Origin of the sequence: Solimonas flava DSM 18980, from assembly GCF_000426685.1 — a bacterium.
GTDB lineage: Bacteria > Pseudomonadota > Gammaproteobacteria > Nevskiales > Nevskiaceae > Solimonas > Solimonas flava.
Window position 1 is genome coordinate 1 of the sequence record NZ_AUFV01000009.1, and the last position, 54,923, is coordinate 54,923.

At 68.9% G+C, this 54,923-nt stretch carries 56 protein-coding genes and 1 tRNA gene; 24 read left to right on the plus strand and 33 right to left on the minus strand.

What is annotated here, in order from left to right:
• Positions 1-251: 251 nt before the first annotated feature.
• From K343_RS0110490 to K343_RS0110500, 3 genes are all read right to left on the minus strand, one after another.
• Positions 252-1,538, minus strand: coding sequence for an acetyl-CoA C-acyltransferase (locus K343_RS0110490; protein ID WP_028008038.1), 1,287 nt, complete (start codon positions 1,536-1,538; stop codon positions 252-254).
• 39 nt (positions 1,539-1,577) lie between these two features.
• Positions 1,578-2,102, minus strand: a complete 525-nt coding sequence (locus K343_RS21680) for a hypothetical protein (protein WP_051278178.1) — start codon at positions 2,100-2,102, stop codon at positions 1,578-1,580.
• A gap of 75 nt (positions 2,103-2,177) precedes the next feature.
• Complete coding sequence (locus tag K343_RS0110500; protein WP_028008039.1) at positions 2,178-2,999, minus strand: alpha/beta fold hydrolase; 822 nt, start codon at positions 2,997-2,999, stop codon at positions 2,178-2,180.
• A 267-nt stretch (positions 3,000-3,266) separates the two neighbouring features.
• On the opposite strand from K343_RS0110500, the gene K343_RS24460 reads away from it, so the two are divergent.
• The 5 genes from K343_RS24460 to K343_RS0110525 all read left to right on the plus strand — a co-directional run bounded on the left by K343_RS24460 (position 3,267) and on the right by K343_RS0110525 (position 9,100).
• On the plus strand, positions 3,267-3,995 hold the full coding sequence (locus tag K343_RS24460; RefSeq protein ID WP_154662516.1) for a coiled-coil domain-containing protein: 729 nt from the start codon (positions 3,267-3,269) through the stop codon (positions 3,993-3,995).
• Between the two features lie 4 nt (positions 3,996-3,999).
• Complete coding sequence (locus K343_RS0110510; protein ID WP_028008041.1) at positions 4,000-4,461, plus strand: YaiI/YqxD family protein; 462 nt, start codon at positions 4,000-4,002, stop codon at positions 4,459-4,461.
• A 65-nt stretch (positions 4,462-4,526) separates the two neighbouring features.
• Entirely contained in the window at positions 4,527-5,723 is a 1,197-nt protein-coding gene (gene nhaA / locus K343_RS0110515; protein ID WP_028008042.1) for a Na+/H+ antiporter NhaA, read from the plus strand.
• Between the two features lie 147 nt (positions 5,724-5,870).
• The gene (locus K343_RS21685) at positions 5,871-7,607 is read left to right on the plus strand and encodes a hybrid sensor histidine kinase/response regulator (protein WP_051278180.1); all 1,737 of its coding nucleotides are present in this window, start codon (positions 5,871-5,873) and stop codon (positions 7,605-7,607) included.
• A 143-nt stretch (positions 7,608-7,750) separates the two neighbouring features.
• Complete coding sequence (locus K343_RS0110525; protein ID WP_028008043.1) at positions 7,751-9,100, plus strand: hypothetical protein; 1,350 nt, start codon at positions 7,751-7,753, stop codon at positions 9,098-9,100.
• Positions 9,101-9,113: 13 nt separating this feature from the next.
• On the opposite strand, the gene K343_RS0110530 is transcribed toward K343_RS0110525, so the two are convergent.
• Entirely contained in the window at positions 9,114-9,821 is a 708-nt protein-coding gene (locus tag K343_RS0110530; protein ID WP_051278248.1) for a uracil-DNA glycosylase family protein, read from the minus strand.
• Here K343_RS0110530 and K343_RS25400 point away from each other — a divergent pair.
• The 7 genes from K343_RS25400 to K343_RS0110565 all read left to right on the plus strand — a co-directional run bounded on the left by K343_RS25400 (position 9,820) and on the right by K343_RS0110565 (position 15,812).
• Positions 9,820-10,074: a hypothetical protein gene (locus tag K343_RS25400; protein ID WP_154662517.1), complete on the plus strand. Its 255-nt coding sequence runs from the start codon at positions 9,820-9,822 to the stop codon at positions 10,072-10,074. The genes K343_RS0110530 and K343_RS25400 overlap by 2 nt on opposite strands.
• A gap of 227 nt (positions 10,075-10,301) precedes the next feature.
• A complete protein-coding gene (locus tag K343_RS0110540; RefSeq protein WP_028008045.1) occupies positions 10,302-10,910 on the plus strand; it encodes a DUF2946 family protein in 609 nt (202 codons plus the stop codon).
• Between the two features lie 280 nt (positions 10,911-11,190).
• Positions 11,191-11,964, plus strand: a complete 774-nt coding sequence (locus K343_RS0110545) for an SDR family oxidoreductase (RefSeq protein WP_028008046.1) — start codon at positions 11,191-11,193, stop codon at positions 11,962-11,964.
• 43 nt (positions 11,965-12,007) lie between these two features.
• Positions 12,008-13,384 (plus strand): aldehyde dehydrogenase family protein, encoded by a 1,377-nt coding sequence (locus K343_RS0110550; RefSeq protein ID WP_028008047.1) that lies wholly within the window; start codon positions 12,008-12,010, stop codon positions 13,382-13,384.
• 45 nt (positions 13,385-13,429) lie between these two features.
• A complete protein-coding gene (locus K343_RS0110555) occupies positions 13,430-13,696 on the plus strand; it encodes a hypothetical protein (RefSeq protein WP_028008048.1) in 267 nt (88 codons plus the stop codon).
• 10 nt (positions 13,697-13,706) lie between these two features.
• Positions 13,707-14,903, plus strand: coding sequence for a low temperature requirement protein A (locus tag K343_RS21690; RefSeq protein ID WP_043112533.1), 1,197 nt, complete (start codon positions 13,707-13,709; stop codon positions 14,901-14,903).
• A gap of 3 nt (positions 14,904-14,906) precedes the next feature.
• Positions 14,907-15,812, plus strand: coding sequence for a LysR family transcriptional regulator (locus tag K343_RS0110565; RefSeq protein ID WP_028008049.1), 906 nt, complete (start codon positions 14,907-14,909; stop codon positions 15,810-15,812).
• A 12-nt stretch (positions 15,813-15,824) separates the two neighbouring features.
• Here the strand turns inward: K343_RS0110565 and K343_RS0110570 are convergent, their stop codons facing one another.
• A complete protein-coding gene (locus K343_RS0110570; RefSeq protein WP_028008050.1) occupies positions 15,825-16,808 on the minus strand; it encodes a zinc-dependent alcohol dehydrogenase family protein in 984 nt (327 codons plus the stop codon).
• Positions 16,809-16,982: 174 nt separating this feature from the next.
• On the opposite strand from K343_RS0110570, the gene K343_RS0110575 reads away from it, so the two are divergent.
• Both K343_RS0110575 and K343_RS0110580 read left to right on the plus strand, forming a co-directional pair.
• Positions 16,983-17,873 (plus strand): LysR family transcriptional regulator, encoded by an 891-nt coding sequence (locus K343_RS0110575; RefSeq protein ID WP_245585174.1) that lies wholly within the window; start codon positions 16,983-16,985, stop codon positions 17,871-17,873.
• A 71-nt stretch (positions 17,874-17,944) separates the two neighbouring features.
• Positions 17,945-18,178, plus strand: coding sequence for a hypothetical protein (locus K343_RS0110580; RefSeq protein ID WP_154662518.1), 234 nt, complete (start codon positions 17,945-17,947; stop codon positions 18,176-18,178).
• A 103-nt stretch (positions 18,179-18,281) separates the two neighbouring features.
• On the opposite strand, the gene K343_RS0110585 is transcribed toward K343_RS0110580, so the two are convergent.
• Positions 18,282-18,488, minus strand: coding sequence for a hypothetical protein (locus tag K343_RS0110585; RefSeq protein WP_028008053.1), 207 nt, complete (start codon positions 18,486-18,488; stop codon positions 18,282-18,284).
• Positions 18,489-18,626: 138 nt separating this feature from the next.
• A complete protein-coding gene (locus K343_RS0110590) occupies positions 18,627-19,502 on the minus strand; it encodes a pirin family protein (protein WP_028008054.1) in 876 nt (291 codons plus the stop codon).
• Between the two features lie 118 nt (positions 19,503-19,620).
• On the opposite strand from K343_RS0110590, the gene K343_RS0110595 reads away from it, so the two are divergent.
• Positions 19,621-20,526 (plus strand): LysR family transcriptional regulator, encoded by a 906-nt coding sequence (locus tag K343_RS0110595; RefSeq protein ID WP_028008055.1) that lies wholly within the window; start codon positions 19,621-19,623, stop codon positions 20,524-20,526.
• Between the two features lie 15 nt (positions 20,527-20,541).
• On the opposite strand, the gene K343_RS0110600 is transcribed toward K343_RS0110595, so the two are convergent.
• From K343_RS0110600 to K343_RS21695, 3 genes are all read right to left on the minus strand, one after another.
• Positions 20,542-20,979 (minus strand): hypothetical protein, encoded by a 438-nt coding sequence (locus K343_RS0110600; RefSeq protein WP_051278182.1) that lies wholly within the window; start codon positions 20,977-20,979, stop codon positions 20,542-20,544.
• Between the two features lie 350 nt (positions 20,980-21,329).
• Positions 21,330-22,193 (minus strand): 4-hydroxy-tetrahydrodipicolinate synthase family protein, encoded by an 864-nt coding sequence (locus tag K343_RS0110605; RefSeq protein WP_028008057.1) that lies wholly within the window; start codon positions 22,191-22,193, stop codon positions 21,330-21,332.
• 119 nt (positions 22,194-22,312) lie between these two features.
• The gene (locus K343_RS21695) at positions 22,313-22,507 is read right to left on the minus strand and encodes a hypothetical protein (protein WP_043112535.1); all 195 of its coding nucleotides are present in this window, start codon (positions 22,505-22,507) and stop codon (positions 22,313-22,315) included.
• On the opposite strand from K343_RS21695, the gene K343_RS0110615 reads away from it, so the two are divergent.
• Positions 22,506-23,204 carry a glutathione S-transferase N-terminal domain-containing protein gene (locus tag K343_RS0110615; protein ID WP_028008058.1) on the plus strand — a complete coding sequence of 233 codons (699 nt, stop codon included), beginning with the start codon at positions 22,506-22,508 and terminating at the stop codon, positions 23,202-23,204. The two genes, K343_RS21695 and K343_RS0110615, sit on opposite strands and share 2 nt — an antisense overlap.
• Positions 23,205-23,228: 24 nt before the next feature.
• On the opposite strand, the gene K343_RS0110620 is transcribed toward K343_RS0110615, so the two are convergent.
• Positions 23,229-23,453, minus strand: coding sequence for a helix-turn-helix domain-containing protein (locus tag K343_RS0110620; RefSeq protein WP_028008059.1), 225 nt, complete (start codon positions 23,451-23,453; stop codon positions 23,229-23,231).
• Between the two features lie 96 nt (positions 23,454-23,549).
• Between K343_RS0110620 and K343_RS0110625 the strand changes: the two genes are divergently transcribed.
• The 3 genes from K343_RS0110625 (at position 23,550) to K343_RS0110635 (ending at position 25,469) form a co-directional block, all read left to right on the plus strand.
• Positions 23,550-24,032, plus strand: a complete 483-nt coding sequence (locus K343_RS0110625; RefSeq protein ID WP_028008060.1) for a hypothetical protein — start codon at positions 23,550-23,552, stop codon at positions 24,030-24,032.
• Between the two features lie 85 nt (positions 24,033-24,117).
• Positions 24,118-24,855, plus strand: coding sequence for a dienelactone hydrolase family protein (locus K343_RS0110630; RefSeq protein WP_028008061.1), 738 nt, complete (start codon positions 24,118-24,120; stop codon positions 24,853-24,855).
• Positions 24,856-24,986: 131 nt separating this feature from the next.
• The gene (locus K343_RS0110635; RefSeq protein ID WP_028008062.1) at positions 24,987-25,469 is read left to right on the plus strand and encodes a carboxymuconolactone decarboxylase family protein; all 483 of its coding nucleotides are present in this window, start codon (positions 24,987-24,989) and stop codon (positions 25,467-25,469) included.
• Between the two features lie 251 nt (positions 25,470-25,720).
• Here the strand turns inward: K343_RS0110635 and K343_RS0110640 are convergent, their stop codons facing one another.
• Complete coding sequence (locus K343_RS0110640; protein WP_028008063.1) at positions 25,721-26,326, minus strand: hypothetical protein; 606 nt, start codon at positions 26,324-26,326, stop codon at positions 25,721-25,723.
• A 205-nt stretch (positions 26,327-26,531) separates the two neighbouring features.
• On the opposite strand from K343_RS0110640, the gene K343_RS0110645 reads away from it, so the two are divergent.
• Both K343_RS0110645 and K343_RS0110650 read left to right on the plus strand, forming a co-directional pair.
• A complete protein-coding gene (locus K343_RS0110645; protein ID WP_028008064.1) occupies positions 26,532-27,461 on the plus strand; it encodes an NAD(P)H-dependent flavin oxidoreductase in 930 nt (309 codons plus the stop codon).
• Between the two features lie 61 nt (positions 27,462-27,522).
• Complete coding sequence (locus K343_RS0110650) at positions 27,523-28,341, plus strand: shikimate 5-dehydrogenase (protein WP_028008065.1); 819 nt, start codon at positions 27,523-27,525, stop codon at positions 28,339-28,341.
• 10 nt (positions 28,342-28,351) lie between these two features.
• On the opposite strand, the gene K343_RS0110655 is transcribed toward K343_RS0110650, so the two are convergent.
• From K343_RS0110655 to K343_RS0110685, 7 genes are all read right to left on the minus strand, one after another.
• Positions 28,352-29,020, minus strand: coding sequence for a DUF799 domain-containing protein (locus K343_RS0110655; protein ID WP_028008066.1), 669 nt, complete (start codon positions 29,018-29,020; stop codon positions 28,352-28,354).
• Entirely contained in the window at positions 29,017-29,400 is a 384-nt protein-coding gene (locus tag K343_RS0110660) for a DUF4810 domain-containing protein (protein WP_028008067.1), read from the minus strand. The genes K343_RS0110655 and K343_RS0110660 overlap by 4 nt, the downstream gene beginning before the upstream one ends.
• Before the next feature lie 59 nt (positions 29,401-29,459).
• Positions 29,460-30,128 (minus strand): CsgG/HfaB family protein, encoded by a 669-nt coding sequence (locus K343_RS0110665; protein WP_028008068.1) that lies wholly within the window; start codon positions 30,126-30,128, stop codon positions 29,460-29,462.
• Positions 30,129-30,258: 130 nt separating this feature from the next.
• On the minus strand, positions 30,259-31,686 hold the full coding sequence (locus tag K343_RS0110670; protein WP_028008069.1) for a M20 family metallopeptidase: 1,428 nt from the start codon (positions 31,684-31,686) through the stop codon (positions 30,259-30,261).
• A gap of 55 nt (positions 31,687-31,741) precedes the next feature.
• A complete protein-coding gene (locus K343_RS0110675; RefSeq protein WP_028008070.1) occupies positions 31,742-32,197 on the minus strand; it encodes a metallophosphoesterase family protein in 456 nt (151 codons plus the stop codon).
• Entirely contained in the window at positions 32,194-32,868 is a 675-nt protein-coding gene (locus tag K343_RS0110680; RefSeq protein WP_028008071.1) for a cation efflux transmembrane domain-containing protein, read from the minus strand. The genes K343_RS0110675 and K343_RS0110680 overlap by 4 nt, the downstream gene beginning before the upstream one ends.
• A gap of 60 nt (positions 32,869-32,928) precedes the next feature.
• On the minus strand, positions 32,929-34,698 hold the full coding sequence (locus tag K343_RS0110685; RefSeq protein ID WP_028008072.1) for a M14 family metallopeptidase: 1,770 nt from the start codon (positions 34,696-34,698) through the stop codon (positions 32,929-32,931).
• A gap of 163 nt (positions 34,699-34,861) precedes the next feature.
• On the opposite strand from K343_RS0110685, the gene K343_RS0110690 reads away from it, so the two are divergent.
• Positions 34,862-35,350, plus strand: coding sequence for a cupin domain-containing protein (locus tag K343_RS0110690; protein ID WP_028008073.1), 489 nt, complete (start codon positions 34,862-34,864; stop codon positions 35,348-35,350).
• 19 nt (positions 35,351-35,369) lie between these two features.
• Here the strand turns inward: K343_RS0110690 and pncB are convergent, their stop codons facing one another.
• Entirely contained in the window at positions 35,370-36,536 is a 1,167-nt protein-coding gene (gene pncB / locus K343_RS0110695) for a nicotinate phosphoribosyltransferase (RefSeq protein ID WP_028008074.1), read from the minus strand.
• Between the two features lie 151 nt (positions 36,537-36,687).
• Between pncB and K343_RS23395 the strand changes: the two genes are divergently transcribed.
• On the plus strand, positions 36,688-38,040 hold the full coding sequence (locus tag K343_RS23395) for a GGDEF domain-containing protein (protein ID WP_051278184.1): 1,353 nt from the start codon (positions 36,688-36,690) through the stop codon (positions 38,038-38,040).
• Here the strand turns inward: K343_RS23395 and K343_RS0110705 are convergent.
• The 4 genes from K343_RS0110705 to K343_RS0110715 all read right to left on the minus strand — a co-directional run bounded on the left by K343_RS0110705 (position 38,028) and on the right by K343_RS0110715 (position 41,673).
• Positions 38,028-38,801, minus strand: coding sequence for an SDR family oxidoreductase (locus tag K343_RS0110705; protein WP_028008075.1), 774 nt, complete (start codon positions 38,799-38,801; stop codon positions 38,028-38,030). The genes K343_RS23395 and K343_RS0110705 overlap by 13 nt on opposite strands.
• Before the next feature lie 395 nt (positions 38,802-39,196).
• Entirely contained in the window at positions 39,197-40,429 is a 1,233-nt protein-coding gene (locus K343_RS0110710; protein ID WP_028008076.1) for a metallophosphoesterase, read from the minus strand.
• Between the two features lie 100 nt (positions 40,430-40,529).
• Positions 40,530-40,796, minus strand: coding sequence for a hypothetical protein (locus K343_RS24470; RefSeq protein WP_154662519.1), 267 nt, complete (start codon positions 40,794-40,796; stop codon positions 40,530-40,532).
• Positions 40,780-41,673 carry an AraC family transcriptional regulator gene (locus K343_RS0110715; protein WP_028008077.1) on the minus strand — a complete coding sequence of 298 codons (894 nt, stop codon included), beginning with the start codon at positions 41,671-41,673 and terminating at the stop codon, positions 40,780-40,782. Before K343_RS0110715 ends, K343_RS24470 begins: the two co-directional genes overlap by 17 nt.
• Positions 41,674-41,775: 102 nt before the next feature.
• Here K343_RS0110715 and K343_RS0110720 point away from each other — a divergent pair, with 102 nt between their 5' ends.
• The gene (locus K343_RS0110720; protein ID WP_028008078.1) at positions 41,776-42,528 is read left to right on the plus strand and encodes an SDR family oxidoreductase; all 753 of its coding nucleotides are present in this window, start codon (positions 41,776-41,778) and stop codon (positions 42,526-42,528) included.
• A gap of 120 nt (positions 42,529-42,648) precedes the next feature.
• Here the strand turns inward: K343_RS0110720 and K343_RS0110725 are convergent, their stop codons facing one another.
• From K343_RS0110725 to K343_RS23405, 9 genes are all read right to left on the minus strand, one after another.
• Positions 42,649-43,506, minus strand: coding sequence for an HNH endonuclease family protein (locus tag K343_RS0110725; protein ID WP_028008079.1), 858 nt, complete (start codon positions 43,504-43,506; stop codon positions 42,649-42,651).
• Positions 43,503-45,254 carry an AAA family ATPase gene (locus K343_RS0110730; protein ID WP_028008080.1) on the minus strand — a complete coding sequence of 584 codons (1,752 nt, stop codon included), beginning with the start codon at positions 45,252-45,254 and terminating at the stop codon, positions 43,503-43,505. The genes K343_RS0110725 and K343_RS0110730 overlap by 4 nt, the downstream gene beginning before the upstream one ends.
• Before the next feature lie 2 nt (positions 45,255-45,256).
• Positions 45,257-47,230: a restriction endonuclease subunit S gene (locus K343_RS0110735; RefSeq protein WP_028008081.1), complete on the minus strand. Its 1,974-nt coding sequence runs from the start codon at positions 47,228-47,230 to the stop codon at positions 45,257-45,259.
• On the minus strand, positions 47,230-49,005 hold the full coding sequence (locus K343_RS0110740; protein ID WP_028008082.1) for a class I SAM-dependent DNA methyltransferase: 1,776 nt from the start codon (positions 49,003-49,005) through the stop codon (positions 47,230-47,232). The genes K343_RS0110735 and K343_RS0110740 overlap by 1 nt, the downstream gene beginning before the upstream one ends.
• A 35-nt stretch (positions 49,006-49,040) precedes the next feature.
• Entirely contained in the window at positions 49,041-51,494 is a 2,454-nt protein-coding gene (hsdR, locus tag K343_RS0110745; protein ID WP_028008083.1) for an EcoAI/FtnUII family type I restriction enzme subunit R, read from the minus strand.
• Positions 51,495-51,965: 471 nt separating this feature from the next.
• A tRNA-Ile gene (locus K343_RS0110750) sits at positions 51,966-52,041 on the minus strand.
• A 48-nt stretch (positions 52,042-52,089) separates the two neighbouring features.
• Entirely contained in the window at positions 52,090-53,424 is a 1,335-nt protein-coding gene (locus K343_RS23400; protein ID WP_051278187.1) for an ATP-binding protein, read from the minus strand.
• Between the two features lie 55 nt (positions 53,425-53,479).
• Positions 53,480-54,181: a response regulator transcription factor gene (locus K343_RS0110760; protein ID WP_028008084.1), complete on the minus strand. Its 702-nt coding sequence runs from the start codon at positions 54,179-54,181 to the stop codon at positions 53,480-53,482.
• A gap of 60 nt (positions 54,182-54,241) precedes the next feature.
• Positions 54,242-54,835 carry a Spy/CpxP family protein refolding chaperone gene (locus K343_RS23405; protein ID WP_051278189.1) on the minus strand — a complete coding sequence of 198 codons (594 nt, stop codon included), beginning with the start codon at positions 54,833-54,835 and terminating at the stop codon, positions 54,242-54,244.
• Positions 54,836-54,923 lie beyond the last annotated feature (88 nt).

A 54,923-nucleotide genomic window follows, 5' to 3' on the forward strand; every position in this document is an offset into this window, starting at 1 on the left:
GACCGGGATGTGGCGGCAGAGCTCAAGGAGCTGCGCAAGGTGAAAAAGGCCTATGAGCAACTCAAGGTTGAGCATGACCTTTTAAAAAAAGCGATCGCATTCACTTCCGAACGAAGAGCGAAATCTTCGCCTACATCCAAAGCCGTCACGGGGAACACCCGGTGAGGCAGATGTGTCGGGTCTTCGGGGTCAGTGCGAGTGCGTAATCTTCCCCGTCAAGGCGACAGTTCAAAACCAGAGTTTCTGGCGGCTCAGCCCACGCTCTCAATCAACGCCACGCTGCCCTGACCCCCATCCGCGCAGATGCTGACGATAGCGCGTGTACCGGCTGGCATCGCGGCCAGTTCTTTCACGGACTGGCTGAGGATGCGAGCGCCGGTGGCGCCGAAGGGGTGGCCGAGGGCGACACTGCCGCCGTTGGGGTTGACGCGGTCGCGCGGGAAGGCGCCGAAGTCGAAGTTCACGCCGGCTTTGTCGCGCAGGAAGGCTTTGTCTTCAAGCGCTTTGATGTGGAACAACACCTGCGCCGAGAACGCTTCGTGGATTTCCCAGAGGCCGATGTCCTCGTACTGCAGGCCGTGCCGCGCGAGCAGGCGCGGGATCGCGAACGCGGGTGCCATCAGCAGGCCTTCGACGCGGAAATCGACGGCGGCGATTTCCCAGTCGACGAGCTTCACGCGCGGCGTGCCGGCGGGCAGCTTCGCCATGCCGGCCGGCGTGCCGACCCAGATCGCGGCGGCGCCGTCGGTCAGCGGTGAGGAATTGCCGGCGCTGAGCGTGCCCTGGCCGCTCTTGCGGTCGAAGGCGGGCGGCAGCTTGGCGAGTTTTTCGAGCGAAGTGTCGCCGCGCGGAATGCCGTCGCGCGTGACGTCGCCGACCGGGATGACCAGATCGTCGAAGAAGCCGCGTTCCCAGGCGGCGACCGCGTTCTGGTGGCTGGCGAGCGCCGATGCGTCCTGCTCGCGGCGCGGAATCTGCCACTGCTTGGCGGTGATCTCGGTGTGCTCGCCCATCGACAGGCCGGTCGTGCGATTGGTGACGGCCGGGATGTAGAGCTTGACGTCGCCGAGCTTCAAATCGCGGATCGCCGCGAACTTGTCGCTCATCGACTTGGCTTTCTGGAACTTGCGCAGCCAGTCGCTGAGCGTCTGCGTGAGGCCGACCTGCACGCGGCTCATGCTTTCGACGCCGCCGACCAGCGCGAGCTGGCGGCTGGAATCGTTGAGCATGCCGGCGGCCTCGAAGGCGCCGATCATGCTCGTCGAGCAGGCCATGATGGTCGAGAACGCGGTGATCGTCGGCGGCGCGCCGGCTTCCATCAGCACCTCGCGCGCGAGGTTGCTCCACGTCAGGTTCGGTACGACGCTGCCCCAGACGGCGAAGTCCGGCGTCGCGCCCCTGGCCAGCATGGCCTGCACGACCGGCACCGAGAGGCCGATGGCGTCGTGTTTCGCCAGCGCGCCGTCGACCTTGGCGAACGGTGTGCGCACGCCGGCGGCGATGAAGACCTCGGGGCGGGTGAGGGAATCGCTGGCCATGACGCGGTCCTTTTGGCTGAGACGGCAGGGAGTTCGAGTTTAGACCGGACGCGGCGCGACGCGGCTGGCGAGCGTGCCGTCGAGCCCGGCGATGCGGCGCAGGCCGCGCACCGTGGTATAGCCGATGGCGACGAAGATCAGCAGCAGCCCGAGCTGGGCGATGCCGAAGGCCGGCGCGTTCGGTGTCGGCGCCAGCGCCGTGAGCGGGGGAATCTTGGCGAAGGCCTGCGCGACGGCGACGAAGGCGTCGAGCCAGACGCTGACGGTCAGGCCGATGCCGTAGACCGCGCGCCAGCGGCCGGCGAGATGGCGTGCGTAACGCGCGACGATCGTCAGCGCGAGCACCAGCAGCGCGACCGCGCCGACGATGTGCGAGGGCAGGATTTTCTCGAACGGAAACAGGTAGCCGGTGGCGCTGGTCAGCACGGCGAGCACGATGAAGACGCTTTCGGCGGTCGGCATCGCGCGCGCCTTCGACAGCGCGTAGAGGATGGTGAAGCCGAGCAGCAGCGCGATCAGGCTGAGCGCGGTGTGGAAGACGGTCAGGGCATCGAGATACGGCATGGCGAAGTCTCCGGTTGAGGGCGCAAAACCGGCACGGCGGCGCCGCTGCGAACGGCGCCGCCGTGCTTCCGGCGATCAGGCCTTGATGAAGGCCAGCAGATCGGCGTTGAACTGGTCCTGCTCGGTCTGCGCGAGGCCGTGCGGGGCGCCCTTGTAGACCTTGAGCGTGGCGTTCTTGACGATCTTCGCCGACAGCAGGCCGGCGTTGCCGATCGGCACGATCTGGTCGTCGTCGCCGTGCACGATGAGCGTCGGCACGTCGATCTTCTTCAGGTCCTCGGTGTAGTCCACTTCCGAGAACTGCTTGATGCAGTCGTACTGGCCCTTGATGCCGCCGGCCATGCCCTGCGCCCAGAAGGCCTCGCGGATACCTTCGGAGATCTTCGCGCCCGGGCGGTTGTAGCCGTAGAACGGAATCGTCAGGTCCTTGTAGAACTGCGAGCGGTTGTCGGCGACGCCCTTGCGGATGCCGTCGAACACGTCGATCGGCAGGCCGCCCGGATACGCCGCGGTCTTGGCCATGATCGGCGGCACGGCGCCGACCAGCACGGCTTTGGCGACGCGCTTGGTGCCGTGGCGGCCGATGTAGTGGGCGACTTCGCCGCCGCCGGTCGAGTGGCCGACCATCACCGCGTTCTTGATGTCCAGCGTGTCGAGCAGCGTCGCCAGATCATCGGCGTAGGTATCCATGTCGTTGCCGTGGAAAGTCTGCTCCGAGCGGCCGTGGCTGCGGCGGTCGTGCGCGATCACGCGGTAGCCCTGCTGCGCGAAGAACAGCATCTGGCCGTCCCAGGCATCGGCGCTCAGCGGCCAGCCGTGCGAGAACACGATCGGCTGACCCTTGCCCCAGTCCTTGCAGAAAATCTTGGTGCCGTCCTTCGTCGTTACCGTGGTCATCTTGCTTGCTCCAGTCGAGTGGTGTGAGGCGGTTTTCGCGTCGGCCAGCGCTGGCAGGCCGGCGGCGGCCGCGACGAGCCCGGCGGTGCCGAGCACGAAATGGCGGCGCGAGATCGTCGCGTCGTCGGATGGGGTCTGCGTCATGGTTGCGGCTCCCTGCGGCGGTGTGGCGGTGGCGTCGGGGCCGGCCGGACGCACGTGCGATCGGCACGGCGGCGCGGCTTGCATGGCCCGCGCACTGTGTATCGGTGCGGGCCGGAGCCTGTCGTGGACGTGCGTGCTGTCGTGCTCGTGACGGTGGTGTCAGCGGCATGCGGCGGACGGGCCCGCCCGGAGTCGCCCGGACTGGCCGATAATGGCGGCCCTTGTCGCGCCGGCCGTGCGCGGCTGCACGTTCGCGGCCGGTGCCCATCCTGGACGCGCGGCCCGCGGCGCATCCGCGCAGCGCATACGCCATGGAGGCATCGAGCCATGCAGGCATTCAAGCGAGCACGAACATTCCACGGCGGGGCGATGGCGGGCGCACTCATGGTGTCGGCTCTGCTGGCGCTGCCTGCCGCCGCCAGCGACGAACAACCGCTGAGCATTGCCGCGCTGCAGGCCTGTGCCGCGCAGGTGCAGCAACTGCGCGCCGATGCGCCGGCGCTGAGCCGGCAGATCGCCGAGTTCGAAACGCGCCGCGCGGCGTTGAACGAACGCTCGGCGGCGTTGCGGCGCCAAGCGAACGTGCAGGATCGCGACGATCTGCGCGCGCAGCTCGATCTGCAGCAGCGGCGGCGCGAGCACAACGCGACGCTGGTCGCGTTCAACGACGAGGTCGCGGCCCAGCGCCAGGCGATCGTCGCGCTGGACCGCCTCAAGCAGGATTACGCGCGCGATTGCGCGGCGCGCAGCTATCGGCGCGAGGATTTCGCGGCGCTGCCGCCGACGGCGCAGGCGGCGATGCGCGCCGGCCTCGACGACATCGTCGTGCCGTCGCTGGAGACGGGGCCCTGAGCCGGTGAAGATCTGGGTCGACGCCGACGCCTGTCCGCGCGTCATCAAGGACATTCTGTTTCGCGCCGCGCAGCGACGCACACTCGAACTGGTCCTGGTCGCCAACGCGCCGCTGGCCGTGCCGCGTTTCCCGTACATCCGCAGCGTCGTGGTGCCGAAAGGCTTCGACGTTGCCGACCGCGCGATCGCCGGCTGGGCGCAGGCCGGCGATCTGGTCATCACCGCCGACATTCCACTGGCCGCCGCAGTCGTCGAAAAGGGCGTCGCGGCGCTCAATCCGCGCGGCCTGCTCTACGGTGCCGACAACATCCGCCAGCAGTTGTCGATGCGCAATTTCATGGACGAGCTGCGCGGCGCCGGCGTCGAGACCGGCGGCCCTGCGGCTTTTCACGCGCGCGACCAGCAGGCCTTCGCGAACCAGCTCGAGAAGCTGCTACAGCGCGTGCCGAAACGCGCGGTCAGCTGAATGTCACGCCCGGCGCGGAGCGCTTCCCTACACTGCGCGGACATTCCCGTTCCGATCCGAGCCCGATGCAAAACGTGACGACCCGTCGACACCCGCTGGCGCCGCTGCGCGACTTCCTGCGCCAGGAATCCGCGGCCGGCATCGTGCTGATGGTCTCGGCGGCGCTGGCGCTGCTGGTCGCCAACTCGCCGCTGGCGGCGACCTACTTCGAGCTGCAGCACCGCTACGTCGGCGGGCTCAGCGTGCTGCACTGGATCAACGACGGCCTGATGGCGCTGTTCTTCGTGCTGGTCGGGCTCGAGATCAAGCGCGAGATGCTCGAAGGCCAGCTCGCGAGCTGGCGGCAGCGCATCCTGCCCGGCGTCGCCGCGCTCGGCGGCATGATCGTGCCGGCGCTGATCTACGCGGCCTTCGCGCGCGGCGACGCGACGGCGATGAGCGGCTGGGCGATCCCGATGGCGACCGACATCGCTTTCGCGCTCGGCGTGCTGACGCTGCTCGGCTCGCGCGTGCCGCCGTCGCTGAAGGTCTTCCTCGTCGCGCTGGCCATCATCGACGATCTCGGCGCGGTGATCGTCATCGCCCTGTTCTATACCGCGCAGCTGCATCTCGATGCGCTGGCCGCCGCCGCCGCGGTGCTCGCGGTGCTGGTGGCGATGAACCGCTTCGGTGTGAAGCGTCTGGCGCTGTATCTGCCGCTCGGCGCGCTGCTGTGGTTCTTCGTGCTGCGCTCGGGCGTGCATGCGACGCTGGCCGGCGTGATGCTGGCGCTGACGATCCCGCTGCGCAGCGGCGACGCCGAGGGCGAGTCGCCGCTGCATCGCCTCGAACACGGCCTGCATCCGTGGAGCGCGTTTCTCGTGATCCCGCTGTTCGGCTTCGCCAACGCCGGCCTGTCGTTCGCCGGCATGAGCCCCGCTTCGCTGCTGTCGGCGGTGCCGCTCGGCATCGCCGCCGGCCTGTTCATCGGCAAGCAGCTCGGCGTGTTCGGCTTCGCCTGGCTGGCGGTAAAGAGCGGCCAGGCGCAGCTGCCGGCGCGGGCGAGCTGGCTGCAGCTGTACGGCGTCGCGCTGCTGTGCGGTATCGGTTTCACGATGAGCCTGTTCATCGGCGGTCTGGCATTTGCGGCGAGCCCGGCGCTGATGGACGGTACCAAGCTCGGCGTGCTCGGCGGCTCGTTGCTGTCGGCGCTGGCCGGCGTCGTGCTGTTGCGGCTGGCCGTCCGTCCGGCGCCGCCTGACCGCAACGTGACGGAGCCGTGACGGCGGCCTCGTTGTAGACAAGATCGCGCATTGAGCGTATCCCCGAGTCGGCGTACTGTGCGGATTCGGCTGGCGATGGCGCGCGAGCCTTCCCCGATCCGACATGGGCGCTTCGCTGCACCGATCAGGAGCCGCACGGGGTCTGGAATGGCGCTAGAACCGATCCAGCAGCAAAGGCGTGACGCGCATGCCAAGGCGATGGAGCGTCTGGTCGTCGTGGTGCAGGAGCTGTCGTACGCGCGTAGCCTTGCGGCGATCCAGGAAATCGTGCGGCGCGCGGCGCGCGAGCTGACGCAGGCCGACGGCGCCGCTTTCGTGCTGCGCGACGGCGAGTTCTGCCACTACGCTGACGAGGACGCGATCGGGCCGCTGTGGAAAGGCCTGCGCTTCCCGATGCAGAGCTGCATCAGCGGCTGGGCGATGCTGAATCGCCGCGCGGTGGTCATCGAGGATGTCTATCTCGATCCGCGCATCCCGCACGATGTCTATCGCCGTACCTTCGTGAAGAGCCTGGCGATGGTGCCGATCCGCGGCGGCGCGCCGCTCGGCGCGATCGGCATCTACTGGGCGCAGCGGCATCGCGCCGACGACGAAGCCGTCCGTCTGCTGCAGGCGCTGGCCGACGCCACCGCGCTGGCGATGGAGAACGTCGAGATGCGCACCCAGCTCGAGCGCCGCGTGCTCGAACGCACGGCCGAGGCCGTCGCCGCGCGCGAGATCGCCGAGCGCGCCGACGCGCTGAAGACCCGGCTGCTGTCGGCGGCCAATCACGACCTGCGCCAGCCGCTGCAATCGGTGAAGACCTATCTGGCGCTGCTGGCGCCGGATCTGGCGTCGCCGGAGAAGCGCGAGTTGTGCGCCCGCGCGCAGCGCTCGATCGAGGCCATGGACGAGTTGCTCGACACGCTGCTCGACCTGCAGCGCATCCAGGGTGGCCAGCTGCGCGCCGCGCTGCGCGACTTCGCGCTCGCGGAGCTGCTCGAGCGCATCGTCGTCGAGAACCGCCCGCGCGCCGAGGCCAAGGGGCTGCGCCTCGATCTGCGCATGGCGCCCTGCGTCGCGCACAGCGATCCGGCGCTGCTGCGCCGCGTGTTCGAGAACCTGGTCGGCAACGCCATCCGCTACACCGCCGCCGGGCATGTGCTGATCGAGGCCGAGGCGACCGCGCAGGCGGTGCGCGTCGCCGTCAGCGATACCGGCATCGGCATCCCCGACGAGGCGCTGGAGCGCATCTTCGAGGCCTACTATCAGGCCGAGCATCCGGCGCATGTGCGCAGCGGCGGCCTCGGTCTCGGCCTGTCGATCGTGCAGCATCTCGCCGGCGTGCTGGGCCTGCGCGTCGAGGTGCGCTCGACGCCGGGCATCGGCTCGACGTTCGCCGTCGAGCTGCCGCTCGGCGCGCCGCTGGTGGCAGCGCCGCGGCTGTCGGTGCTCGCGGCGGGGGCGGCGTTGCGCCGCGCGCCGCGCGCCGAAGGCCCGCTCGTGCTGCTCGTCGAGGACGATGCGGCGATCGCCGACGCGACGCGTCTGCTGATGCGCAGCGCCGGCTTCGGCGTGTGCGTCGTGTCGGGCTTCGCGGCGGCGCTGCAGCAGCTGGACGAAGGTTTACAGCCGGCGGTCGTCGTCACCGACTTCCGGTTGCCCGGCAGCAACGGCATCGAGGTGATCGGGCGGGTGCGCGAGAAGCTCGGACGCGAACTGCCGGCCGTGCTGTTCACCGGCGACATGTCGGGGCAGGCGGCGCGAATGGCGACGCAGGCCGGCTGCGCGCTGCTGCACAAGCCCTCGGATGCCGAGCGCCTGCTCACGGTGATCGAGGCGCTGACGTCGGCGCCGCTCCCTGCCGAACCGCCCGCGTCGCCGGCGCCGTCGCTGGCGATCTAGCCGGGGCGCTTCTGGTCCGGCGGGGCTGCGGGCGAGCCGCGCGGCGCGGCGCGTTCTCCTGTATCCGGATGATCCCGCCCGCGGCGCCCGCCGCTAAGGTCGGCCGCAGCCGGACGGCCCCGGCAAGGGGGAGGGCAGACGACATGGACCTTTCACGCCGAGGCGCCCCGCGTCGCCTGGCGACGGCGATCGCAGCCGCACTGCTGGCGGCCTGCAGCGCCAGCGCCGACCGCAGTGCCGCCGGCAACCCGCTGGCGACCGAAGCGCAGCGGACGCTCGATGCGCGGCTCGCCGCGCTCCATGCGCGCGACGACTTCGCCGTGGAACGCGCCCTGTTGCGCGCGCAGTTCGTCGCCGGCCACGGCCTGCCGCTGTCGGCCGAAGCGCTGGCCCGGCTCGACGCGGCGATCGACGAACTCGTCGGCGGCGCGCTCGCCGAGGCGCTGAACGGCAACGCGGCGCGGCCGCGCGTGCATTGGCTGGCGGCGGCGCCGCACCGCTGGTTCGGCATCGACGTGCCCGGCACACGCTGGGCCTACGACAACCCGGACAACGCCTACCGCACGATCCCGATCGCGCCGGACGGCCGCTACCTCGTGCGCGGCCGGCGCCACGGCGACGGCCCGGCCGACATGAGCTTTTCGCTGATCGACGACACCGTCACGCAGGGCACCGTCGCCTATCTCGACGGCAAGGCGCTGGCGACCGACGGCGACGGCCGCTACGCGCTGACGATCGACGGCGATCCCGCCGGCGAACGTGCGGCGCATCTGCGCAGCGATGCCGGCACGGTGCAGCTGTTCGTGCGCAGCAACCTCGGCGACTGGGCGCAGGAGGAGCACGACACGCTCGAGGTCGAGCGGCTCGATCTGGCACCGGAGCAGGCCGCGGAACTCGACGACGCGACGATCGTCGCCAGTGCCTCGCGCTTTCTGCTCAAGAGCGGGCCGGTCTACGGCCTGGCGCTGCTCGGTCTCAAGACCATGGCGGCGCCGCTCAACACGCTGCCGGCGCCGAGCCGCACGCAGACGCCGGGCGCACTGATCACGCAGGCCAACAGCTTCGGCCATTTCCGGCTCGGCGACGATGAGGCGCTGCTGATCTCGTTCGACCCCGGCGGCGCCGGTTACTGGGTCGTGCCGGTCACCGATCCGTGGATGCTCAGCGTCGATCCGGGCCGATACTCGTCCAGTCTCAACAGCCGGCAGGCGTTGGCGGACGCCGACGGTCGCTACACCTTCGTCGTCGCCGTGCGCGATCCGGGCGTCCACAACTGGCTCGATACCGCCGGTCTGCACGAGGGCACGATGATGCTGCGCTGGCAGCGCCTGCCGGCGGGCGGCGGCCATCCGGCCGTCGCGGCGCGGCTCGTGAAGCTGCAGGATCTGGCCGCGGCGCTGCCGCCCGGCACGCGCCGGATCGATGCCGACGAGCGTCGCCGCCTGCTTGCCGCCCGCCAGGCCGCCTACGCGCGGCGCTTCCGCGAGGACTGAGCCGGCCGGCGCCTCAGCGCGTGCCGCGATCGAGCGCGTCGAGCCGCGCGCGCAGCAGCGCCGGGAAGCGGCGGTACCAGGTCGCGTTGAGCGGCGAGGGATGCGGCAGCGGGTGCAGGCGGATTTCGCGTTCGCGGCCGGACGCGCCGCGCACCGCGACGGCGTACGACTGCTCGTAGCGGTCCTCGCGCGCCCAGAACGCTTCGAGCGCCGCCGTCAGCGCCTTGTCGCGGTTGAGCGCGAACCAGAAGAAGGCCTCGCGGCCGAGCACGATCAGGTCGTCGCCGCGCCAGATGTCGACGAGAACCTCGGCCATCAAGGGCTGGAAGCGCTTCTTGATGCTCGTCGACCAGGCCTTGTTGCCGAGCGGCTTGTACGGCACGGTGTTGGCCCAGAAGTAATCGCGGCCGATCGTGCGCGAGGCTTCGAAGTCGGGCAGCGGCGCGCCGTGGCGGTGCTCGTACAGCGCGCGGCGCACGAGCTGGCCGCCGGCGCCGATGAAGGGTTCCAGATGCTGGACTTCGTCGCGGCCGGGATCGCGGCCGAAGAAGCCGAGCGCCGCGTGCGGATCGCCATGCGCGACGATCGGTTCGAGCGGATCGCGCCCGAAGCGCGCATAGACCTCGACGTCGATGCCGGGGGTCGTCGCGGCGAGTTCGCGGAAGGTCTGGCGCTGTGCGTCGCCGAGCAGCGGCGCGGAAGAAAGAGTCGGATCGGGCATGCGCACCATGATGCCCGAAGCGCGGCGCGCCGGACGCGATGCCGTTCGCGTTTCGCCGGCGCCCGGTCGTTCAGAACCGGGGTTGATGCGCCGCGCTGTTCATCATCAGATCGTCGGGCGCGAAGCTCTGCGTGTGCTTGGCAGGGCCGCGGACCCAGGTGCAGCGGACGCGCCCGTCCGCCTTGTTGACGCCGGCAACCTTCATGCGAACGCTGCCGGCGCGCAAGACGACGATGTCGCCAACTTTGAATGAGGGATTCACGGCCTGCTCCGATTCTGCTGCGGCACGGGCCGCAGGCCACGGTGCGCGCTTCGCGACGCAAATGCAATCGCGGCCGGCGCGCGCGAACGGCGACGCGGCATCGTGCGCGTGCGGCGAGGGACGCCGCAGGGCGGAAGCGGTCGAGTCCGGCCCGGCGCTTCGGCATGGCGCGCCGGCCGGCCTACACTGCGCGCTTGGCAACGGAACATCCGCATCGCATGGAAGACTGGGTACACCGCGCGCTGCAACGCTGGCCGAACGTGCCGGCGCTGTTCGGCTGGCTGGCGCTCGACCGCCGCGGCCGCTGGCTGATCCGCGGCGAGCCGATCACGCGGCCGCAGATCATCGACACCATCGACCGCAACTACGGCGTCGACGCGTACGGGCGCTGGTATTTCCAGAACGGTCCGCAGCGCGGCTACATGAAGCTCGAAGCCGCGCCGTTCGTGTTGCGCGTGGCGGCCGACGGCGCCGCGCTGCGCACGCATACCGGCTTGCCGGTGACGGCGCCGACGCAGGCTTTCCTCGACGAGGAGGGCTCGCTGCTGCTCGTCACCGAGCACGGCCCGGCGCTGCTCGCCGATCACGATCTCGACTGGGCACTGACGCGGCTGCGCGCCGGCGGCGCGCCGGTCGGCGAGGCGGCGCTCGCTGCCGCGCTCGCCACGCCGTCCGGCCAGCCGAGCGATCTCGAACTGGCGATCGGCGATCGGGCGCTGCGCGTGCGTCGGCTTGATCGCGCGCAGTGGCCGGCGGCGCTCGGCTACGTGCTCGATCCGCAACCGCGCGACGGCGAGCGCGCGACGCGCGGTGATACGCCGGCTTGAGCGCCGCGGCGGGGCGCAAGCTCGTCTGCCTCTGCCTCTGCCTCTGCCTCTGCCTCTGCCTCTGCCTCCCGTCACGTCTTGCGTCGGGGCTGTCCCACCGCAGCGGCCGGCCGTTCTTTTGTCCGTGCCCGGCCTGTAACGACGATGCCCGGGGCAATGCCGCGCGCGGCTGCGGCGGCGATTGGACCAGTTTCGGGGATAGTGCATTCGCGCCGACTGCGCCAATCGAGCGGATATCGCTGCCTAGAATCGGGTTTCTTCCCATTTGTGGAGCCGTTTCGTGGCAGACCATTCCATCCAGGGCAAAGTCGTGCTGATCGCCGGCGGCGCCAAGAATCTCGGCGGTCTCATCGCGCGCGATCTCGCCGCGCATGGCGCCAAGGCCGTGGTGATTCACTACAACAGCGACGCCACGCGGGCTGATGCCGAGGCGACCGTTGCTGCGGTCAAGGCCGCGGGTGCCGAGGCACTGGCGCTGCAGGCCAACCTGACGACGGCCGCTGCCGTCGGCAAGCTGTTCGCCGACGCCGTCGATGCGTTCGGGCGCCCGGACATCGCGATCAACACGGTCGGCAAGGTGCTGAAGAAACCGATCGTCGAGATCAGCGAGGCCGAGTACGACGAGATGTCGGCGGTCAACGCCAAGACGGCGTTCTTCTTTCTCAAGGAAGCCGGCCGTCACGTCAACGACGACGGCAAGATCTGCACGCTGGTGACCTCGCTGCTCGGCGCCTATACGCCGTTCTATGCGGCCTACGAGGGCACCAAGGCGCCGGTCGAACACTTCACGCGCGCCGCGTCGAAGGAGTTCGGCGTGCGCGGCATTTCCGTCACGGCGGTCGGTCCGGGGCCGATGGACACGCCGTTCTTCTATCCGGCCGAAGGCGTGGAGGCAGTCGCCTACCACAAGACGGCAGCGGCGCTGTCGCCGTTCTCGAAGACCGGCCTGACCGACATCGAGGACGTCGTGCCGTTCATCCGCTTCCTCGTTTCCGAAGGCTGGTGGATCACCGGCCAGACAGTGCTGATCAACGGCGGCTACACGACCAAGTAGTCGTCCGCACGGACGGCCGCCGCACCAGCCAGGCCGGGACGCCATGGAAAACCGCTACCAGCCAGTTTTCGACCGACAGCAGGCCCGCTTCCGCACGGACGCGACCAAGTCGCTGGAATGGCGTCTCGATCAGCTCGGGCGCATGGAGCGCATGCTGCTCGACCATCAGGCCGAGTTCTGTCAGGCGCTTTACGACGACTTCCGCAAGCCGCCGTTCGAACAGGCCTTCGAGATCACCGTGCCGAGCGGCGTGATCCGCTACTACCGCGAGCATCTGCCCGAGCTGATGGCGCCGCAGGCGGTGCCGCTGCCCCGGGGGCTGGAAGCGACCGGCAACCGGGGCGTGATCCTCAAGGAACCGTACGGCGTGACGCTGGTGATCGGGCCGTTCAACGCGCCGATCCTGCTGTTGCTCGATCCCGCGATCGCCGCGCTCGCGGCCGGCAATCCGGTGATCCTCAAGCCGGCCAACACGACGCCGGCGACGGCGGCGCTGTTCGCGCGCTACGTGCCGCAGTACTTCGCGGCGGAGGACGTCGCTGTCGTCACCGGCGGCCGCGACGAGATCGCCGAGCTGCTGCGCCTGCCGTTCGACTTCATCTTCTTCACCGGCAGCTCGACGGTCGGCAAGATCGTGGCGCGTGCCGCGGCCGAGCATCTGACGCCGGTGATTCTCGAACTCGGCGGACAGAATCCGACGATCGTCGACGAGACGGCGAATCTGGATATCGCCGCCGAGCGCATCGCCTGGGGCCACAACGCGATTTCCGGGCAGTGGTGCGTCGCGCCCGGCTATGTCTGCGTGCACGAGCGCGTCGCCGAGTCGTTCATCTCCAGGCTCAAGGCCGCGATCGTGCGCATGTATGGCGACGATCCCCGGCAGAGCCCCGATTTCGCGCGCATGATCAGCGCGCGCGACGCCGAGCGCGTTGCCTCGTACATCGTTGCGGAGAAGATCGTGCACGGCGGGCGCAGCGACGTGGCGGCGCGCTACGTCGAGCCGACGCTGCTCTATCCATCCGCCTGGGACGACCCGGCGATGCAGCAGGAAGTGTTCGGGCCGGTACTGCCGATCCTGCCGTATCGCGATCTCGACGGGCTCGTCGATGCGATCAAGCGCCGGCCCAGACCGCTCGCCGCCTACATCTTCAGCCGCCATCAGCCGAACATCGATCGTGTGCTCGGCTCTCTCTCGTTCGGCGGCGGCTGCGTGAACCAGACCAATCTGCATTGCTGGATCGACAGCCTGCCGTTCGGCGGCGTTGGTTATAGTGGCATGGGCAAGTACTACGGCAAGGCCGGCTTCGACGCGCTCAGCAATGCCAAGGCGATGCTGATCGGCCATCCGGACCAGCCGCTCGATGTCTTTCCGCCCTACGCGGACAAGGACATCACCGCGATGCTGGGCGTTTTTTCGTGAGCGCGGCCGCCGCGACGCGGGCGGGGAACAGGAAGGGGGAATGACATGCATGTGCTGCTGGTGATCGTCGGAGGCTGCGCCCTGCTCGGCGTGTTCCTGCTGTTCGGCCATCTGTGGGGCGCCGACGACGGCTGGCCCGCGAAGGCGGCGCTGGCGTTCGTGCCGGTCTGGCTGGCGGTCGCCGTCGCCAACCTGTGGGTCGGCGTGCAGCACGCCGGCTATGGCTTGCGCGAGGAGCTGCCGATCCTGCTGCTGGTTTTCGCCGTGCCCGCCGCGCTGGCGGCCGGCGTGCTGTGGTGGCTGCGCGCCTGAGCGGCGTCGCATGAGCGACGCTTCCGCTCCGCATCCGCTGCTGCGGCCGCGCGACGGCCATCATGCGCGCGTCACGTACGAGGAACTGTTCTTCGACCTCGTCTATGTCTTCGCCGTCACCCAGCTCAGCCATGCCTTGCAGCATCACCTCGGCGCCGTCGGTTTCGCCGAGACGCTGATTCTCTGGTTCGCGGTCTGGCTCGGCTGGCAGTACAGCTGCTGGGTCACCAACTGGTTCAATCCGGAAGCGCCGGCGCTGCGCGCGCTGCTGTTCGCGACGATGCTGCTCGCGCTGTTGATGGCGGCGAGCCTGCCCGAGGCCTTCGGCGATCGCGGCTTGTGGTTCGCACTCGCCTACGTGGCGATGCAGGTCGGCCGCACGGCATTCATCGTCCTGCGTCTGCCGGCCGCGCATCCGTTGGCGCCGAACTACCGGCGCATGCTCGGCTGGCTGCTGATCTCGGCCGTGTTCTGGATTGCCGGCGCCTGCGTCGACCACGGCGCGCGCATGGCGCTGTGGCTGCTGGCGGTGGCCTGCGAATACGTCTCGCCGATGTTCGGTTTCGCGCTGCCGGGGCTGGGCCGCTCGCGCACGCGGGACTGGACGATCGAGGGCGGCCATCTGGCCGAGCGCTGCCAGCTGTTCGTGATCGTCGCGCTCGGTGAAACCCTGCTCGCGAATGGCCCGGTGCTCGGCGGCCTGGAGCACTGGGACGCCGGCGTGCTGCTCGCGGTGCTGGTGATCTTCGCCGGCACCGTCGCGATGTGGTGGCTGTACTTCGGCACCTCGAGCCGCGACGCGACCGCGGCGATCACCGCCGCCGACGATCCCGGCCGCATCGGCGCGCTGTTCCACTATCTGCATGCGATCCTCGTCGCCGGCATCATCGTCGCCGCGGTCGGCAGCAGTTTCGTGCTGGCCGCGCCGCGGGCGACGGCAACGCTCGCGCAACTCGCGGCGCTTGGCGGCGGGCCGGCGCTCTACCTGCTCGGCGGCGCGCTCTACAAGCGCGTTGTCTACGGGGTGCTGCCACTCTCGCACGTCGTGGGCGCGGTCGGGCTACTCGCGGCGCTGGCGCTGCTGCGCGCCGGTCCGCTACTGCTGCTCGGCGCCGTCAGCGCCGTCGTGATGTTCGGTGTCGCCGGCTGGGAGGCCTACGCTTGCCGCACACGCGCCGCCGTGCCGGCCGTGCGCCACGGGGTCTAACACGTGGACGTTCTGGGCCAGTATCGCGTCTTCGTGCAGATCGCCGAGATGGGCAGTTTCATCAAGGCAGCGCATGCGCTGGAGCTGTCGCGGACTTCGGTGTCGTCGGCGATCCAGCAGCTCGAAAGCGAGGTCGGCGTGCGCCTGTTCCATCGCACGACGCGCGCCGTGCGCCTGACCGCCGACGGCCAGCTGCTGCTGGAGCGCGTGCGCCGTCTGCTCGCCGACGCGGAGGACCTCACGCATCTGTTCCAGTCGCCGCAGCGTCAGGTCGCCGGCCGTCTGATCGTCGATGCCCCGAGCCGCATCGCGCGGCGCTGGATCGCGCCGGCGCTGCCGGGCCTGCTGCTGCGCCATCCGCGCCTGCAACTGGTGCTGCGCTCGACCGACCGCAAGATCGATCTCGTGCAGGAAGGCGTCGACTGCGCGATCCGCGTCGGCGCCCTCAGCGACAGCAGTCTGGTGCTGCGTCCGCTGGGCCGCGTGTCGCTGGTCAATTGTGCGAGCGCTGCGTATCTGCGCGAGTTCGGCGAGCCGCGGCACGTCGACCAATTGCGCGACGGGCACTGGTGCGTCGGTTACGCCTCACCGGTCACCGGCCGCATGCAGGCCTGGGAAGCGCTGACCGCGGACGGCGAGCGCGAGTTCGATGTGCCGAGCCGCGTGATCGTCGACAACGCCGAGAGCTACATCGCCTGCTGCCGCGCCGGGCTCGGTCTGATCCAGGTCCCGCGCTTCGACGTGCAGCACCTGCTCGAATCGGGTGATCTGATCGAGGTGCTGCCGCAGGCACGCGCTGCGCCGATGGAAGTGTCCGCGCTGTACCCGCATCGCAAGCAGCGCGCGCGCCGGCTGGTGACGTTCATCGACTGGCTCCAGGCGCTGCTCGCGCCCAGCCTGGAGGCCTGAAGGCGCGCGCCTTCAGGGCGCGACGTCGACGACGAGCTTGCCCTGTGCGCGGCCCTCGCGCAGCGCCGCGTAGGCCTCGTTGACGGTGTCCAGCGTGTAGCGCGGCGCGGCGACGGCCGGTGTCAGCTGTCCGGCTTCGACCCGCCGCGCCGCCGCATCGAGGATTTCGCCGTGATGCGCGCGGCCTTCGCCGCTCAGCAGCGGCAGCAGCGTGAACACGCCGGAGTAGGTCGCGGCGCGGAACGACAGCGGCGCCAGCGCGTGCGTACCCCAGCCGAGGCTGCTGACGACGTGGCCGAAGCGCTTCACCGTCGCGAAGCCCAGATCGAGCGAGGCGCCGCCGGCGGTGTCGTAGACGAGATCGTAGCCGTGCCCGTCGCCGGCCTGCGCCAGCGCCTCGGGCAGCGCGGCGCTGCGCGCATCGACGAAGCGCGCGCCGAGTGCTTCGATCCGTGCGCGCCGGGATTCGCCGGCAGTCGCCACGACTTCGGCGCCGAAGGCGCGCGCCAGCTGGATCGCGGCCTGGCCGACGCCGCCGCTGCCGCCCAGCACGAGCACGCGCTGTCCGGCGTGGACCCGGGCGCGATCGACGAGGCCTTCCCAGGCGGTGATGACGACCAGCGGCAGCGTCGCCGCATCGCGCAGGCTGAGGTTCGCCGGGGCGCGCGCCAGCAGGCGCGCATCGACCGCGGCGTATTCGGCGAGCGTGCCCTGCAGGCCGCCGACGCCGCCGGCCATGCCGTAGACGGGATCGCCGACGGCGAAGCGCGTGACGCCGGCGCCGAGCGCCGCGACGGTGCCGGCGAGGTCGATGCCGAGGATCGCCGGCAGAGGCTGGCGCGCATGCGCGGCGATCCCGGCGTGAATCTTGAGATCGAGCGGATTGAGGCCGCTGGCGGCGACGCGCACGAGCACCTGACCCGGGCCTGCGCTCGGGCGCGGCACGCTGCGCACGCGCAGCGGCGCATCGACGGCGTCGGCGACCGCCGCCCGCATCAGGGCGGCGTGCGCGGGCGGTGTCGGGCCGGGCTGTGTGCCGGCCGGCGGAATCGGGGTCGAGACGGGTTCCATGGCGGACTCCTGAGGCGTGCCCGTGCGGATTCGCCGGGCGTGCTGCGCAGGCTAGTCCAAACCGTTTGGTTCAAGAATCCATGAATCTGCATAGAATCCATGCAGATTTGCATGGGGGCGCGCATGGGGCCGGATCGTCTCGAGTGGAGCGATTTGCGGATCTTTCTGGCGATTGCGCGCGCCGGGACGCTCGGCGCCGCGGCTCGCCAGCTCGGCCAGACACAGCCGACGATGGGCCGCCGCCTGCGCGCCCTCGAACGCGCGCTCGGCAAGACGTTGTTCCAGCGCACCGCCGGCGGCTTCGTGCTGACGGACGACGGCAGCCTCGTGCTCGCACACGCCGAGCGCATCGAGGAGGAGGCGCTCGCGTTCCGCCGCAAGCTCGACGGACAGGCGCAGCAGCTCGACGGGCTGCTGCGGGTTTCGTCTTCGGAATGGTTCGGCGTGTACGTGCTGGCGCCGCTGCTCGCCGAGTTCGGGCGCCGCCATCCGCGCGTGGTCGTGGAGCTGTTGACCGATGCGCGGCTTTACAGCCTGGCGCGGCGCGAGGCCGATCTGGTATTCCGCATCAAGCCCTTCGATGAGCCGGAAGTCGTGTCGCGTCGCCTGCTGCACATTCCGTATGCGCTGTACGGCGCGCTCGGCAGTGCGGCGCCGCAGGCCGGCGACGGACGCGGCGCGCGCGTCGTGACGATGGACACGGCCTTCGCGGAAATGCCGGACGCGCAGTGGCTGCGCCGCGTGCTGCCGCAGGCGCAGGTGGCGTTCCGTAGCAACAACCGCGAAGTGCAGGCGCAGCTGTGCGTGCAGGGCGCCGGCTACGCGGTACTGCCGCGGCCGATCGGCGATGCGCTGTCCGGCCTTGTCGCGCACGAGCTCGGCGAGCCGCCGCCGGGGCGCAACACCTACGTCGGCTATCACCGCGACCTGCGCCGCGCGCCGCGTATTCGCGCACTGCTGGATCTGCTCGGCGAGCGTTTCGCCGCGTGAGGGGCGGCAGGCATTTGCCGCCTCCCGGCTTTGCGCGCAGACTCGTGGCTCGATCGCGCTTGGTGCCTTTCATGTCGTTCCCCGCAGGTTGCAGCGATCACGACTTCAACTTTCTGATGCGGCTCTTCAGGCAACAGAGTCCGCCGCCGCCGTTTGCAGAAGACGAAGCGCGTCTGGTTCGTGCCGGCTGGCTGTGCCGGAACCTGCTCGGCGAACTGGCCGTGACCGAGGAAGTCGAACGGCATTTCCGCGCGACCTGGCGTCCGATCGTTGCCGACTCGCGGCCGCGTCGCTCCGCGCACTGAGGCCGTGGCATCGTGTCGCCGTGGCCCGGCGGCGGATGCTCCGCGCGCGTGATCGTGGCTGAACCTGCGGCCGCCCTGCCGGCGGCGCGTGCGGCGACGCCGGTCAGCGAGCCGGCGTGAGTGGCTGCCAGCCGCGACCGGGCTGGCGCTCCCAGCGCATCGCGCAACCCAGACAGAGGAAGTGCTGGCCGCTGCCGACGCGTCGGGTCTTGATGTCGATGACCACGGCGCTTTCGACCAGGCCGGCGTGGCGCGCGACCCGGGCCCGGTCTGCGTTCAGCGCTTCGCAATCCGGGCACATGCGTTTCATCGGCCTTGCCTCCGTTCGAGCAAGGCAGCATACGCGCTTTGCCGGCGATGACGGCCGGCCCGTCGGCGGCGTGCGCCGCCGGGCGCTGCGCCACACGGCCAAAAAAAGCCCCGGCCGATGCGGGCCGGGGCCGGATGCTCAAGCGACGAGCGGGGCGATCCTTCCGAAGCGTCCGCTGTTGAAGTCGTCGATCGCTTCGGCGATCTGCGCCTCGGTGTTCATCACGAACGGGCCGTGGCCGCGGATCGGTTCGTCGAGCGGTTCGCCGCTGAGCAGCAGCACGGTCGCCTCGCCGTTGGCTTCGATCTGCACGTCGCTGCCGTCGCGGTCGAGCACGATCAGCTGGCCGCCGCGCGCGATCTCGCTGCCGTTGATCTCGACCGTGCCGTGCAGCACGACCAGCGCGAGCGTGCGGCCGTCGGCGACCGGCAGGCGCACGAGCGCGTCGCGGTTCAGGCGCAGATCCCAGACGTCGATCGCGCTGAAGGTGCGCGCCGGCCCGCGGCGTCCGTCGTATTCGCCGGCGATCACGCGCACGCGGCCCGCGTCGTCCGGCAGCGCGACGCTGGGGATGTCGCGCGCGAGCAGGGTCTGGTAGCCCGGCCGGGTCATCTTGTCCTTCGCCGGCAGGTTCACCCACAGCTGCACCATCTCCAGCGTGCCGCCGCGGCGCGAGAAGGCCTCGGAGTGGAACTCCTCGTGCAGGATGCCGGCGCCCGCCGTCATCCACTGCACGTCGCCGGGGCCGATCGTGCCGCCGGCGCCGGTCGAGTCGCGATGCTCGACTTCGCCCTCGTAGACGATCGTCACCGTTTCGAAGCCGCGGTGCGGATGTTCGCCGACGCCGCGCCGCTGTTCGCTCGGCGCGAACTGCGCCGGCCCGGCGTGGTCGAGCAGCAGGAACGGGCTCAGCTGTGCGCCGTGCGTGCGGTACGAGAACAGCGAGCGCACCGGAAAGCCGTCGCCGACCCAGTGCCGGGCGGGGCTGGCGTAGACGCCGAGTATGCTTTTCATGGTCCTTCTCCCATTCTGGGCGGCCGGGTTGGCCGCGATGGGAAGAATGTATGGGCGGGACGATGGTGCCGGTAGACGGCGTTTCGTATCCTCAGCGTTCCGAAATTGGAACGATCGCGTGCAAGACCTCAATGATCTCTACTACTACGCGCAGGTCGTCGAACACCGCGGCTTCGCGCCGGCCGCGCGCGCGCTCGGCCTGCCCAAGTCGACGCTGAGCCGGCGCATCGGCCTGCTCGAAGCGCGGCTCGGCGTGCGCCTGATCCAGCGTTCGACGCGGCGCTTCTCGGTGACCGAGCTGGGCCAGACCTACTACGCGCACTGCAAGGCGATGCTGGTCGAGGCCGATGCCGCGCAGGAGTCGATCGAGCTGACGCGTGCGGAACCGCGCGGCATCGTGCGCCTGGCCTGCCCGATCGCGCTGCTGCACGCGCACGTCGGCGCGATGCTCGCCGAGTTCATGACGCAGAACCCGCGCGTCGAGCTGCATCTGGAGGCGAGCAACCGCCGCGTCGACGTGGTCGGTGAGGGCGTCGACATCGCCCTGCGGGCGCGCCATCCGCCGCTCGAGGACAGCGATCTCGTCATCAAGACCTTCGGCTGGCGCAGCCAGTGCATCGTCGCCAGTCCGTCGCTGCTGGCGGCATGCGGGACGATCGCGCACCCGGCCGATCTCAACCAGGTGCCGAGCCTCGATCTCGGTCCGCCACGTCCCGACTACAGCTGGCGGCTCGAAGGCCCGGACGGCGCCCAGGCGACGATTCATCATCGACCGCGCATGGTGTCCGACGACATGATCGCGCTGCGCACCGCGGCGCTCGCCGGCGTCGGCGTCGTGCAGCTGCCGACGCTGATGGTGATCGACGCGATCCGCAACGGCACGCTGCTGCGCCCGCTGCCGGACTGGGCGCCGAAGCGGCACATCATCCACGCTGTCTACTCGTCGAAGCGCGGCATGCTGCCGGCGGTGCGCGCGCTGCTCGATCATCTCGGCGAGCGTTTCGCGCAGCTGGTCGAGGATTGAGCGCAGCGCCGGCCTTCAGCCGAACGGCAGCGGCGCGCGATCCGGTTCGAGCCAGGCGCGTCGCGCGGCGACGCTGAACAGACGCTCGTGCGTCCAGTGCGCGAGCAGCCAGTCCGGCCGGCCGTACGGCGAGGCGAGCAGCGCGTTCAGCGCTTCGTGCAGCGGCAGTGTCGCGTGCCTAGCCAGCCAGCTGCGCGCGGCGCGCAGCGAGGCGAGCGTGATGGTCTCGTGGTAGCCGCCGTGATCGCTGTTCGGCGTGCCGCAGGCGTCGTTGTAGGCGCGGATCAGCGCCGGCATCTCGCGCAGCGCGTCGCGCGCCGGATCGCGCAGCAGCGCGCAGGCGACGGCGAAATGCGCGGCGTGCGTCCACTCGGATTTGGGCAGGCTGCGGTCGACGAAGCGCGCGGCGAGCGCTGCGATCTCGGCATCGTCGCGGTAGCGGTGAGGGGGCATGGTGGGGACTCCTTCGGTGTGGGCCGGGCGGAGTCCGGAACGAAAAACCCCGCCGTGCGGCGGGGTTGGCGGGGATTCGACGAATGCCGGACCTAGTCCGCGCTTTCCGAATGCGCACGCGCCCACGCCGCCCGAAGGTGGCGCTGTCGCGGCGTCGTGATCGCGAAAAGGTTCAGCATGGCGCGCACTCTAGCCGCCGGGCCGAGGCGCGGCAAACCGCTCGGCCCGGCCCGGCCCCTCGCCCTGCAGCCGCAGCCGCTGCGGGGCGAGGGGCCGCGGCGGATGGGGGGCGCGGCGACCGCTTCGATCCGGTTTCGGCGCCGGCAGAACGGCCACCGATGCGGCCGGATCTAAGCGGCCGGCGCCGCCAGCAGCGCCGCGAGGCGCGCCATCAGCGCGTCGGACGCGGCGTGCATCGGCGCGCGGCAGCGGCGGTCAATGGTGCCGGTGCAGGCCAGCGCGGCCTTGATGCCGGCCGGATTCGGCTCGGCGAACAAGGCCTGGATCAGCGGCCACAGGCCGTGGAAGATCCGCCGCGCGTCGCCGAGGCGCTCTTCGCGCACGGCGTCGCAGACGGCGCTGTAGCGTTCCGGGAACAGGTGGGCGGACGCGGCGATCGCGCCGCTGCCACCGGCGCACAGCGTGGCGAGAATATTGCCGTCCTCGCCGGCGAGCACCGCCAGTGGCGTGTTGACGATCAGTTCCAGCGTCAGCGCGGCGCTGCCGCCGCAGTCCTTCACCGCCTGGATGCGCGGATGCCGCGCCAGCGCCATGAAACTGTCGGGCTCGATCGCCACGCCGGTGCGGTACGGAATGTTGTAGACGATCAGCGGGCAGTGCGCGTGGTCGGCGAGATCGCGGTAGTAGTCGACGATCGCCGCCTGCGACGGCCGCACGTAGTACGGCGGCGGCACCAGCAGGCCGGCCAGCGGCCGGCTGCGCAGCGCGGCGAGCTGTGCGTGCAGCGCGCGGCGGTTCGGGCCGCCGGTGCCCATCACCACCGGGCGTTCGCTCGCCGCCAGCACGGTGTCGAGCACCGCGAACTGCTCGTCGTCGTCGAGCGCGTGCGCTTCGCCGGTCGAGCCGCAGGCGACGAAGCCGGCGACGTGCGGCGCGAGCCGGCGGGTCAGTGCGGCCAGCGCCGCGTGATCGACGCCGCCGTCGGCGCCGAACGGCGTGACCAGCGGCACCCAGATGCCGGAAAAGGTTTCCATGTTCCAATCCTCGTAAAGCAGTGTCCGACCGGCAGGCGGTCAGGCGTACGGACTGGAGTGGGGGACTGCGCGTGGTGGAGGGCTCCCGTCAGTGCGCCTGACGGAGCCTCTCGCCCCGGTCAGGTCGGCGAGAGCAGTTTTTTCAGCGACGCGCGCGCGGCCGCCGCGCCGCGGCGGGCGGCGGACGAAACGGAGCGGGTGGCGGCGCAGGACATGCGCGAATGATCCGGGGCGCGCACGCCGGCGTCAACGTCGCGCCGCGCGCATGCCGTACGATGGCGGCCGATCCCCCAGCCCAACTGCGCCACCGCCATGACCGTCGATCTTCGCGCCTTTCCGATCACCGCCAGGTGGCCCGCCCGGCATCCCGAGCGCCTGCAGCTCTACTCGCTGCCGACGCCGAACGGCGTGAAGGTGTCGATCATGCTGGAGGAATGCGGCCTGCCGTACGAGGCGCACCAGGTCAGCTTCGAGACCGGCGATCAGCTCTCGCCCGAATTCCTGTCGCTGAACCCGAACAACAAGATTCCGGCGATCCTCGATCCGGACGGGCCGGGCGGCGCGCCGCTGCCGCTGTTCGAGTCCGGCGCGATCCTGATCTATCTCGCCGACAAGACCGGCCGCCTGCTGGCACGCGAGGGCGCGGCGCGCTACCAGACGATCCAGTGGCTGATGTTCCAGATGGGCGGCATCGGCCCGATGTTCGGCCAGCTCGGCTTCTTTCATAAGTTCGCCGGCCGCGAGTACGAGGACAAGCGTCCGCGCGACCGCTACGTCGCCGAGAGCCGCCGCCTGCTCGGCGTGCTCGACCGCCATCTCGCCGGTCGCGACTGGATCATGGGTGAGGCCTACACGATCGCCGATATCGCGATTTTCCCGTGGGTGCGCAATCTGATCGGCTACTACGGCGCCGGCGAGCTGGTCGGCTTTGGCGAGTTCGCGCAGGTGCAGCGCGTGCTCGACGCCTTCCTGGCCCGGCCGGCGGTGCAGCGCGGACTGGCGATCCCGTAAGGGCGGCGACGCCGGGGCGGGGCGCTACTCGTTCTCCGCCTCGCGCATCAGCTGCGAGGCGCTCACGCCCAGACCCTCGCACACCCGCCGCAGCGTGTTGAGCTGCAGGTTCTTCTCCCCTCTTTCGATCGCACTGTAGTAGGTGCGATGCATGCCGATTTCATCGGCGAAAGTCTCCTGGCTGTAACCCAGCGCGATCCGACGCCGTCGGATGGCGCTGCCAAGAGCCTGTTCGATCGTGGCTTTCATCGAACCACGGTAGGTTGCGGTCTCCCCGGGCTCTACAGCTTTATAAGTGGACTACTTATAAGTATCATCGGCCGGGCATGATGGTTGGGGAATCTCATGGCGATCACCGCGGGCGGAGTGCCTGAGGACATACGCTGGCGGCCGGAACTGGAGGCGGGCGAGGCGACGGACGGCAGCGATACGCTGGACCTGTTGCTCGCCGCCTTGCTCGGCGGCGGTCCGAAACTGCTCGGCGACGCCGGGCTGGCGCGCCTGTCCGAGGCGCGGCTGCAGGCCATCGAGCGCGGCGCCCTGGCCCGCGCCGACGACTGCCTGCACGAGCTGCAATGCCTGGCCCGGCTGCTGGCGGACGCGACGCGCGTCGCGGCATGTCCGCCGCCGGCGCACGATCTGGCGCGGGTGACCCGGCATCTCGGCCGCCTGGCGCAGGACGGCGCGCGCTGGAAACAGCTGGCCGAGCATGCGGCGATGTACCGTGCGCAGCGCGATCTGGCCGGCGAGGTGGCGCGCCGCTGGCTCGGCTGGGCGCGCTATTTCGGCGAGTGGCCGCAGCCGGCCGGCGATGCCGGCGACGACTGAAATTTGCAGCTATCCACCAGCCTCGATCCGCTACAGTTCCGGGTCCGTGCGGCGGCTGCCGCCAGACCGCTGTCCGGAGCGCGTGATGACCCGAATCGAGATCCCGATCGACGATGGCCGTTGTCCCGCCTACGTGTTCCGCCCGTCCGGCGCCGGGCCGTGGCCGGCGGTGCTGGTCTACATGGATGGCGTCGGCATCCGTCCGGCGATGCTGGAGATCGGCGAGCGCCTGGCGCGCGAGGGCTACTACGTGCTGCTGCCCGACCTGTTCTGGCGCGCCGGCCCGTATGCGCCGATGGACCCGCGCGAGGTATTCGGCGACCCGGTCCGGCGCCAGCATCTGTTCGACACCTACTTCGCGCGCGCGACGCCGGCGCTGGTGATGGACGACACGCGCCACTTCCTCGATTACCTGGCCGCGCAGGCGGACGTGCGGCCCGGAGCGGTCGGCGTGGTCGGCTACTGCTTCGGCGGGCTGATGGCGCTGAGCGCCGCCGGCACCTATCCGGAGCGCATCGCCGCCGTCGCCTCGTTCCACGGCGGCCGCCTCGCCAGCGACGCGCCGGACAGCCCGCACCGGCTCGCGCCGAAGATGAAGGCGCGCGTCTACGTCGCCGGCGCGATCGAGGACAGCACCTTTCCGGATGAGATGAAGGCGCGGCTCGAAGCGGCGCTGCGCGAGGCCGGCGTCGCGCATCGCGTCGAGACCTATCCGGCCCGCCATGGCTGGGTGCTGCGCGACACCGCGGCCTACGACGCGGCCGCAACCGAGCGCCACTGGGCGGCGCTCACCGAGCTGTTCGGCGCGACGCTGAAGGCCTGAGCGGCGAGCGGCGGCACCCGCGTTGACGCGCCGCGACCGCGGCATGTCACGAACCGCCGGCGCCCCTCGTCTTGTGGATGAACCGGCGCCGCCGCCGGCGCCGGCGCCCCATCCCCATCGGAGCCTTTCTTATGAGTCCGCGTCTCGACTACGCCCAGCAGTCCCCCGAGCTGTTCAAGAAGTACGTCGCTTTCAGCCTGGCGACACGCCAGGGCAGCACCGTGGAAGCGGCGATCCACGATCTCGTGCAGATCCGCGTCTCGCAGCTCAACGGCTGTGCGTTCTGCGTCGACATGCACGTCAAGCAGGCCCGCATCCGCGGTGAACGCGAGCTGCGCCTGCATCACCTCGCGATCTGGCACGAGTCGCCGCTGTTCGACGCCCGCGAGCGCGCCGCGCTGGCCTGGGCCGAGGCGCTGACGCAGCTCGGCCCGAAGGGCGTCGACGACGCGCTCTACGCAGCGCTGCGCGCACAGTTCACGGACCATGAAATCGTCGAGCTGAGCTACGACGTCATGGCCATCAACGGCTGGAACCGCCTCAACGTCGCCTTTCGCAGCACGCCGGGCGCGCAGGATGCCGCGTTCGGGCTCGACAAGGCCGGGCTGGCCTGAGGCGCGCCGCTGGACTGAGGCGCATCGCTCGATCGCCGCGACGCGACCCGGGCCGATCGCGTGGCGGTCGCAGCGGCGCTGCCGGGCCGGGATGCAGGCGCGCGCCGCCCGACGGCGCCACGCTCATCTTTGGGCCGGCAGTCGGGCATGCCCACGACGGTTCATCCGGCTGCCTGTCGATGGCCTGAAGTCTCGACCGCCTCAGACTCCCGCCGGTACAGCCGGATGAGCAAGCTGTCGAACCTTCACAGCTAGCGCACGGTCAGCAGCCGCGGGCAGTCGCCTTGCGGGCACCAGAACGAGATGAGAAAGCTGTGGCCGCTGCGGCAGGACAGGTCGACGACCTCGTCCATGTGCGCGGAGACGTCCACGTACAGGCCGCAACCGCTGGCCAGCGCCTCGTGGATTTGCGCGCGGTAGCGGTTCGACGCCGCCGCCGCGCGCACGGCCCGGATGGCTTGCTCGGGTGTGAAAGAACCGGGTTCGACGGCGACCTCGCCGAGGCGCGTCTGCACGCTGAGCACTTCGCGGCCGTCCCCGCAACGCCAGCGCTCGCCGTCGCGGCGGCAATCGACCTGATAGCGAGCCGGCTGGCCGTCGATGCTGGCGTGCGCCGCGCAGCGCACGGACACTTGCACGGCGTGCGCGCTTGCCGCGCCGGCGCCGGACTGCCGGGCAACCGGCTCGACGCTGTCGGCGGCGACGCCGTAGCGCGCGCAGGCCAGCTCGCCGACGGCCGCGCGCACCGGTGCCGATAGCGGCCCCGTCGTGCGCGGTTCGCCGGCGCCGGCGGGGCCGGCGAGCAGCAGGAGCGCGAGCAGGCCGAAGACGGCGCGGAACAGGGGCGGCGGTCTCATGGTGGGCGATGTTACGTCGACGCCCCGACGGGCGTGCCGGCCGGAACGCGACATCGTCGCCGTCACCGGAGCGCGCGCAGAGGGATCGCTTCCGCGGCGGGTGCCGCCGTGGCCGGCGCCGTTCTGCCGCGGCGCGGGCGCGGAGGCGCGGCCGGCGGCGCCGGCATCCTACAATGCCGGTTCCATTTTTCGACCGAGTCCCGAAATGCGCCTGCCGCAAGCCTGGAAAGGCCGCGTTCGCCTGCCCGCGATCGTCGCCCCGATGTTCCTCGTCTCCAATCCGAAGCTGGTCGCCGCCTGCTGCCGCGCCGGTGTGGTCGGCACCTTCCCGGCGCTGAACCAGCGCACGACGGACGGCTTCGTCGCCTGGCTCGACGAACTCGGCGCGACGCTGACGGCGAACGATGCGCCGTACGGCGTGAACCTGATCGTGCACAAGACCAACCCGCGCCTCGATGCGGATCTGAAGAAGGTCGTCGAGCACCGCGTGCCGCTGGTCATCACCTCGCTCGGCGCCGTCAGCGAAGTCGTCGATGCCGTGCACAGCTACGGCGGCGTGGTGTTCCACGACGTGATCGGCGTGCGCCACGCCGAGAAGGCGGCGGCGGCCGGCGTCGACGGCCTGATCGCGGTGGCGGCCGGCGCCGGCGGCCATGCCGGCACCATCAATCCGTTCGCGCTGATTCCGGAGATCCGCGCGATGTTCGACGGCTACCTCGCGCTGTCCGGCTGCATCGGCAGCGGCGGCGGCGTGCTCGCCGCGCAGGCGCTCGGCGCCGATTTCGCGTACATGGGCACGCGCTTCATCGCCACGCAAGAGGCCACGGTGTCGGACGCGTACAAGCAGATGCTGCTCGACAGCCGCGCCGGCGACATCGTCTACACGCCGCACATCAGCGGCGTGAACGCCAACTTCCTGCGCCCTTCGATCGTGCGCGCCGGGCTCGACCCCGATCACCTCGAACCGAAGAAGGATCTCGACTTCGGCGCCGAGCTGTCGGGCGGCAAGGCCTGGAAGGACATCTGGTCGGCCGGCCAGGGCGTCGGCGCGATCCACGACGTGCCGTCGGCGACGCAGCTCTGCGAGCGCCTGATCGCCGAGTACGAGGCGACGCGCCGCGCGCTCGCCGGTTAGTGAGGTGCGGCCGCCCGCGCGCACGGCGCGGGCGGCCGGTCGGTAATACGAGGAGGCGCGCATGCGCGCGATCAGCCGCGATACCACGCTGTGCATGTCGCTGTCGGCGCGGCCCGGCAATTTCGGCACGCGCTTCCACAACCACCTGTACGCGGCGCTCGGGCTCGACTACGTCTACAAGGCGTTCACGACCACCGACCTGCCGGCGGCGATCGCCGGCATCCGCGCGCTCGGCATCCGCGGCTGCGCGATCTCGATGCCGTTCAAGGAAGCCTGCATTCCGCTGCTCGATGCGCTGGAGGATTCGGCGGCGGCGATCGACGCGGTCAACACCATCGTCAACGATGCGGGCTTCCTGCGCGGCTACAACACCGATTACGTCGCCGTGCGCCAGTTGCTGCACGAGCACGCGATCGATCCGGCGACGCCGGTGCTGCTGCGCGGCAGCGGCGGCATGGCCAAGGCGGTCGCCTGCGCGCTGCGCGACGCCGGTTTCGGCGACGGCGTCATCGTCGCGCGCAACGAAGCCGCCGGCCGTCGTCTGGCGCAGACCTGCGGCTACGTCTGGCACGCCGAAGCGCCGCCGCCGCGTGCGGCGCTGCTGGTCAACGTCACGCCGATCGGCATGGCCGGCGGCGCCGAGGCCGACACGCTGGCCTTCGACGAAGCGGCGATCGAAGCGGCGGCGCGCGTGTTCGACGTCGTCGCGCTGCCGGCCGAGACGCCGCTGATCCGCCGCGCGCGCCAGCTCGGCATCGCCACCGTCAGCGGCGCCGAGGTGATCATGCGGCAGGCGCTGGAGCAGTTCGTGCTCTACACCGGCGTGCGGCCGGACGTGGCACAGGTCGCCGCCGCGGCGGCGTACGCGCGCGGCGGCTGAGCGCCGCCGCTCAGGGCTGCTGCGTCTGGTACTTCGGCGAGCGGGGCCCGTAAAGCAGGCCGGCCGGCTGCCCGGCCGTCAGCAGGCGCATGCTGGTGATGCCGGCGATGTCATGACTGCGATCGCTCGTCGATTCGACGATCTGATTGACGAGGGCGCTGATCAGCAGCCCGGCAAGACCGCCGCCGGCATTGCCACGATTCTCCGCGCTCGATGCCGACGCCTTGCCGGCCCACAGCACGTTGCCGCTGCGCAGGTCGACCAGATGCGCCTCGGCGGTGACGACGGTCGCGCTGCTGATCAGCTGGTAGACCGTGCCGAACTGCTTGATGTGCACGTACAGCGCGGCGTCGGCCTGAAAGATCTTGTGCAGCCTGTCGACCGGAATGCCTTCGATCTCCGCCGGATTCGTATAACCGTTCTGGCGAAAGGTCTCGTCGACCAGCGACACCGGCAGCACGTAATAGCCGGACTCCGCCAGCGGCATCGTCATCTGCGACAGCAGGCTGTAGCTGGCGTCGACCGTGTTCGTGTCGTTGACCGGCGGCAGCAGCAGGATCGACGCCGGGCGGCTCTGGCGGAAGTTCGTGTAGTCGTAGCCGGTCGTCGTCGCGCAGGCGCCGAGCAGCGCGGCGATGGCGCACAGCGTCAGCAGGCGCAAGCTTCGCATCGTCTTCATGGCGCGCCGGCCTGGGTGCGGTTGAGGTTGCCGATCAGAAAGTCCATGTACGGCTTCGATTCGGGAAACCGGGCTTCCTCGGCCATGAAGGCCGTGCGTGCCGGCCCCGGCTGGCCCATGCGCAGATAGAGCAGCCCCAGGTGCGCGTGAAAGCCCGGCGGCAGCGCCGCGCCCCTGGCGCTGGCCTGGGCCGCGGTTTTTTCGAGCGCTTCGCGCTGTTGCTCCGGGCTCTTGCCGTCACCCTGGAAGTACGCATAAAGCTGCGGCTGGTAGTCGCCCCAGTAGTACAGCGGCTTCGGCTGCGTGGCGCAGCCGAACAGCATCAGCATCGTCGCGACGGCGAGGCCGGCGCGCACGAGCGCGGTCGTCGAGATGGTCAAGGCACCCCCCTATCGATGATGGGCGGCGCGTCCCCCCGGACGCGCGCGGCGGATGTTGGCTACTTCGCCGGACGCCAGGCGCCGGACTGCAGGCCGTCGACGAGATGGTTGACCGCTTCGCGAATGGCGAGATCGAGCACCTTGCCGTTGAGCGTCGAGTCGTAGCTGGCGGTGCCGCCGAAGCCGATCACCTCGCGGTTCGACAGGCTGTACTCGCCGCTGCCCTGCGACGAATAGATGACCTCGGACGTGCTGACGTCGACGACGTTGAGCGCGACCTTGGCGTAGGCGATCTGCTGCTTGCCGTGGCCGAGGATGCCGAACAGCTGCTGGTCGCCGACTTCCTTGCGGCCGAACTCGGTGACGTCGCCGGTGATCACGTAGTCGGCGCCCTTGAGCTTCTGCGTCGCGCCACTGATCTTCGCTTCCTGGCCGATCTCGCGCATGTTGTCGCGGTCGAGCACGGTGAAGCGGCCGGTCTGCTGCAGATGCGTGATGAGAATGGTCTTGGCCTGGCCGCCGAGCTGGTCGACGCCGTCCGAGAAGATGCCGCGCAGATAGTTCGAGCGGTTGTCGAACTTGCCGACCGCGATCGGGCTGCGCGTGCCCTGGTACGGCGTGCCGGCCGTTGCCACCTGCGGCACGGCCAGCGTCCGCGAGCTTTCCGTGGCGCAGCCGCCGGCGCCCAGCAACACCACGAGCGCGAGACCGGCAATCCGCTTGTTCATTCGAAGTTGTCCTGATGGAGAGCCGTGATTATCGGAGAATCGCGCGCGCTCGGGGTGTGCCGCGGGTCTCCTTCGGTCGCGGCGCCCCGGTTGGCCGGCCCGCAGCCGTGGCGGCTGCGGGCCGTACCGTTCAGCGCGGCTGCGCGTGGCGGGCGACGACGTCGGCGACGACCATCGTCACGCGCTTGCCCATCGGGATGTGCAGGAACTCGTTCGGGCCGTGCGCGTTCGAGTGCGGGCCGAGCACGCCGGTGATGAGGAACTGCGCCTTCGGGAACTTCTCGCCGAGCATGCCCATGAACGGAATCGAGCCGCCTTCGCCCATGTACGCCGGCGGCTTGCCGAAATAGGCCTGCGAGGCGGCCGCGACGGCGTCCTCCAGCCACTTCGACAGGGCCGGTGCGTTCCAGCCGCTGCCGGCTTTTTCGAGTTCCAGCGTGACTTTGGCGCCGTACGGCGGGTCGGTTTCCAGCAGCTTCTTCAGCGCTTCGCCGGCCTTCCTGCCGTCGAGCGTCGGCGGGATACGCAGCGACAGCTTCACCGCGGTATACGGGCGCAGCACGTTGCCGGCGCTGGCGAGCGGCGGCATGCCGTCGACGCCGGTGACCGCGAGCTGCGGGCGCCAGGTGCGGTTGAGCACCAGTTCGGTGAGCTGTTCGGTCACCGGATGCATGCCCTCGACGAACGGAAACTTGTCGAACACGGCTTCGCCGAGCGTCGTGGCGACGGCGCGGGCCTGCTCGATGCGCTGCGCGGGAATTTCGACGTAGAAGTCGCCCGGCTTGATGTGGCCGCTGGTCTCGTCCTCGAGCCGCGACAGCAGCTCGCGCAGCACGCGGAAGCTCGACGCGACGACGCCGGACGCGTCGCCGGAATGCACGCCCTCGGTCAGCACCTGCACGCGCAGATTGCCGCCGGTGAGGCCGCGCAGGCTGGTCGTCAGCCACAGCTGTTCGTAGTTGCCGCAGCCCGAATCGAGGCAGATGACGAGGCTCGGACTGCCGATGCGCGGTGCGAGATGGTCGACGTAGTACGGCAGATCGTAGCTGCCGGATTCCTCGCAGGCCTCGATCATCACCACGCAGCGCGCCTGCGGCAGGCCCTGCTCGCGCAGCGCCAGCAGCGCCGCGAGCGAACCGAAGATCGCGTAGCCGTCATCGGCGCCGCCGCGGCCGTAGAGCTTGTCGCCCTTGCGCACTGGCGTCCACGGACCCAGATCTTCGGCCCAGCCGCTCATTTCCGGCTGCTTGTCGAGATGGCCGTAGAGCAGCACGCAATCGTCGTTCGAGCCGCCGTTGGCGGCCGGCACGTCGATGTAGATCAGCGGCGTGCGGCCCGGCAGGCGCACGACTTCGAGCGTGGCGTCGCCGAGCGCCGCCAGCTTGCCGCGCGCCCAGGTCTCCATCAGCTTGACCGCGGCGTCCATGTAGCCGTGCTCGGCCCACTGCGGATCGAACATCGGGCTCTTGTTCGGGATGCGGATGTAGTCGGTGAGCTGCGGGACGATCTCGTCTTCCCAGAGCGCGTCGACGAAGGCGGAAAGCTTCTGTGTGTTCATGATTCGGGTGGTCGTGGTGCGGGGGACGCGCGCGCGGCGCGCTTCTCGGCTGGCGCTACGCGAGCTCGACGATCCTGGCGCGGATGGTATCGCCAACGATCTCGGCGCGCGCGACGCTGATCGGCAGGCTGAAGCGGCGCGGTCCGGCGCTGCCGGGATTCAGATAGAGGACGCCGTCGCGCGTCTCGATTTTCGGCCGGTGCGAGTGGCCGCTGACGACGGCGGCGATGCCTTCGCGTCGCGGTTCGAGCGCCAGCGTCTTGAGGTCGTGCAGCAGGTGCAGGCGCAGGCCGCCGGCGGCGAAGGTCTGCGTCTCCGGCACGTCCATCGCCCAGGGCTCGGTGTCGTTGTTGCCGCGCACCGCGACCAGCGGCGCCAGCGCGCGCAGCGCGGCGAGCACGTCCGGCGCGCCGATGTCGCCGGCGTGCACGATCAGCTCGCTGCCGCGCAGCGCCTCCAGCGCTTCGCGCCGCAGCAGGCCGTGGGTGTCGGAGATCAGGCCGATGTTCATCGGCCGCCGGCAGCCGTGCGGGGCGTCGCGGCGCCGCGGGGCAGGGTGCCGTCGACGTCGCGCAGTTCGTGCAAGGCCTGGCGCAGCACGCTGCGCGCCGCCGTCAGGCCGAGCCCGGCCATGATCGCGGCGACCAGCAGGTCCGGCCAAGCGCTGTGCGTGCCGAACACGCCGAGCGCGGCGAGCATGACGGCGACGTTGCCGATCGCGTCGTTGCGCGAGCACAGCCAGACCGAGCGCATGTTGGCGTCGCCGTCGCGGAAGGCGTAGAGCATGAGGGCGACCGACGCGTTGACTGCGAGCGCCAGCGTCGCGACCACGCCCATCGTCATCGGCTCCGGCGCGCTGCCGGTCCAGGCGTTCCAGGCCGCCTGGCCGAGCACGTAGAGGCCGTACAGGCCCATCGAGGCGCCCTTGAGCAGCGCTGTGCGCGAGCGCCAGACGGCGGCCATCGACAGCACGGCGAGCGACAGGCCGTAGTTGGCGGCGTCGCCGAAGAAGTCCACCGCGTCGGCGAGCAGCGATACGGAATGGGCGCCCCAGCCGGCGGCCAGTTCGACGCCGAACATCGCGAGGTTCGCCCACAGCGCGATCCACAGCACGCGACGGAAGCGCGGCGAGATCGCGGTCGCGGAACGGCTGCAGGCGGAATCGGAACAGCAGGTCGACATGAGGGCTCCCCGGGCTCGTCCTATTGGACACCGCGCGCCGGGATCGCCGTCAAGGCTCTATCAGCCATCGACGCGCAGCACCGGATACAGGTTCAGGCGCTCGTCCCGGGACGGCGCGCGCTGCGCGAAGAAGGCGAGGCGCGCCTTCGGGTTCTTCGCGAAGTCGGCATCGTGCGCGAGCCGGTCGGTGAACGCCGCGGCGACCTGCGGATCGTCCGCGAGCATGGTGCGCGCCACGTCCTCGGCGACGTAGTCCTCCATGTATTCCTTCTGCTCGAAGGCGTTGTTGAAGAAGCCCCAGGCGGCGAGCGAATCCGGCGCCTGCGGTTCGAGCAGGGCCATCACCAGCCGCGCCTTCGGCTGCGCGATCGGCACCAGCAGCGCGCCGGCCGCGATGTCGCGCGTTTCCTCGCGCCACTCGCCGACGAGCGTCAGCATCTGGTGGCTCTCGAACGAGCGCGGCGCGAACGTCGCCTGGCTGGCGCGGAACGCCTGCACGGCACGCCGCGACTGCGCGTCGGTCAGCGTCTCGAAAGCGATGCCGTGCAGGCGGAGCTTCGCCGCCATCCAGACCGCGTCGGCGGCCGGCACCAGATAGCCGAGCTTCGGCGCCGTAACGCTCAGCGCCGGCCGGATGTCGTCCTTCATCGGCAGATGCCAGACCTGCGGCTCGGTGTCGTCGTAGCGCGTCATCAGCGCGCCGGAGATGGCCGAGGGCGTGCGCGTGTAGGCGTAGCCGAGGAAATCGATCGTGCGCACGGCGTCGGACGGCGCATACGACAGCGCCACCGGCGTGCCGCCGAGCCGGCTCGCGCGGGCGTCGGCGGCGCCCGCCAGCTTCAGCCACTCGCGGCCGTGCTGCGCGGTCTGTTCGAGCACGGCGACGATGGTGTTGTGGGTGATGCGCACGCGCGTCGGATAGTCCTTCCACGAGTGCGTCTCGACCAGCATGCCGTAGCGGTTGCGCAGCAGTGGATAGCCGTGCGAGAAGCGCGGCGGCGGCACGTTGTCGGCGAAGCCGGAGGACGGATCGTCGTCGACGACGAACGCCGGGTAGAACGTCAGCGGCAGCGAGCCCTGCTGCGCGAGTTTCTTGACGACGTCGCCGCGCAGCGCGAGCCCGGCCTTCTGCATCGCCGCGTCGCCGGCATGCACCGGCTCCATCGTGATCGAGATGTCGTGCTGGAACTTGGCGCCGTCGGTGACGTGCAGGTCGACGCTGAGGATCGGGTCCCAGTCGTTCACCAGCCGCAGCATCGCCTGCATCTCCGGCGCGTCCGCCTTCAGGTAGTCGCGGTTGAGGTTGAAGTTCTGCGCGGTCGTGCGCCAGCCCATTTCTTCCGGGCCGACCTGGTTCGGGCGGTTCCAGCGGCCGAAGCGTTCGTGGCCGTCGACGTTGAACACCGGCACGAAGACCAGCACCTGGCGGTCGAGCACGCCTTTGGCGAGTTCGCCGTCCAGCACTTCGCGCAGCGCGAGCAGGCCGGCGTCCTTGCCGTCGATCTCGCCGGCATGGATGCCGCCCTGGATCAGCACCACCGGCAGTTGCCGTTGGCGCGCGGCGTCCGGCGTCAGCGCGCCGCTGGTGGAGGCGATCAGCGCCTTCATCGGCCGGCCTTCCGGCGTGGTGCCGAAGTCGATGCAGCGCAGCGCCTGCGGCCAGCGCGCGGCGTAGGCCGCGCAGAGCCGGATCACCTCGTCGTAGCGGCCGGTCTGCACGAAGCCCGAGCGCTCGGCGACGCTGCGCAACGCGTCGTCGGCAGGCGCGGCGGCCTGCAGCGGCGCGGCGACCAGGGCGAGGCAGAGGCAGAGCAGGCGCGTGGCGGACATCGGACGGTTCCGGCGGGGGACGGGCCGCCATCGTAGTGCGTCGGCGCGCCGCCCAGTACGGTGGGATTCCTCATGCGCCGCCGCGCGTGACGCGCCGTCCGCGCTTCGGACATGATCGCGGGCGCGCCGGGTGGCGTATCGGGAAGACGAAACGGGAGTCGTCATGGACGAATCGCAGCAGCCCTTGCCGCCGGCGCTCGACGCGCGGCGGATCGCGCCGCGCGCGCAGGCCTCGCTGTACCCCGCGCCGTTCGCGGCGCGCTTCGGCGGACGCAGCAAGCGGGCGCTGGGCGAGGCCTTCGGGCTCGCCAACTTCGGCGTCAACCTGACGACGCTGGCGCCGGGCGCGAGCTCGTCGCTGCGTCACGCGCACAGCCGCCAGGACGAATTCGTCTACGTGCTGGAAGGGCATCCGACGCTGATCACCGACGCCGGCGAAACGCCGCTGGCGCCCGGCATGTGCGCGGGTTTTCGCGCCGGCCGCGGCGACGCGCACCAGCTCGTCAACCGCAGCGATGCGCCGGTCGTCTACCTGGAGGTCGGCGATCGCAGCGTCGGCGACGAAGTCGTGTATCCCGACGACGATCTCGCGATGACGAGCGGCGCGGACGGCCGCCGCCGCTTCACCCGCAAGGACGGCAGCGCGTACTGAGCAAGACGCCCGGCGGTGCTCAGCCGGCGAACACCTGGCGCAGGTAGGCGAGGTAGGAGTCGTCGTCGCTCATGGTCTTGCTCGGATCGTCGCTGAGCTTGACGACCGGCTGGCCGTTGCAGCGGAACATCTTGATGACGATGTTCAGCGGTTCCGGGCCGAGGTCGTTGGTGAGGTTGGTGCCGATGCCGAACGACAGCCGGCAGCGGCCGCGGAAGCGCTCGTGCAGTTCGACGATGCGCGGGAAGGTCAGCGCGTCGCTGAACACCAGCGTCTTGCCGGCGGGCTCGATGCGCTGCGCCGCGTAGTGCGCGAGCAGGCGCTCGCCCCAGGCGAACGGATCGCCGGAATCGTGACGCGCGCCGTCGAACAGCTTGCAGAAGTACAGATCGAAGTCGCGCAGGAAGGCGGCCAGGCCGTAGGTGTCGGACAGCGCGATGCCGAGGTCGCCGCGATACTCCTGCGCCCAGCGCTCGAACGCGAAAGTCTGCGCGTCGCGCAGGCGCGGGCCGAGCGCCTGGCAGGCCTGCAGATACTCGTGACCCATGCTGCCGAGCGGCGTCAGGCCGTGACTCATCGCGTGGCGCACGTTGCTGGTGCCGGCCAGGCGCGCGCCGAGCGTGGTCGACAGCGTTTCGATCAGCTCGTCGTGCCACTGCAGCGAGTAGCGGCGGCGCGTGCCGTAGTCGGCGATCCGGCAGCCGGCGTCGGTGCGCGCGGCGAGCAGCTGCATCTTGTCGCGCAGGCGGCGGCGGCCCTCGTCGAGCGCGGGCTGCGGCTGCTGCCGGCGGAACCAGGTTTCGTTGATGATCGCCAGCAGCGGGATCTCGAACAGGATCGTGTGCAGCCACGGTCCGCGCACCACCAGCTCGATGCCGCCGCGCTCCTGCGGCGCCGCCGCCAGATGCACGTACTTCTCGTTGAGATGGAACAGGCCGAGGAAGTCGACGAAATCGCCGCGGATGAAGCGCAGGCCGCGCAGGTAATCGAGTTCCGCGTCGCTGAAGCGCAGCGCGCACAGCGCGGCGATCTCCTCGCGCAGCGCCGGAATGCACGGCGACAGGTCGACGCCGGGCGTGCGGCACTTGAAGCGGTACTCGACCTCGGCCGCCGGGAACTGATGCAGGACGACCTGCATCATCGTGAACTTGTACAGATCGGTGTCGAGCAGCGAGGGAATGATCATGGCGCCACGATAGCGGCGCGCCCGGGCTGCCGCCACGGCCGGCGACCGCCTGATCGGCAGATCCGACCGCTGATCGCGGGCCCTCTCAGGTTTTCGCATCCGGCGCCGCAACCTGCGCGACGGGGGAGTTGCGCAAGCGAGGTGGGTGGGAATGAACGGGTTCGCGTCCGCGGCCGGTCTGGCGCTGTTGCCGCATGGCTATTGCCTGGCCTGGGATCCGGCGCTGGTCGTCACGCACGTCGTGGCCAGCGCGCTGATCGCGCTCGCCTACTATTCGGTGCCGCTGGCGTTGCTGGTCTTCATCCGCCGCAATCCCGGCCTGCACGCCAATGCCATGTTCGGCATGTTCAGTCTGTTCATCTTCGCCTGCGGCACCGGCCACCTGCTCGACATCGTCAGCCTGTGGCTGCCGGTCTACCGGCTCGAACTGTCGGTCAAGGCGATCACCGCCGCCGCCTCGATCGCCACCGCCGCGCTGCTGTGGCCGCTGCTGCCGAAGGCGACCGCGCTGCTGCGCTTCCATCGCGAGACCGGCGACACGCTGCGCCGCCTGAACGCCGAGCTGAGCGAGAGCCACGCCGCGCTCGCTGACAGCAACGAGCGCTTCCGGCTGACGCTGCAGAACGCGCCGATCGGCCTGGCGACGCTGGGGCTCGACGGCTCGTTCCTGAGTGCCAATCAGGCGCTGTGCGAGATGCTCGGCTATGCCGAAGGCCAGCTGCTGGCGCGTTCGTTCCGCGAGATCACGCACCCGGACGATCTCGCCCAGGACGAGCAGTGCATCGGCCAGCTGCTGTACGGCGAACGCAGCAGCTACCGGATCGAGAAGCGCTATTTCCACCGCCTCGGGCACATCGTGCACATCCAGCTCGATGTCTCGCTGCTGCGCAGCGTCGACGGGCGGCCGCTGCAGTTCATCGCCCAGATCCAGGACATCACGCATCGCCTGCGCCAGGCGCGCATGCTGGAGCAGCACGCGTCGACCGACGAGCTGACCGGCCTGCCGAACCGCCGCGCCTTTGTCGCCGCCGCCGGGCGTGCGCTGCTTCGTGCGGTGCACGGCGGCACGCCGCTCGGGCTGGTGATGCTGGATCTCGATCATTTCAAATCGGTCAACGACCGGCACGGCCACGCCGCCGGCGACGGCGTGCTGCGCGCGATGAAGGACATCGTCGCGCCGCTGCTGCGGCCGGGCGATGTGTTCGCGCGGCTCGGCGGCGAGGAGTTCGCCGTGCTGCTGCCGGACTGCGGCATGGCGTCATGCGCCGCGCTGGCCGAGCGCCTGCGCGCGGCCATCGCCGGCGCGAGCTGGCCCGGCCTCGGCCCCGATGCGCCCGCCATCACCGCCTCGCTCGGCATCTGCGTGGCCGGCCGCGGCGATCTGCTGGAGCAGGTGCTCGAGCGCGCCGACCGCGCGATGTACGAAGCCAAGCGCGGCGGCCGCGACCGCGTCGTCGTCGCCTGCGGCGCGCCGAGCGAATCGATGCCGGACTACTCGGCGTAGATCATCCTGCGTGTCATACCGCCGTCGACGACCAGCGACTGGCCGGTGACGAAGCCGGCCTGCGCCGAGGCGAGAAAGGCGACGGCCTGGGCGATGTCATCGACCGTGCCGACGCGGCCGACGGGATGCTGCGCGTCATCGATCTGGCGATGCGCGACCGCGCGCCGGCGCGCCGGCTTCTGCTCGGCGCCGGTTTCGATCCAGCCGGGGCAGATCGCGTTGACGCGGATCGCCGGGCCGAGGCTGACCGCCAGCGCGTGCGTGAATGACAGCAGGCCGCCCTTGGCGGCGGCATAAGCCTCGCAATCCGGTTCCGAATGCAGCGCGCGCGTCGAGGCGATGTTGACGATGGCGCCGCCGCGCTCGCGCAGGCCCGGCACGGCGGCGCGCGTGCAGAGGAAGGCGCCGGTCAGGTGACTGTCCTGCCAGCGCCGCCAGGCGGCGAGCGAGAGCGTTTCGATCGGCCCGCTGTGCGGATCGGCGAGGCCGGCGTTGTTGACCAGCAGGTCCGCGCCCGCCGGCTGAGCGGCGCCGCGCTGCCAGTCGGCGAGCGCCGCGAACGCCGCCGCGACCTGCGCTTCGTCGCCGACGTCCGTCTGCAGGCCGAGCAGCGGCGCTCCGGGATGCTGTGCGGCGAGATCGGCGAGCGCCTCGGCGTCGAGATCGAGCGCGGCGACGCGCCAGCCGGCGCCGAGGAAGTGACGGACCAGACCGCGGCCGATGCCCTGTGCGGCGCCGGTGATGATGGCGAGCTTCTGCATGCTTCGTGCTCCGCCGTGCTGCGGGAGGGACGCGGCGGACGCCGCGCGCGAGCCCGCGATTCTAGGCGGCCTCTGCAAAGGCGCCTACATCGCGACGCCGGGGCGCCGTCGGCGACGAAGCGGTCCCGCGGTGCACGACGCCGGTGGCGGCTGTGGATCGCCACGGCCGCGGCGCGGCCTCGCGATGACGGCGTTTTTCAGAGCGGCCCCAGGGCCGGGCTACGTGCAAGAGTCGCGGGCAACAGGCAACAGGCAACAGGCAACAGGCAACAGGCAACAGGCAGCGGTGGCGGCCGGGCGCTGCGTCGCCGTGCGCGCTGCACAAAAAAAGCACCGCCCGCGAGCCGCGGGCGGTGCCTGGGTTGCCGTTGCGTCGCGCCGGCGCAGGCCGCTTGTTACGAATCCGCCTGCGGCAGGTTCGTGGGCTTGCGCGTCCAGCTGAACGGACCGAAGGCGCCGCTGCCGGCCTTGTCGTCGGAGGCGGCGGCGTTCGCGGCCGGATCGATGCTGAGCTTCAGCCATTCCATCGGCGCGCTGCTGCCGTGCACGACCAGGCGATGGAAGTTCTCGACGTCGGCGGACGAGGACCGGTTGCTGGACTGGTTGGCGTAGGCGTCGTCCGTGCAGGCAATCTCCGACGGCGCGGCTGAATCTTCGGTCACGCAGGCGGCGCCGCTCTTCAGCGGATTGTCCGAGCGATAGCCGTGCGAGTCGCCGTTGATCAGCAGCACCGGCTTGCCGAAGCCGGCCGTGAGCGCGGCGATCTTGTCGAGGTACGGCGCATAGCCGGCGATGTGCGTCGCGGCCTTGCCGTCGAGATCCCACATGTCGGCCTGGGTCAGGATCAGCACCGCCTGGTCCTTGTGATCGGTCGCGGTCTTGAACGCGTAGTCGATCCAGCGCAGCGCCGCCGCGGTGCGGCCGGCGACGTCCTGCTGCTGGGCCGGGCTCATCGACGGCGCGCCGTACCAGGGGTCCGTGCCGTTGTTGGAGCCGCCCGGGATGTTGACCGAGACGACCAGCGCGCCGCCGCGTTCGAACCAGACGTTTTCGGCGTAGGCGTTGTCGGCCGGATGCGCGGTGTCGTATTCGTCGGCCTGCGAATGGACGTCCATCGTCCCGCCGAACGCCTTCTCCGGGTTGGCGAAGAAGATCGAACGCACGAGCTGCAGATTGGCCAGCGGATCGCCGCCCGCGTAGTCCACCAGCTGGCCGTCGCCGTCGACCACGTAGGCGATCGATCCGGTGGCGGCGTTGTAGCTGCCGCCGCCTTCCTTGGATTTGTGGCAGTCCGCCCATTCGTTGTCGCCGGGCGTGTAGACCAGCGGCGCCTTGAACGAAGTCCACAGATCGTAGATCGACTGGTTGTAGGCCTCGGTGCAGTACTGCTTGCCCGAGTGCGTGTCACCGGCGTGCAGCACGAGCGAGACGTCCGCATCGGCGTTGATCGCGGCGATGAACTGCGGATAGACGTCGAACTGCGCGGTATCGGTCGGCGAGGTGCCGTAGGGCGAGTCGCCGATCGCGGCCAGCACGGTCTTCTGCGGGGCGTCGTTGCCGCCGCCGCCGGAGCACCCGCAAAGGATGGAGGTTGCGGCGACCGCGATGGAAAGGGTGGTAAAGCGCATCCCGATGATCTCCTCGGCAGTTTGCGTCGCCCCGCGCGCCAGGCCGGCGGCAGGTGAACGAGCGGAAACGGGACCGGGAGTATCGAAAGCGTTTATGACGTCAGGCTGACAAATATATTTCCATGCGCTGACGGAAGCCGGAGGCGCCGTCGGTGTTTCGGCTTGAGGACCCGCTGAAAAGCGCATCCATCGTCATGGCGAAGCGCCGTCGGCGATGAAGCGATCCGGTGATGCACGCACCGGTGGCGTCCGGCTCGCCACGGCCGCTGCGCGGTCTCGCGATGACGGCGTTTTTCAGGGTTTCCTCAATGCCGCGCGGCCTCGCGACGACGGAATGCTTCAGCGCTTCCTCAAGCGTCGCGCGCAAACCGGCCGGGCGAGACGCCGACCTTCTTGCTGAAGGCGACGCTGAAGGCGCTGGACGAGCCGTAGCCCACGCGCTCGGCGATCTCCGACACGTTCAACTCCCGGCGCCTGAGCAGATCCTTGGCGATCTCCATGCGCCACGACAGCAGATATTCCATCGGCGCCATGCCGACGATCCGCGTGAAGCGCTCGAAGAAGCTCGTTCGCGAAAGCGCCGCAGCTCTGGCGAGCTGGTCGACGGTCCAGGAGCGGGCGAGCTGCGCGTGCATCAGCTTCAATGCAACGGCGAGCCGTTCATCGCCGAGCCCGCGCAGCAGGCCGGGCGGCGCGCCGCCGGCGGTGGTCGCGCGCATCGCTTCGATGAGCAGCATGTCGACGAGCCGCGACAGCATGAACGCGCTGCCGGGCTGGCGGCCGTCCGATTCCTCGCCGACGAGCCTGACGAGCTGCGTCAGCCGCGCCGAACCCCGCACGTGCACGATGGTCGGCAGCAGCGCCACCAGCAGACGCGGATCGGCGCAGTCGAACGTGAACGCGCCGCCGAGCGAACGCATGTCGGGTGTGCCGCCGGCCATGCCGTAGCGCAGCTCGCCGCCGCCGGCGACCTGATGCGGATCGAGATGCACGGGCGGCGCCGGCGCGAAGCTGGAGATCGTGAAGGCCGGCGTCGTCGGCAGCAGCACGAAATCGCCGGCGCCGATCGTCACCGCCTCGTGGCCGTCGACCGCGAGCCGGCAGTCGCCGTCGAGCACGATGCAGAAACTGGGCTGCCCGTACTCGGCGTAGCGCACCGCCCAGCTGCCCTTGCCGCTGATGAGGTTGGAGAACACCGCGCGCGGACGCAGCAGCTGGACCACTTCGGACAGCGGGTCGCTCATCCGGACGATCGCTAAATAAATATGGACGGATGATTGTCGATCATCCGGGTTCGGCTGCCTACCATCGTCTCCGCTGCATCAATCACAAACGCGGAGTGCGACATGAAAACGGTATTGATCACGGGCTGCTCGTCCGGTTACGGCCTGGCCACCGCCGGGCATTTTCTCGCGCAGGGCTGGAAGGTCATCGCGACCATGCGGACCCCGCGGCAGGACCTGCTGCCCGCGTCGGAGCGGCTGCGCGTCGTTGCGCTCGACGTCACCCGGCCCGAAAGCCTGGCGCAGGCGCTGCAGGTCGCAGGCCCGATCGACGTGCTGGTGAACAACGCCGGCATCGGTCTGCTCGGCGCGTTCGAGGCCACGCCGATGGCCACCGTGCGCGAGATCTTCGAGACCAACACCTTCGGCGTCATGGCGATGTGCCAGGCCGTCCTGCCGCAGTTCCGCGAGCGCCGGGCCGGCACCATCGTCAACGTCACGTCCAGCACGACGCTGGCGCCGTTCCCGCTCGTCGCCGCCTACACCGCGAGCAAGACCGCCATCGAAGGATTCTCCGCGTCGCTCCAGCACGAACTCGGCGCCTTCGATATCCGCGTCAGGCTCGTCGAACCCGGCTACGGTCCGTCAACGAGCTTCGCCGCCAACGGCCAGCAGCGCATGCAGGGCCTGATCCCGAAGCCGTACGAGGCCTACGCCCACGAGGTGTTTGCCGGCTTCTCACAGGTGGAATCGGTGACGCAGGCCAGCGACGTCGCCGAGGCCGTGTGGCGCGCCGCCAACGACCTCTCCGGCCAGCTGCATTTCCCGGCCGGCGCCGACGCCGTGGCGCTGGTGCGGAACCGTCAGCAATTTTGAGGGCGCGACAGCACTGGACTCGCGCGCCCGTCGGCCGTGCCGGCGATGCGGAGCGCCCAGGCGCTGCTCGATCGCGTCGCCGACAGCGAGGTGGATGAATGGGGGCCCCATTTGCTTCAATTAGGCCACCAGCTTCAACAGCTGCGGCTCGTTGCGAACTTGGAGGCACCAACGCGCCACTGACGATAGTTCGGCCGAGCGATGCGTCAGTTCGCGAACCTTCGCGCGGACCTCCAAGAGCTTGGCCTTCGCCGCCGGGTTCTTGCCGCCTGCGCACTTAGCCTTCGCAGCCTGGAAGTCTTCAATCAAGGCGTCGACCTTCTGCCAAACGCTGCGGCGCGCCTCTGCCAGCGGCACGTGCTCGTTCAGCTTCAGGCGCTTCACGGTCTCGCTCACGCGCTCCTGCTCCCACAGGGAACTGCCCGGCATCGGGATGAGCTTGCCCTCTTCATCAAAGGCGATGAGTGAGACGTCGTCGTCGTCGATTGGATCCAGCAGGTAGGGCGCCTCGGACTCCTCGCAACGCGCGTCGAACGTCGAGCACAGCGAGCCTTGCTGCAAGGGGAACCAGCCGCCCTTCTTCCGATTGCCGACGTTGCCGCAAACTCGAAAGTTCATGTAGTCGAAAGCCAACCACCAGTAGCCGTCACGCTCGGTGCCGTCCAAGGTCTTGGCCTGCTTCTTTGGGCGGAAGTGCTCCACGTCGTAGTGTGAGTAGAGATCGCGGACTTCGGAGAACCAACACTTGCCGCCCGATAGCGCGAGCAGCCACTCTTTCAGCGCCCCCCAGTGCGCACTGTTGGCGTCGATCAGGGCATTGCGCTCGTCGCGCTTGCCCGCAGCCTGTAACTTTTCCAGGGCAGTCACCAGCTGCGCCGACTTCGCCAGCCATCCGTCCCACTGAGCCTGCGTCCATGGCGTCCAACCGGGAATATCGTTGTCTGTCGGCCGCTTGTGTTCCAGGTCGATGAAGATCACTTGCCAGCTTCCTCGCGAAGGATCTCTTCGATGATCTCGTCCGCCACCCTGTTCTGCTCGGCCTGCTCTTCCGGGCTAAGCGTGGGTTTACGGAACTTGCGGTGCTCCGCCATTTTGCGCACAAACAGTGCGTAGTCCGGATCGCGGAAGTCCGCCGTCGAGAAGCCCAAGTCAGCCAACTCGGCCGACAGGCGGGTCAGCTCGGCATCTTCCTCTGCTGTGCGGGGCCGCTTGACGAACAACTCGTTGCGGCGGAACAAGCGCCGCTCGGTCTCCACATCCAGCGTTGACGATAGGCCGAACAGTTCGCTCTTCAGAAGCCCTGTCACGCCCATCCCCTGTGGGTGCTCGTCGGGAATGTCCACCACTGTGTTCTGGCCCTGTCTGCGCAAGATGTGCACCTGCTCGCGCTTCAAGCTGCCCACCATCATCGGATCATGGGTCGTGATGAGGATCTGCGATTGACCTTGTTCGGTGTGGCCAGTCTCTGCGCCCAGTACCCCCTCGATGTCGTCGAAGTAGCGCAACTTCCAGATCGGGTTCAGGTGCGTATCCGGCTCGTCGAGCAGGAATAGGCAATGGTCTTCGCGGGTGATACGCATCAGCCCCAGCACGGTGAGCATCTGGAGCTCGCCCTCGGACAGCTGCGTGAAGCTCACCGCGCCGCCGTGTTCGTCGCGCTTCTTGACCGTGATGCGCACTTCCTCGATCAGGTCGCCGATGTAGGCCCCTTCGGCATAACGGAAGAAACTGTCGGTGCCGCCCACCAGCTCGCCTAGTTTCCTAAGCTTGGCCTGGTTGGGTACGAATAGGTAAAGCTGCTTCTGCTTTTCCGTCCGGCCGCGGAAGTCGATCTGCTGCGTGGCCTCTTGTTCGATGGGGGCCCAGGCAACCTGCCACAGCTTGTCGAGGAACTCGCTCACGACATTGCCGCGTGCGTACCAGAAGCGAGGGTCGCCCTCGTTCAGCTCGTTCTCGTCGAAGCGGCCGCCTCGGCGCTTTTCGCGCAAGCGGTGCGGCTCCTTCAGCACGAATAGGGCTGACTCGAGCGACTCGATGTGCAGGTTCTTCAGCACCTTCTGGAACACCGGATCGTCCGACAACAGGCAGGCCAGGAGCACCAGCTGACTATGGCCGCCACGGCAGTAGAACAACCGGCGCAGTCGGTCGTCGCCGGCCTGCCTCAGCCGGGCCTCGCGGCGGCGGCGCGCTTGCTCCAGCGCGCGTATATCTGCCTCGCTGGCCGAGAAGTTGGCCAACAGCTGCTCAGGCAGCACCTCGTCAGCGGTGATCTCCTGTCGCTGGTTGAAGCGGCGCTGGTGCTCCTGGAACAGCGCCTCGATGCGCTCGTTGCGGCCCGAGTAGTAGGCAAACACATGAGAGGGCAACAGCTCCCGGTTCTTCAGCAGATACCCTTGCGACTCGGCCTTGCCGTCCACCCACACGAAGGGTCGCTTCTGCTTGGCGGTATCGGCCTGCAGCCGCACCGTGTGGCCGCGGATTTCGTACTCCAGCGTGTAGTCCAGAGCTGCGTCGCGGTCCAGATCGACGTCACGGAAGATGGTGATCAGTGCCTCGATCAGGTTGGACTTGCCCACGCCGTTCTGGCCAATCAGCGCATGACTGCGGATGCCCTTGGGCGCCACGGCCGGAGCAGTGCCTGGCGCAGGCTCTAGCCGCGTCGCGAAGTCGATCGCGACCTCGCGCAAGTTGCGGAACTGCGGGATGGACAGGTGCCGCAACTGCACGGTCAGGCCCTGGCCGCTTCGGCGGCGGCTTTCTCACGCATCTGCGCCACCTCCGGCTCGGCTATCCAGCCGTGCGCCACCTCGGTCTTGAGCTGGGCGTAGAAGGCGTCGATCTCGCCGCCGAAGCGTTGCCACAGGTCGCGCGCAGCCATTTCACCTTGGTGTCGAACCAGGATGGTGGCGAGTGGCGCCTGAGCTTTAACGTCGGGCGGCATGGCCAGGCGCAATGGCGCGATGAGTTCGGTTTGCGGAGCCTTCACGGCAGTGTCCTCGGTTTGCTCGATGTTGATACCTGTCAGCGCGGCAATGGCGACCTCAGAAAGACGCGCCGAGCACCAGGCCTTGTCTTTCAAACCATCTTCCAGGCTGTCACACAGCAGGTTCAACTCGGCCAGTCGCTGCATCACTGCCATCTGGACATGTTTCGGCGGCAAGGGAATCGGCAGCTCGTGAATCACTTGGCGAGACACATTGCGCATGGAGTCGCTGGTACCCGTTGCATTCAAGCGGTAGTGTTCCCGTGCGAAATGCGAGTTATTGACCAAATTGACCCAGGGCTTCAACTCCGGGTCTACAAAGCTGAGTCGAACGATCTTGTCGCTCATCAAGAGACGATCCGGGACGTCAAGCGGTGCTATGACGCTGCGGGCGACAAGGTCGGCAGTGTTCGCCCTCGAAAGAAGGAAATCACCCGCCTTCACTTCGCACTCTGGTCGTGGATCAAGGGAGGGCGGCAGTCGCTTGTTTTCATCAGCGCGAAACTCACCCCACGTAACGGCGCTGACCTTTAAGACACCCCACTCGCCTTGGCGACGGGGCTCTGCCTCGCACTTTGGGCTCCAGCCCGAATCTGATCCGTCCAGCAGTTCGTCAAACAGAGCCCAGGTCCACGTTGCAGGCAGATCAAACGGTGGGTCGACGTGTGTAACCTTCGCGAAGCGCCTGCCCGCTCGTTGGATTGACTGAGGAACCGCCGGCCTCGCCGGGTCGTTCCCAGATTCCTGAATGCCTTCGGGGGTCAGGACACCCCGAATTGCAAGCTCGACCAGCAGCGAGCGCAACTCAGCCACATCACTTGCATCGCTGAACAAGCGCCCGAAGTTGGCTTGCAGGCGTTGCCAGCTAGTCTGCAGCTCATGCGGGCTCTGGGCGCCGGCGAGGGCTTGCAGGGTGGACTGGCGCAGGGCGTTCTGCAGCTTGCGGCGGTCTTGTTGTTGCTCCTCCAGCTGATCGCACAAGGCCATCAGCTCGTCGACTTTGGCGACAATGCGGACTTGCTCCTCGGTGGGCGGAATAGGCACTAGGCCCGAATAGAATTTGTCGTCGCTGATGGCGGGATAGGCCATGCCGATCTGAACCGACTCTACGTATCGGACGAAGTGCGGGCTTCGAAGGTAGTGATAGAGATACCTTGCTTCGATTCCCCGCCATGGATGCACTACCGCAAACGCCGTACTTGCGATCAGCTCTCGGTTGACGTCTCGATTGACAATGGCGACGTTCAGCAGATACGGCCGCACAGTCGAGTAGATCAACGTACCCTTCTTGACGATCTTCCTGGCACGACTGGGTGCGGCGGACGCCGACACAACTTCTAGTACGGGCGACAACATCCCAGCTTTGTTATCGATCGAGGAGACATCGATGTAATAGAAGTCTTCTGTTGGCTTCTTCTGGCCCCAGGTGTGGCCGACTGAGCTCAAACTGACCCAACGCCAACCATCGGGGATTGCGAAGTAGCCTTGGTCCACTGCCCGATGTGCGCGATCTCTAGCAAGCCGCTGAACTCTTGTCTCGATGTTGGCGGCTGCGCGCCGTCTTTCGATCGCTTCGATGAGAGGCTCGACGGAGGCCCCGGATGAGGTGGTCAGTCTCCCGCTGAATGCCAATGACAGCACCATCGAACGAAGGCTGTCCACCCCACCAGGGGCGTTGGCGACATGTCCAAACTCCGCCAGAAACTGCTGCGCATTCATCACTCGTCCTCGCCCGAGAAGTGGTGCGCCAGCGCCGCAGCAAGCTCGCTCTTCAGGCGGTTCTCGGTCTCTTCGATCAGGCCCAGCAGAGTCTTGTACTTGTCTAACAACACATCGGGGTCGTGGCTCTCTTCCTCGGGCGCGTTGGGGTTCTTCAGGTCTAGGTTGTAGATCGGCCAGTACAGGCGGTCACCGGCCGCCTGAGCATCGCGGGCTTGGAGGCGCAGGGTATCGGCCTGAGTGCGCAGTGCCTCGATCTCAGCTTCCACCGGCAGGCGCAGCTTGCCATCGCTCACACCCTTAATGGATTCGCGCAGGTCGCGGATGCGGTTATCCAGCGCGCTGGCCTCATTACCCAACTGCTCTGCACGGTCCCAATGGGGCTGTGCGGCAGCCTCCGCCTGCTCACGCTTGGTCTTGAAGTCCACCTTCCAGGCGAACTCGCTCTCCACCCGGTCGGCAAAGTCATTCGCCTCGCTGCCCCACCACTCCTGCTCGGGCTTGAACTCCTCGAAGCGGATGGGCTTGGTCTTGCTGTAGCTCTTGTAGCCGGGCGGGTATGGGTGCTCGTAGTACCAGATGGTGTCGGTGTGGAAGTGCTCCGTGCCATCGTCCACCACAGCACCCTTGGTGAAGAACAGCAGGTTGGTCTTGATCGTGGTGTACGGTGCAAACACGCCCTTCGGCAGACGCACGATGGTGTGCAGCTTGCAGTCGCGCAGCAGCAACTTCTTCAGCGTGGCCTTGATACCGTCACCGAACAGGAATCCGTCGGGCAGCACCACGGCGGCGCGTCCGTTCTCCTTGAGCAGCTTCTTGACGATGAGCGCCATGAACATGTCGGCGGTTTCGCGCGTGCGCAGGTCGGCCGGGTAGTCGCCGCCCACGCCGTCGTCCTCGTAGCCGCCAAAGGGAGGGTTCGTGATGACGCAATCGACCTTGTCGTTGGCGCTCCACTCGTTCCAGCCCACGCCCAGGGTGTTGCGATGCTCGATCTGACTGGGCACGTCGATGCCGTGCAGCAGCATATTGGTGGTGCACAGCAAGTGCGGCAGCTGCTTCTTCTCGATGCCCCGGATCAGCCCCTCGATGGCGGCCTTGTCGGCGGCGCTGGACTTGGCCGTCAGTTGGTTGCGCAGGTGATCGATCGCCGCTGTCAGGAAGCCACCAGTGCCGCAGGCCGGATCCATCACCGTCTCACGCTTGGACAGACTCGGGTTTAGCCGGTCGGCCATGAACTGGGTGATGGCACGCGGAGTGTAGAACTCGCCCGCGTTGCCGGCACCGCGAAGGTCGTTCAGCAACTGCTCGTACACGTCGCCCAGGCTGGCACGCGTCTTGAAGTCGTGGAAGTTGATGGCCTCTTCCAGCTTCTCGATCACGGCCAGCAGCTGCGTGCCGGACTTCATGTAGTTGTTGGCGTCTTCGAAGACGCTGCGGATCACCTTGTGCTGCGGGCTGGCGTTGGCGTCCAGCTCCTTGAGCGCGGGGAACAGCTCGTTGTTAACGAAGCTGATGATGGCGCTGCCGGCGATCTGCGGCTTCTTCTTGTCGTCAGGGCCCGCCACATAGGCGGCCCAGTTGCGCCAGCGCATGGCCTCCGGCAATGGAGATTTGTACTTCGGGTTGTCGTCTTCCCACTCTTCCTCTCGCTGGTCAAAGACCTTGAGGAAGAGCATCCAGGTGAGCTGGCCCAGGCGCTGGGCGTCGCCATCGACGCCGTCGTCCTTGCGCATGATGTCCTGGATGGACTTGATGGTGCTGCTGAGGTTCATTTCGTTGTTCTCAAATCAAGCTGCCCGCAAGCGGGTCAGGCTTGCTTCTTGTCGTTTTCTTCGTAGAGGGCTTGTTCCAGAGCCTGCACGGCCTGGGTGAACTGTTCGACGCCGCCAAAGATGCCGCGCCGGATCTGCGTCTTGCTGCCGAACTGGTCGAAGGGCGGCAACTCCAGAACCTTGGCGTCTTCGATGTTCTGGACGCCGTAGTCGGCGAACTTGTCGAGCAAGGCTTCCAGCACCGCGCGGGCCTGGTCGCCGTACTTCCCGAACACGTCGCGCTTCTTGACGTTGTTGGCGCGCTCGCGCCGGGTCAGTGGTTTCTGGTCGAAGGCGACGTGGGCCACCAGATCGAACACGTCCAGCTCAGCGCCGTTCGGCACGGCTTGCTGCAAGACCTCTAGCGGGACGCCGTGGGCAGCCAGTTCCTCAAGCACAGCCTGCTTGCGCTCGGCGCCGTTCCACCGGCGAAGGAAATCGGTCAGGCTGCCGAACTCGGCCTGCAGCGCCTTCTTGATGTCGTCCTTGAGCAGGACGCGGTAGTCCTCGGTGATCAGCTTGCCGTCGGCATCAAGGTACTGCGAGCGCTCGACGGCGACGCGCACATTGACATCATCGATCACATATTTGACTCGGCCTTCGCCACCCCCTCCGCCATCGCCGCCTATTTCGTCACCGGGTGGAGTGTCTTCACCGCTTGGGGTGCCGGGGCCATAGGGTGGAGGCGATGGCTCGCCGGTGCCGGGCGGGTTGGTAATGTCCGGCGGCACCACGGGTTCGTCGGATTTGGGCTCGTAAATCACCACGGGCTCGCCGTCGAAGTCCGGATCGGCGAACAGGCGCGTGGCGCCCTTGAAGTCCATGATGGTGAAGTACAGCTTCTGGTAGTCCTCGCGAAGGCGGGTACCGCGGCCGATGATCTGCTTGAACTCGGTCATCGAGTTTATGTTCTGGTCCAGCACGATCAGCTTGCAGGTCTTGGCATCCACCCCAGTGGTCAGCAACTTCGAGGTGGTCGCGATGACGGGGTATGGCTCGTCGTTGTCGATAAAGTACGACAGCTGCGCCTTGCCCTCGTTGTCATCGCCGGTGATGCGCATGACGTAGCGGCGGTTGCTGGCGGCGGCAGGGATGATCTTGACCAGCTCCTGGCGCATGCGCTCGGCATGGTCCTGGTCGTCACAGAACACAATGGTTTTTGCCATCGGGTCCGTAGCTTTGAGGTACTCCCAAACTTTGCTCGCGACCAGGCGAGTTCGCTTCTCCAACACCAGGTTGCGGTCGAAGTCCTTGGTGGTGTACTGCCGCTGCTCCACCGCTTGGCCAAGCTTGTCGACCTTGCCCTTCTCCGGCGTGTAGCCGACGGCATCCACATCGGTCGCAATGCGGATCACTTTATAGGGTGCGAGGAAGCCGTCTTCGATGCCTTGCTTCAACGAGTAGGTGTAGACCGGGTCCCCGAAGTAGGTGATGTTGCTTACCTCTTTCGTCTCCTTCGGGGTCGCCGTCAGGCCAAGGTGCGTGGCGGCGCTGAAGTAGTCCAGCACCTCGCGCCAGGCCGAGTCGTCCGCCGCGCTGCCGCGGTGACACTCGTCGATGACGACTAGGTCAAAAAAGTCGGCCGGGAACTGCCGATAGATCTGTTTCCACTCTTCGCGCCCGGTCACCGCCTGGTACAGGGCCAGGTAGACCTCGTAGTTCTTCTTGACCTCGCGGTTGGTAACTTTGTGCATCACCTCCCCGAATGGGGCGAAGTCCTGCTGCATCGTTTGATCGATCAGGATGTTCCGGTCCGCCAAGAACAGAATCCGCTTCTTGGCTTTGGCCTTCCACAGGCGCCAGATGATCTGGAAGGCGGTGTAGGTCTTGCCCGTGCCCGTGGCCATGACCAGCAGCACGCGCCGTTGGCCCTTGGCAATGGCCTCGATGGCGCGGTTGATCGCGACGCTTTGGTAGTACCGAGGCTCCCGGCCGCTGCCGTCGGTGTAAAAGGGCTGCTCCACGAGCGAGACGGCTGTGGGTTCGGTTAGTCCCTTCCACTGCTGAAAGAGCGCCCACAGTTCGGCGTGCGTCGGGAAGGCGTCCAGGGGAACTTCACGCTCCGTCGGCGAGGTCAGCCCGGTTCGGTCATGCAACAGAAGGGCAGTCCCGTTGCTGCTGATCGCGAAGGGGGCATCCAGCATCTCAGCGTAGGCTAGCGCCTGCTGCATCCCTTGCCCCACCGGGAAGCGAGCTTGCTTCGCTTCGACAACCGCCAGGGGAACGCCTAGCCGCGCGTATAGGACATAGTCAGCCCGCTTCGGCCCGCCCTTGGCTTCTGGGTTGCGCACCCGGGCGGCCAGCTTGCCACGTACCATGACTCGACCGTCCGTGAGGCTGACTTCCTCCCGGAACTGCTGGTGGCTCCAACCTGCCCTCAGAACCGCCGGGGTTATGAGCTTCGTACATATGTCCCGCTCACTGAGGTTGAACCTCTCGGTCGAATTCATCCTGCAGCTCCCGTATCGCCGATGCTAGCTCCTGTATCGGCGCCCACCCCAAAGGCCTTGTTGCCGGCCGTACACTTTTTGGGGCCGGTAGATGCTAGACCTCTGCTCCCAAGACAGCGGCTAGCTTTCAGCTTCACGGTAAACTTTTCCGGGGTCAATCAGTCGAGCCGCTTCTGACGGCATTGCGGTGTGGCCGTAACGTCGAGGTGGGCTTGGCTTGGAGGGGCTCAAATATCCGAGGTAACGCTCCAAAGGAATCGCCGAATGTCCGCTTCGGGTTGATAGGCAGACATCTATATCGCTTCCGGGCCGAAGCTGGAGGTCGGGCCGGCGACGATCCGCCTATGGCCGAACCCCACTTGTAAAGTGAACTATGTGCTCAGAAGGTCTTTGGCGTTTCGCCGCGGACCTGAGGGTTCGCATTTCAAACACTAGTTACCTGCCCAATACGCGGGCGCCGCTGCGGGGGAATGGTGGGCCCAGCAGGACTCGAACCTGCAACCAAGAGATTATGAGTCTCCTGCTCTAACCATTGAGCTATAGGCCCGCGCGGAGCGCGCATCTTACGCGAAGGGCGCGGCGGACCGGAATGCGCTCAGGGCGGCGGCGTGACGGGCAGCTCGATGCGTACGCGCAGGCCGCCGCCGTCGCGGTTTTCGGCGGCGATGCGGCCGCCGCTGGCTTCGATGACGCGCTTGGCGATGGCCAGGCCGAGTCCGTAGCCGCCGCTTTCGCGCTCGCGCGCCTCGGAGACGCGGACGAAGGGCTGGAATACGGCTTCGAGGCGATCGGCGGGAATGCCGGGGCCGCGGTCTTCCACCTCGATCGTGCAGCGCTCGCCGGCGGCCTGCAGGCGGATGTCGACGGCGCTGCCGGGCGCGGTGTAGCGGATGGCGTTGCGCACGACGTTTTCGATCGCGCTGTGCAGCAGGTTCTCCTGCCCGCGCACGTGGACGCCGGGCTGCAGCTGGCTGCGCACCTCGATGCCGCGCGCCTGGGCCTCGAAGCGGGCGTCTTCGCAGAGTGTTTCGATCAGCGCGTCGAGTTCGAGCACTTCGCTGCCGAGCGGGGTGTCGCAATGTTCGAGTCGCGCGATCAGCAGCAGCTGGGCGATCAGTTCTTCGAGCTTGGCGGCTTCGGTTTCGATGCGGTCGAACTGCGCGTCGGCGTGCGTGTCGCGCGCCAGCTCGGCGGCGATCTGCAGGCGTGCGAGCGGCGAGCGCAGCTCGTGCGAGATGTCGCGCAGCAGCTGCTGCTGTGCATCGAGCAGGCGCTGCAGGCGTTCGGCCATGTGATTGAAGTCGACGGCCAGCGCGCCGATCTCGTCGTGGCGGCCGGCGACGTCGGCCGGCACGCGCGCGTCGAGGCGGCCTTCGGCGACGGCGCGGCTGGCGCGCTGCAGCGCGGCGACCGGCTGCGTGATGCGGCGCGCCACGAGCCAGGCGGAGAGCGTCATCACGACGAAGCCGATCGCGAGCAGCAGCAGCGTGTCGACGCGGCGCATGTCGGGGCCGCGCGGCGGCGGGATGACGGCGACCCAGCGCAGGCGGCGGCCGTCCTCAGTCAGCACGATAGCGGTTTTCAGCAACGCGCCGCCGGGCAGCTGCACGAGGCTGTTGCCGGCCTCGGACGCGGCGATCGCGTCGCGCAGACGCGGCGGCGGCGGGCCGTCGTGGCCGGTCAGCGGCGCGCCGTCGTCGTCGAGCAGCAGGCGGTAGATGCCGTCGTCGCGGCGCAGCTGGCGCTGCCAGCGTTCGACGGCGCGCGGGCCGTCTTCCTTGAGCAGCGCGGCGGCGGTGCGCGCCTCGGCGGCGGCATCGTACTCGCGGTACATCAGGCGCCAGACCTGCGAGCCGAGCGTGAAGCTCATCGCCACGGTGACGACGATGCCCAGCGTGAACCACAGCGCGAGGCGTGTGCGCAGCCGCATCAGCGGGACTCCGGACGGGTGTGCGCGGCGCGCAACGGGAAAGGCGGCCGGCGCGTCATTCGGTCGCCGCGTAGAGGTAGCCGCGGTTGCGCACCGAGCGCACGCGCGGCGAGCCGTCGCCGTGCGGGCCGAGCTTCTGGCGCAGGCGGCTGATGTGCATATCGATCGAGCGGTCGAAGGCGCCGAGCCGGCGGTTCAGCGCGCGCCGCGAAAGGTCTTCCTTGGCGATCACCTGGCCGGCGTCCTCGATCAGCGTGCGCAGTACGTCGAACTCGGCGCCGGTGAGGTCGACCGGACGGCCGCCGACTTTCACCATGCGCGCGGCCGGCATCAGTTCGAGGTCGCCGCAGCGCAGCGGAGTCGGGTCGGCGGCGGCCGGGTGCGAGCGGCGCAGCACGGCGCGCAGGCGGGCAGCCAGCTCGCGCGGGTTGCAGGGTTTGGCGACGTAGTCGTCGGCGCCGAGTTCGAGCCCGACGATGCGGTCGACGTCCTCGCCGCGCGCGGTCAGCATGACGACCGGCAGACGGTGGCTGCTGCGCAGCCGTTCGAGCACGCGAAAGCCATCGGCCTTCGGCATCATCACGTCGAGCACCAGCACATCGTGCGCGCCACGCTCGGCCTGTTCGATCGCGGCCAGGCCGTCATGGACCGCATCGACTTCGAAGCCCTGGTTGCGCAGGTATTCGGACAGCAGCTCGCAGAAGCCGACGTCGTCGTCGGCGAGCAGCACGCGCGGTTTGCCGGATTCCAGGCTCATGGTCGCCGCCACTTTACGCGGTCGCGGCGCCCGGAGGCGCCGCGGCCGGCAACAGCGGCTTCAGTCATGCGCACGCGGCGGAGCCTGCGGGCGTTTGGCGTGGCGTTCCGCGCGCTCGGCGCGGCGCGCCTGCAACTGCTTGGCCTGCTCCGGGGTCAGCGTCGCCACCAGCTCGGCGGTGACGCGGGCGCGCAGGCGCAGCTGGTCGCGCTCGATCTGGCCGGCCTGCTCGGCGAGCTTGTCGCTCTGTGCGACGTAGTCCTTGGCCTGCGGGTCGAGCGTGGCGAGGCTGCGGTGCAGATCGCGCTCGCGCTTGAACAGCTCGCGCTGCTCGCGGTGATGCTTGACGAAGATTTCGTCGACCGCGTCCTGCTGCGCGTCGCTGAGGTCCAGGCCGCGCAGTTCGCGCGGCAGCGGGCCGCCGGGTCCGAAACCGCGCGGACCTTCGGCAAAGCCGAGGCCTTCGCCATGCGGCATCGGGCGGTGCATGCCATGTCCGCCCGGCGGCGGCATCGGCGCCACGTCGGGGGCATCGGCTTCAGCCGCCGGCGGCGGTATCGGGGCGGCGGCCGGTGCGGCGGCGAAACCCGCGGTCGCGGCGGCGGCGAGGGCCAGTGCGGCACCCAGCGAGGCCTGTTTGATGGAAACTTTCATTGTCGACTCCGGGGTCGGAAGCGCCACAAGTGATGGCGTCAACGTTATAGGGCCGGAGTGCGCAAGGATGCGCTGCGCTTTGTAAAGA

Excerpts from the sequence above, each read along its gene's own strand:
- K343_RS0110490 (WP_028008038.1), bottom strand. The coding sequence starts at position 1,538 with ATGGCCAGCGATTCCCTCACCCGCCCCGAGGTCTTCATCGCCGCCGGC.
- K343_RS21680 (WP_051278178.1), bottom strand. The coding sequence starts at position 2,102 with ATGCCGTATCTCGATGCCCTGACCGTCTTCCACACCGCGCTCAGCCTG.
- K343_RS0110500 (WP_028008039.1), bottom strand. The coding sequence starts at position 2,999 with ATGACCACGGTAACGACGAAGGACGGCACCAAGATTTTCTGCAAGGAC.
- nhaA (WP_028008042.1), top strand. The coding sequence starts at position 4,527 with ATGCAAAACGTGACGACCCGTCGACACCCGCTGGCGCCGCTGCGCGAC.
- K343_RS21685 (WP_051278180.1), top strand. The coding sequence starts at position 5,871 with ATGGCGCTAGAACCGATCCAGCAGCAAAGGCGTGACGCGCATGCCAAG.
- K343_RS0110525 (WP_028008043.1), top strand. The coding sequence starts at position 7,751 with ATGGACCTTTCACGCCGAGGCGCCCCGCGTCGCCTGGCGACGGCGATC.
- K343_RS25400 (WP_154662517.1), top strand. The coding sequence starts at position 9,820 with ATGCGCACCATGATGCCCGAAGCGCGGCGCGCCGGACGCGATGCCGTT.
- K343_RS0110530 (WP_051278248.1), bottom strand. The coding sequence starts at position 9,821 with ATGCCCGATCCGACTCTTTCTTCCGCGCCGCTGCTCGGCGACGCACAG.
- K343_RS0110540 (WP_028008045.1), top strand. The coding sequence starts at position 10,302 with ATGGAAGACTGGGTACACCGCGCGCTGCAACGCTGGCCGAACGTGCCG.
- K343_RS0110550 (WP_028008047.1), top strand. The coding sequence starts at position 12,008 with ATGGAAAACCGCTACCAGCCAGTTTTCGACCGACAGCAGGCCCGCTTC.
- K343_RS0110555 (WP_028008048.1), top strand. The coding sequence starts at position 13,430 with ATGCATGTGCTGCTGGTGATCGTCGGAGGCTGCGCCCTGCTCGGCGTG.
- K343_RS21690 (WP_043112533.1), top strand. The coding sequence starts at position 13,707 with ATGAGCGACGCTTCCGCTCCGCATCCGCTGCTGCGGCCGCGCGACGGC.
- K343_RS0110570 (WP_028008050.1), bottom strand. The coding sequence starts at position 16,808 with ATGCGGGCGGCGGTCGCCGACGCCGTCGATGCGCCGCTGCGCGTGCGC.
- K343_RS0110575 (WP_245585174.1), top strand. The coding sequence starts at position 16,983 with ATGCAGATTTGCATGGGGGCGCGCATGGGGCCGGATCGTCTCGAGTGG.
- K343_RS0110580 (WP_154662518.1), top strand. The coding sequence starts at position 17,945 with ATGTCGTTCCCCGCAGGTTGCAGCGATCACGACTTCAACTTTCTGATG.
- K343_RS0110585 (WP_028008053.1), bottom strand. The coding sequence starts at position 18,488 with ATGAAACGCATGTGCCCGGATTGCGAAGCGCTGAACGCAGACCGGGCC.
- K343_RS0110590 (WP_028008054.1), bottom strand. The coding sequence starts at position 19,502 with ATGAAAAGCATACTCGGCGTCTACGCCAGCCCCGCCCGGCACTGGGTC.
- K343_RS0110600 (WP_051278182.1), bottom strand. The coding sequence starts at position 20,979 with ATGCCCCCTCACCGCTACCGCGACGATGCCGAGATCGCAGCGCTCGCC.
- K343_RS0110605 (WP_028008057.1), bottom strand. The coding sequence starts at position 22,193 with ATGGAAACCTTTTCCGGCATCTGGGTGCCGCTGGTCACGCCGTTCGGC.
- K343_RS0110615 (WP_028008058.1), top strand. The coding sequence starts at position 22,506 with ATGACCGTCGATCTTCGCGCCTTTCCGATCACCGCCAGGTGGCCCGCC.
- K343_RS21695 (WP_043112535.1), bottom strand. The coding sequence starts at position 22,507 with ATGGCGGTGGCGCAGTTGGGCTGGGGGATCGGCCGCCATCGTACGGCA.
- K343_RS0110620 (WP_028008059.1), bottom strand. The coding sequence starts at position 23,453 with ATGAAAGCCACGATCGAACAGGCTCTTGGCAGCGCCATCCGACGGCGT.
- K343_RS0110625 (WP_028008060.1), top strand. The coding sequence starts at position 23,550 with ATGGCGATCACCGCGGGCGGAGTGCCTGAGGACATACGCTGGCGGCCG.
- K343_RS0110630 (WP_028008061.1), top strand. The coding sequence starts at position 24,118 with ATGACCCGAATCGAGATCCCGATCGACGATGGCCGTTGTCCCGCCTAC.
- K343_RS0110635 (WP_028008062.1), top strand. The coding sequence starts at position 24,987 with ATGAGTCCGCGTCTCGACTACGCCCAGCAGTCCCCCGAGCTGTTCAAG.
- K343_RS0110640 (WP_028008063.1), bottom strand. The coding sequence starts at position 26,326 with ATGAGACCGCCGCCCCTGTTCCGCGCCGTCTTCGGCCTGCTCGCGCTC.
- K343_RS0110645 (WP_028008064.1), top strand. The coding sequence starts at position 26,532 with ATGCGCCTGCCGCAAGCCTGGAAAGGCCGCGTTCGCCTGCCCGCGATC.
- K343_RS0110650 (WP_028008065.1), top strand. The coding sequence starts at position 27,523 with ATGCGCGCGATCAGCCGCGATACCACGCTGTGCATGTCGCTGTCGGCG.
- K343_RS0110655 (WP_028008066.1), bottom strand. The coding sequence starts at position 29,020 with ATGAAGACGATGCGAAGCTTGCGCCTGCTGACGCTGTGCGCCATCGCC.
- K343_RS0110665 (WP_028008068.1), bottom strand. The coding sequence starts at position 30,128 with ATGAACAAGCGGATTGCCGGTCTCGCGCTCGTGGTGTTGCTGGGCGCC.
- K343_RS0110670 (WP_028008069.1), bottom strand. The coding sequence starts at position 31,686 with ATGAACACACAGAAGCTTTCCGCCTTCGTCGACGCGCTCTGGGAAGAC.
- K343_RS0110675 (WP_028008070.1), bottom strand. The coding sequence starts at position 32,197 with ATGAACATCGGCCTGATCTCCGACACCCACGGCCTGCTGCGGCGCGAA.
- K343_RS0110680 (WP_028008071.1), bottom strand. The coding sequence starts at position 32,868 with ATGTCGACCTGCTGTTCCGATTCCGCCTGCAGCCGTTCCGCGACCGCG.
- K343_RS0110685 (WP_028008072.1), bottom strand. The coding sequence starts at position 34,698 with ATGTCCGCCACGCGCCTGCTCTGCCTCTGCCTCGCCCTGGTCGCCGCG.
- K343_RS0110690 (WP_028008073.1), top strand. The coding sequence starts at position 34,862 with ATGGACGAATCGCAGCAGCCCTTGCCGCCGGCGCTCGACGCGCGGCGG.
- pncB (WP_028008074.1), bottom strand. The coding sequence starts at position 36,536 with ATGATCATTCCCTCGCTGCTCGACACCGATCTGTACAAGTTCACGATG.
- K343_RS23395 (WP_051278184.1), top strand. The coding sequence starts at position 36,688 with ATGAACGGGTTCGCGTCCGCGGCCGGTCTGGCGCTGTTGCCGCATGGC.
- K343_RS0110705 (WP_028008075.1), bottom strand. The coding sequence starts at position 38,801 with ATGCAGAAGCTCGCCATCATCACCGGCGCCGCACAGGGCATCGGCCGC.
- K343_RS0110710 (WP_028008076.1), bottom strand. The coding sequence starts at position 40,429 with ATGCGCTTTACCACCCTTTCCATCGCGGTCGCCGCAACCTCCATCCTT.
- K343_RS0110715 (WP_028008077.1), bottom strand. The coding sequence starts at position 41,673 with ATGAGCGACCCGCTGTCCGAAGTGGTCCAGCTGCTGCGTCCGCGCGCG.
- K343_RS0110720 (WP_028008078.1), top strand. The coding sequence starts at position 41,776 with ATGAAAACGGTATTGATCACGGGCTGCTCGTCCGGTTACGGCCTGGCC.
- K343_RS0110735 (WP_028008081.1), bottom strand. The coding sequence starts at position 47,230 with ATGAATGCGCAGCAGTTTCTGGCGGAGTTTGGACATGTCGCCAACGCC.
- K343_RS0110740 (WP_028008082.1), bottom strand. The coding sequence starts at position 49,005 with ATGAACCTCAGCAGCACCATCAAGTCCATCCAGGACATCATGCGCAAG.
- hsdR (WP_028008083.1), bottom strand. The coding sequence starts at position 51,494 with ATGAATTCGACCGAGAGGTTCAACCTCAGTGAGCGGGACATATGTACG.
- K343_RS23400 (WP_051278187.1), bottom strand. The coding sequence starts at position 53,424 with ATGCGGCTGCGCACACGCCTCGCGCTGTGGTTCACGCTGGGCATCGTC.
- K343_RS0110760 (WP_028008084.1), bottom strand. The coding sequence starts at position 54,181 with ATGAGCCTGGAATCCGGCAAACCGCGCGTGCTGCTCGCCGACGACGAC.
- K343_RS23405 (WP_051278189.1), bottom strand. The coding sequence starts at position 54,835 with ATGAAAGTTTCCATCAAACAGGCCTCGCTGGGTGCCGCACTGGCCCTC.